Below are 55155 nucleotides of genomic sequence, written 5' to 3'. Positions count from 1 at the left end.
ATTCGTTTCCCCCGGCTACCGCCATTCTACACCTTTACTCATGAAAAAAGGTCAATCAGATGTTACTCTGATTGACCTCATAATACGGAAACACCCAGATGTTGAGCCCCCTGCCCGCGTCGCGTTTTGGAGCGGACAAAAACCAGCTTCTTCGCGGGGCGTCAAGAGAGCGAGCAGGAACCATTCCCCATGAGAAAAAGGACTTTGTCATTGAGGCGGCAGCGCATGCCGTCTCTTTTACTTTCTTCTACGGTTTTTTTGCCGAGCGCGTTTGTGCCAAGGTTTCTTTGACACTCCCTACCCCATATATTATACTGTATAGGTGAAATCTGGGCAGGTGCGACTATATTGGAGGCAGAATGATGACAGAGAAAACGATGTCGCGCGAAAAGGTCGCGATCGTCACGCTTGGCTGCGAAAAAAACCTTGTTGATTCCGATATGATGGCTCATTTAATAGATGAAAAAGGATATGAGTTGGTGGATGATCCGGCCGAAGCCACGGTCGTGATCGTCAACACGTGCGGATTCATCGACGCGGCGAAGGAAGAATCGGTCAACAAGATTTTGGACATGGCCGACCTGAAAGAAAGCGGAAAACTGAAATCCCTGGTAGTGGCAGGATGTCTGACCCAACGCTATAAAGAAGATATTCTGCAAGAGATCCCGGAAGTGGACGGCATTGTCGGAACCGGCGATTTCATGTCGATCACCCGCATTATCGAAGAGTCGCTGGCGGGGAAAAAGCCGGTCTATGTGGGCAATCCGGTGTTTGCGTACGAGCAGGTCGTCAAACGGAAAGTGAAAGCCGGCACCTATACGGCCTATCTCAAAATCGCCGAAGGGTGCGACAACGCCTGTACGTTCTGCAGCATTCCGCTGATGCGGGGTGCTTTTCGCAGCCGGACCATGGAATCCATTCTCGAAGAGGCCAAACACCTCGTATCGCAAGGCATTGTTGAAATCTGCCTGATCGCCCAGGATTCCACCAATTACGGCACGGACATTTACGACGGCAAACATATGCTGGCAACGCTGTTAACCCGATTGTCGGAAATCGACGGGCTACAGTGGATTCGCCTCCACTATGCGTATCCCGGCTTCTTTACCGATGAGTTGATCGAGGTGTTTGCCACCAATCCGAAAGTGTGCAAGTATGTCGACATGCCGCTGCAGCACTCGGAGGATGCCATCCTCAAGCGGATGCGCCGTCCGGGCCGTCAGCGCGATATCCGCGAGCTTGTCGGGAAAATCCGCGCCCAAATTCCGGATGTTGCCCTGCGCACCTCGCTGATCGTCGGGTTTCCGGGAGAGACGGAAGCCGATTTCGCCAACCTGTGCGACTTCGTGAAGGAGATCAAGTTTGACCGGCTGGGCGTTTTCACCTACTCCAATGAAGATGATACGCCCGCCCAGCGTCTTCCCGATCAGATCGATGAAGAGACGAAGGAAAAGCGTGCCAACATCCTCATGGAGATCCAGCGGGAAATTGCCGCAGAGCGCAACAGCCGCTTTGTCGGCCGGGTAATCCCCGTTCTGATTGAACGCTACGAGGGACGCAATGACATCTACGTCGGCCGGACGCCGTATGATGCACCCGAGATCGATGGCGAAGTGTTCGTCTCCGGCTACAAGGGTGAACTGGGAAAAATCGTGAACGTAAAGATCACACACTCCTATGAATATGACTTGGCCGGGGAGGTAGTCTAGGTGAATCTCGCCAACCGCATCACGCTGATCAGGATATTTCTGGTTCCTGTCGTCATGTTTTTCTTACTTGTGCGCTACAAGTTCGGCTACTTTCACATCGGTAGCATTCAAATGACGTATAACGAGCTGATTGCGGCTTTGGTATTCATCTTGGCGGCGAGTACGGACGGTCTGGACGGGTATATTGCCCGAAAGCGCAAAATCGTCACGAATCTGGGGAAATTTCTTGATCCGCTGGCCGACAAGCTGTTGATCTCCGCTGCATTGATCTCCCTGGTGGAGATGCACCGGCTGGAAGCCTGGATCGCCATCGTGATCATCAGCCGTGAATTTGCCGTAACCGGACTGCGGCTGGTGGCGGCTGCGGAAGGGCAGGTCATTGCGGCAAGCGCGCTCGGCAAGCTGAAGACCTGGGTGCAGATCGTGGCGATCACCGCGGTGATCATCCGCAATTTCCCCTTTGAGAACTTCGGCATTCCGTTTTCCCAAATCGCGACATGGGCGATGGTGATCATCACGATTTACTCCGGATACGATTATTTTGCCAAAAATCGCAATGTCATCCAGTATTCGTAAGGAATGTTTCGCAGATTGGATGGAGATACATGAGAGCGGAGATAATCGCCGTTGGCACGGAGCTGCTGCTGGGGCAGATTGCCAACACGAATGCACAATACCTGTCGCAAAAACTGGCAGAGATTGGGATTAACGTCTACTATCATACCGTTGTGGGCGACAATCCCGAACGGTTGACGCAGGTGATCCGGGCCGCTGCTGCCCGATCCGAACTGATCTTGTTTACCGGGGGGCTGGGGCCAACCCAGGATGATCTGACCAAAGAGACCGTGGCCGCGTTTCTCGGCCTCCGCCTGGTAACCGATGCCTTGGCGATGGAAAGGATCGCCGCTTTTTTTACCCAGCGCGGCATTGCAATGACGGAGAACAATCGCAAGCAGGCGCTGGTGCTTGCCGACAGCGTGGTGTTTCCCAATGATCATGGCATGGCTCCCGGCATGGCTTATCGGGATGCGGGCCATACCTATGTGCTGCTGCCCGGGCCGCCGAACGAGCTGTACCCGATGGTGGAGCGTTTTGTGATGCCGTACCTGATGGGGCTGCGGCCCGACAAGCAGGTGTTTCATTCCAAAGTGCTCCGCTTCTACGGGATCGGCGAATCGGCGCTGGAGGAACGGCTGCTGGACCTGATTGAGCAGCAGTCCAACCCCACCATCGCTCCCTATGCCAAAGAGTTCGAGGTCACGCTGCGCATTACCGCCAGGGCGGAAGATACAAGCGCGGCTGAAGCCCTGATCGCCCCGGTGGAAGCGGAAATCCGCCGCCGCGTAGGGGAGTTTGTCTACGCAACGGGGGAGACATCGCTGCATGAAGTGTTCGTGCAAGCGCTGAAGGAACGGGGGGAGACGGTGTCCTGCGCGGAAAGCTGCACGGGCGGAACGCTGTCATCGCTGATCACTTCCGTGTCCGGCAGTTCCCAGGTGTTTCGCGGCAGCATCGTCTGCTACAGCAACGAGGCCAAGGAGCAGCTGCTTGAGGTGCCGGCCGCCGTGCTGGCGGATCATGGAGCCATCAGTGAGGAGACGGTCAAGCATCTGGCGGAAAATGTGCGCCGCAAATTCGGTACCACCTACGGCATTGCGGTCACCGGTGTGGCGGGACCCAGTCCGGCGGAGGAGAAACCTGTCGGGTTGGTGTATATCGGTCTTGCCTCGGAAGATCACACAGACATCAAACAGATTCAACTGGCCGGCCGGCGCCAGGCGATTATCGGGCGCGCGGCAAAATTTGCGCTGTTTTTTGCGCTGCAACGTATAAAAGAAAGGTGACTATGATGACAACATTCTCTGATTTCGCTTTACATAAAAGCATTCTGCAAGCCGTTCATGACATGGGATTTGAAGAACCATCGCCGATTCAGGCTGCCTGCATTCCGAAGGTGCTGGAGGGCGGTGATCTGATTGGCCAAGCCCAGACAGGGACGGGAAAAACGGCAGCGTTCGGCATTCCGCTGATCGAACGGATGACGACCGCCAACCGCATTCAAGCGATCGTTCTCACCCCGACGCGCGAGCTGGCGATTCAGGTGGCGGGAGAACTGCGCCGGATCGCCAAATACAAAAAGATCCGCACGCTGCCCATCTACGGCGGCCAATCCATTACCCACCAAATCCGGGCATTGAAGCAGGGGGTGCAGGTGGTGATCGGAACGCCGGGCCGTGTGCTCGACCACCTGCGCCGCAAGACCCTCCGGCTCGACAGTGTTTCGATGCTGGTGCTCGACGAAGCGGACGAAATGCTGGATATGGGCTTCATTGAGGATATTGAAACGATTATCAACCATCTTCCCGAAGAGCGGCAAACGCTGCTGTTCTCGGCCACCATGCCTGCGGAGATCAAGCGTCTGGCCATTCGGTACATGAAAAATCCGGAAACGATCGCGGTCAGCCGGGAAGAAGTAACCGCCCCGCTGATCGAACAGGTGTACTACAAGGTGTTTGAGCGCAACAAGATCGAAAGCTTGTGCCGCATTCTCGACAGTGAAGATGTGGATCTCGGCATCATTTTCTGCCGCACCAAAAAAGGGGTGGATGAACTGACGGAAACCCTGCAGGCGCGCGGTTATCTCGCCGACGGACTGCACGGGGACCTCTCCCAGGCGCAGCGCGACAAGGTGATGAAGGCGTTCCGCGAGGGCACCATCGAGTTCCTGATTGCCACCGACGTAGCGGCGCGCGGCATTGACGTGGGCAATGTTTCCCACGTGATCAACTATGATATCCCGCAGGATCCGGAAAGCTATGTGCACCGCATCGGCCGGACCGGACGGGCGGGACGCAAAGGCATCGCCATGACGCTGGTCACTCCGCGCGAGATGCGTCAGATGATGATGATCCAGAAGCAAACGAAGGCGCAGGTTGCGTCCCGCAATGTGCCCAGCCTGGAGGAAGTGGCGGAACGGAAGCAGGAGCAGCTGCGCGAACAGCTGATTGAACTGATCGAAAGCGATGCGATCGCGGATATGTATGTCAAAGTGGTGGAAACGCTCGGAACCGAGTATGCCCCCGAGAAAATCGCCGCCGCCGCCCTTCACCTCGCGTTCCACAGCGAGTCGGGCGCGAAAGAGGAAGAGGAAGTGTACGACTTTGGCGAAACCGGTGCTGCCAAGGGCATGGTGCGCTTCTTCCTCAACGTGGGCCGCAACGCCAACGTGAAACCGCAGGATCTCGTGAAGGAGATTTCCGAATCGGTCGGCATTCCGGGCAAAGCGGTGGGCCGCATCGACATTTTCGAGAATTTCACCTTTGTGGAAGTGCCGGAAGAAGTGGCGCCGTTTGTCTACGAAGCGCTTCGCCAGACGCGGATCAACGGCAAACGGATCAACCTGGAACCGGCCAAACCCCGCGGCAAACGATAAAGCACACGGCCCGTCCGGCGTAGCCGATGCTACGGCCGGGCGGGTCTCTTGATAAGCAACAAAGTTTCGAAGCAAGGTTGAGGGGCCCCCGCCGACACCAGCAAGGGACCCCACTCGGCGTAGCGAAAGCTATCGCCGAGTGGGTGGAGCGTCAGCTTAAGTCGGCGGGGTTTTCATACGAATATTTGTTCGCAAAAAATACTTGGCAAATGCTTCTGTCTCGATGTATGATGAGTACATGAAAGGAAACGTATCCGAAAGGGAGTGTCACTGTGTCTGATCGTCGCGCTGCTTTGGAAAGTGCATTGCGCCAAATAGAGAAACAATTTGGAAAAGGTTCCATCATGAAACTGGGGGATATTGCCAACGTGCAGGTTTCCACCGTTTCCAGCGGTGCGTTGGCTCTGGATATCGCACTGGGCGTGGGCGGTTTTCCGCGCGGCCGGATTATCGAGATCTTCGGTCCGGAGTCGTCCGGTAAAACGACCGTGGCGCTGCACGCAATCGCCGAGGTCCAAAAGCAGGGCGGACAGGCGGCGTTTATCGATGCCGAACATGCACTCGATCCGGTTTATGCGTCCAAGCTTGGCGTCAATATCGAAGAATTGCTGCTCTCCCAGCCCGATACAGGGGAGCAGGCGCTGGAGATTGCCGAAGCGCTGGTGCGTTCCGGCGCGGTTGACATCATCGTGGTAGACTCGGTTGCCGCGCTGGTGCCGAAGGCGGAGATCGAAGGTGAAATGGGCGATTCGCACGTGGGGCTGCAGGCCCGCCTGATGTCGCAGGCGCTCCGCAAGCTGTCCGGCGCCATCAACAAGTCCAAGACGATCGCGATCTTTATCAACCAATTGCGTGAAAAAGTGGGCGTGATGTTCGGCAATCCGGAGACCACTCCCGGTGGACGTGCGCTGAAGTTCTATGCCAGCATCCGCCTCGATGTGCGCAAGGCGGAATCCATCAAGGTGGGCAACGATGTTGTCGGCAGCAAGACAAAGATCAAGGTCGTGAAGAACAAGGTGGCTCCGCCGTTCAAGACTGCGGAGGTGGACATCATGTATGGCGAAGGGATCTCCAGGGAAGGCAGCATCCTTGATATCGGAGCGGAAATAGACATCATCTCCAAGAGCGGTGCATGGTACTCGTTTAACGATGAGCGCCTTGGCCAAGGCCGGGAAAATGCCAAGCTCTTCCTGAAAGAAAATCCGGAGATTGCCAGACAGATCGAAGAGAAAGTGCGCGAATATTTCAGTTTGAACCCGCATTCGATTCCATCCGGAGAGGCGGTTATTGATCCGGAGCAGGACGAAGAACCGGCTTTTGATTTTGAATGAGATAGAGGCATGGGCGATGGGGCCGGGCGAGCTCCTCGCGGGTCGTCAAGAGAGCGAGCAGGAACCATTCCCCATGATGGGACGTATTTTGTCTCTACACTGCCAGCCTGTCCAACAGACAGGCTGTGATTTTTGGATCGGCCCGTTCGCCAGGGAGAGCGCTGACGCCGGGCGGTGGCAGACAGGGAGGGAAGCGGATGAGAAGCGGCCGGATAACCGCGGTGCAGCAGGATGGCAAAAACAAGCGGCGCTATCATGTCTATGTCGATGATCAGTTTGCCTTTTCCGTCCATGAGGATATTCTCGTCAAATACCGTCTCCTGAAAGGAACGGAGCTGGATCGGGAAGCGTTCGCGGAAATCCTGGAGGAGGAAGAACGGAACAAAGCGTATCTGCTGGCCCTGCGCTATGTGGGAATCCGGCCGCGCACCGCCGCTCAGCTCGAACGCTATCTCGCCGAAAAGGGACATGATGCCGAGACGGCAAGGGAGATCAGGCGGCGCTGCGAGTCGCAGGGATACATCGATGACGAAGCGTTCGCGCGGCAGTGGGTGCGCGAGCGGATGAGGCTGAAGGCACGCAGTCTGTATGCCGTAAAAAGGGAGCTGCAGATGAAAGGGGTGGCGGCCGACATCATCGATGCGGCTCTGCGGGAAGTATCGCGGGACGACGAACTGGAGGCGGCGCGCAAATTGGCGGCAAAGCGGCTGCGGGGAGCCGGCGGCCCGATCGACGCGGCGGCGGAACGAAAATTGCTGATGCTGCTGGCAAGAAACGGCTTTTCCTCGTCGGTGATCAGCCAGCTGCGCAGCGAGTGGCGCGCCGGCGGAAGCGTGGACGACCCGTAAGCGCCACCATGCTTCTTGACAACTCTTGTTCGCAAATAATAAAATAGGTTTGTATTTACGTGGTGTTTCATACAGTTTTCCCTATTTCTATCGCTAATTCGCAAATGGAAAAACTGAACAACCGTACGACTTTCCGTACGGATTCAGCGGACCGAGTTGAATCGGTCTTGTTTTTTAGGCTCCCATTTCCGAACGGATAGGATGCCGCGATGCTGTCTGCTGATGCCTCTGTCCTTTGGGACAAGCGGCATCGGCAGTATATGATCAGGATAACGAATGCTTGGAAAGTGGGGAGATGTCGCAACAGAAGGAGGTGAATCAGGTAAACGTCATGAGTGCAATTTTTGCAAATCCGATTGTGATCCTCTTATTGCTCGTCATGCTGGCTGTGGGATTTGGCATCGGCTATCTGCTGCGCAAATCGATTGCGGAAGCGAAGATCTCCAGCGCGGAAACCGCGGCCAAACAGATCGTGGAGGAAGCGCACCGCGAGGCGGAGGCTGTCAAGAAGGAAAAAATCCTTGAGGCCAAGGATGAAGCCTTCAAGCTTCGTTCCGAAGCGGAAAACGAGCTGCGTGAACGGCGCAATGAAATTCAGCGCCAGGAGCGCCGCATTCTGCAGAAGGAAGAGACGCTGGACCGTAAGCTGGAACAGCTGGAACGCAGGGAAAGCGAGCTCAACGAACGCGACAGGGCCGTTGCCGAACTGCAAAGCAAGGTGGAGCAATTATATAAAGAGCAGGTTGCCGAATTGGAGCGTATCTCCGGTTTGACACAGGAGGAGGCGAAGGGCATCATCCTCTCCAATGTGGAAAACGAGGTGCGTCATGAGATGGCGATCATGATCAAGGAGATCGAAACGCAGGCGAAAGAAGAAGCCGACAAAAAAGCGCGGGAGATCATTACGACCGCGATCCAGCGCTGTGCGGCGGATCACGTGGCGGAAACCACCGTTTCCGTTGTCAGCCTGCCGAACGATGAGATGAAAGGCCGCATCATCGGCCGTGAAGGACGCAACATTCGCGCGTTGGAGACGCTGACGGGTATTGATCTGATCATCGATGATACACCGGAGGCGGTGATCCTCTCCGGCTTCGATCCGATTCGCCGGGAGATTGCCAAAACGGCACTGGATAAGCTGGTGGCGGATGGCCGCATTCACCCGGCACGCATTGAAGAGATGGTGGAAAAAGCGCGCCGTGAAGTGGATGAACGCATCCGTGAATACGGAGAACAAGCTACCTTCGAAACAGATGTTCACGGCCTGCATCCTGACCTGATCAAGATTCTGGGACGTTTGCGCTATCGCACCAGTTACGGCCAGAACGTACTCAAGCACTCGATGGAAGTGGCTCATCTCGCCGGTCTGATGGCCGCCGAAATGAAAGAGGACGTGAAATTGGCCAAACGCGCAGGCCTTCTGCATGATATCGGGAAAGCGATTGACCACGAAGTGGAAGGCTCGCATGTGGAAATCGGCGTAGAATTAGCGAAGAAATACAATGAGCACCCAGTAGTGATTAACAGTATTGCCTCCCACCACGGGGATACGGAGCCAACTTCCGTGATCGCCATGCTGGTTGGTGCGGCAGATGCATTGTCGGCCGCTCGTCCCGGCGCCCGCCGTGAAACGCTGGAAACCTACATCAAGCGTCTGGAGAAGCTTGAGGAGATTTCCGAGTCGTTTGAAGGCGTGGAGAAATCTTATGCGATTCAAGCCGGACGCGAGATCCGCGTGATGGTTCAACCGGAGAAAGTCGACGATGCCGAAGCAGTCCGTCTCGCACGGGAAATCACCAAGCGAATCGAAAACGAACTCGACTACCCAGGGCATATTAAAGTTACCGTCATCCGTGAAACAAGGGCAGTCGAATATGCAAAATAAAGCGGTGCGTTTGCCCGCTTTATTTTTATTGGGTCAAAATCCGTGTATACTGAAGGTCAGAGGTGAGACTGATGAAGCTGCTGTTTATCGGAGATATTGTCGGGGCACCCGGCAGAGAAATCGTGAAGGAGTATTTGCCGCGCCTGAAACGGAAGTACCAACCCACGTTTATCGTCGCCAACGGGGAGAATTCCGCCAACGGAAAAGGCATCACCCAAAAGATCGCGAAGGAGCTGATGGAAGCTGGGATTCAGGCCATCACGCTGGGGAACCACACGTGGGACAACAAGGAAATATTCGATTTTATCGAGGAGGAAGAACGCGTGATTCGTCCGGCCAACTTCCCGCCGGGAACGCCGGGGAACGGCATCACGTATGTAAAACAGCCGGAAGGGGAGCTGGCGATCATCAACCTCCAGGGCCGCGCGTTCCTGCCACCGCTTGATTGCCCGTTTGCGGCCGCCGATCAGCTGGTGGAACAAGCCCGGAAGAGAACCAAATACATCTTCGTTGATTTTCATGCCGAAGCCACCTCGGAGAAGCAGGCGTTGGCATGGTATCTGGACGGCCGCATCAGCGCCCTGGTCGGAACTCACACCCATGTGCAGACGGGGGACGAACGCATTTTGCCGCAGGGAACCGGGTACCTGACGGATGTCGGCATGTGCGGGCCATCGGACGGCATCCTGGGGATGGAGCGGGAGACGGTGATCAAGCGATTCCTGACGCAGCTGCCGGTTCGTTTCGAGGTGGCAGGGGGACCGACCCAGCTCAATGCCGTATTGATCACCTTGGACAGGACAACCGGCAAAACGGCGCACATCCAGCGAATCAGAATTGACGCGGAGCATCCTTATATGGAATAATATGCTTAGATCGGAATTTTGCGAATTTTTCCTGTGCGGTTGCAGGAATTTTTAGGGGCTATTCGAATATCATTCTAATAATGATTGTATTCCTATCAGACGGGAGGTTCAAAAGGATGGAGGTATTAAAAGTTTCAGCAAAGTCTAACCCCAACTCCGTTGCCGGTGCCCTCGCAGGCGTACTCCGTGAACGTGGAGCAGCCGAGATCCAAGCCATTGGTGCTGGGGCACTTAACCAAGCTGTGAAGGCCGTAGCTATTGCACGAGGATTCGTAGCGCCCAGTGGAGTTGACTTGATCTGCATCCCTGCCTTTACCGACATCGTAATAGATGGAGAAGAACGCACAGCGATTAAATTAATAGTAGAGCCGAGATAAGCCGCATCTTTGCAACCGATTTTCCAGCCTGTTTGTTCGTTGAATGAACAGGTTTTTTTCGTGCCCAAAAGGGGGGCGGGGATCATCGTTGGCAGCACCGGATCTTTCCCCGGAAGGACAAGCGTCTGCAGGTATGTTTACCCGATCTGGAAAAAGGGGAAGAAATAGGTGGGGGGCGGAATGAATGCCCGCCTGCACGCGGCAGGATGTGGCAAAATGTGTATGAAAGCAGAGGAAAGGGGCTATTCTGTTTGTAGAAGGAGGCCATCTTTGTTGGGCTACTCGCCATTCTGCTCCCATGTTGACGGTACAACCACGCCGTTTGGCAGCCTGACGCGAGCCGGAAAACACGCGCTTAACCGACGCCCTGCTGCAGCGCTGTCGAGGGGCGGAGGTGAAGAAATTCGGCCAGAAAACAGGTTGCGCGTATTCCGAAACGTGCTACAATAAAGGTAACAAACCATTAATGTACCAAGTTCATCTATTTATTCAGACCAAAAGTAATTTTAGTAAAAGCACTTGCAATTTTGATAGGACAGGACTACAATTGGTACAGCCTATGCACATTTTCGTCACATCTCGTGCAAACCGCTCGCGTGAAAGGTCGTCATTCTGGCTTACATTCGCAAGGATCGCAAGAGGATGCAGCGGGGTGGGACGTTTCTCACAGTCACTGAAGGGGTGGAATTTGGATGATTAGTCAACTTTCTTGGAAAGTTGGAGGACAGCAAGGGGAGGGTATCGAGAGTACGGGCGAGATCTTCTCGATCGCGATGGCCAGAATGGGCTATCATTTGTACAGCTACCGTCATTTTTCCTCCCGCATCAAAGGTGGGCACACCAACAACAAGATCCGCGTGAGCACAAAGCCGATGCGCGCCGTATCGGACGTATTGGACATCCTCGTTGCGTTTGACCAGGAAACCATTGATGTAAACGCGCATGAGCTTCGTGAAGGCGGTATCATTATTGCCGACGAGAAATTTAACCCGAAGCTTCCGGAAGGTTTGAAGCCGGTACGTCTTCTCTCTGTACCGTTGACGCAAATCGCGGAAGAACTGGGTACTTCCTTGATGAAAAACATGGTATCGATCGGTGCCTCTGCTGCCATCCTTGGCATTCCAGTCGACAGCTTCCGCAATATCGTGGAGGATATGTTCCTGCGCAAAGGGGAAAAAGTTGTCGAAAAGAACATGGAAGCCATCAAGCAAGGCTTCGATTTTGTCAATAACCTGACGGGTGGGCAACTCCCGGAATTTCAATTGGAGAAAGCGGATGGCAGCAAGCGTCTGTTCATGATCGGGAACGACGCGATCGGCCTTGGCGCTTTGGCGGCGGGATGCCGTTTCATGCCGGCCTATCCGATTACGCCTGCATCCGAAATCATGGAATATCTGATTAAAAAGCTGCCGAAATTCGGCGGAACCGTGATTCAGACGGAAGACGAAATCGCGGCGATCACCATGGCGATCGGCGGAAACTACGGCGGCGTGCGCACGATGACCGCTTCTGCCGGCCCTGGTCTCTCCCTGATGATGGAGGCGATCGGCCTTGCCGGTATGACCGAAACGCCTGTGGTGATTGTGGATACCCAGCGCGGCGGTCCGTCCACAGGTCTGCCGACAAAACAAGAGCAATCCGACCTGAACGCCCTGATCAATGGTACGCACGGGGAAATCCCGAAAGTGGTCATGGCGCCCAGCACCGTGGAAGAGTGCTTCTATGACATGATCGAAGCGTTCAATATCGCGGAAGAATATCAAGTGCCGGTCATTGTGGCAACCGATTTGACCCTCTCCCTGGGGAAACAGACCGTGGAGCCGTTTGACTACAACCGTATCCAGATCCGCCGCGGCAAGCTGCTGACCGGGCAGGAACTGCCGGAGCGCGAGCAAAATGACCTGTTCAAGCGCTACGAGGTGACGGAAGATGGCGTTTCGAGCCGGCCGATTCCGGGTCAAAAATATGGTCTCCACCATGTCACCGGGGTTGAGCACGATCAAACCGGCCGTCCTTCGGAAAGCCCGGCAAACCGCAAGCAGCAGATGGATAAACGCTTGAAAAAGCTGAACGGGCTGGTGAAGAAGTTCCCGAATCCGGTCCTGCTCGATGCGCCGCATGACCAGGCCGATGTTCTGATCGTGGGCGTGAACTCGACCGGCGGCACGATCCAGGAAGCAAAAGCCCGACTGGAACAAGAAGGCGTGAAAGTGAATCATGCGCAAATCCGCCTGATTCATCCGTTCCCGACTGAGGTTCTCAAACCTTATGTGGAAAAAGCACAGAAAGTGATCGTGGTGGAAAACAACGCGACCGGCCAAATTGCCAACCTGATCAAGCTGAATGTCGGCTATGCCGAGAAGATCGAGACTGTGCTCAAATATGACGGAAATCCGTTCTTGCCAAACGAAGTTTATACACAGGTTAAGGGGCTGATTAAGCATGGCGACTATGAAAGAATTCCGCAATAATGTCAAACCGAACTGGTGCCCGGGTTGCGGTGACTTCTCCGTTCAGGCGGCCATCCAGCGGGCGGCTGCAAACGTAGGTCTGGAGCCTGAGCAACTGGCCATTGTATCCGGTATCGGCTGTTCGGGGCGCATCTCCGGCTACGTGAACTGCTACGGCTTCCACGGTGTACACGGCCGTGCGCTGCCGATCGCGCAAGGTTTGAAAATGGCCAACCGCGAGCTGACTGTCATTGCGGCAGGCGGTGACGGTGACGGCTTCGCGATCGGGATGGGACATACCGTGCATGCCATCCGCCGCAACATGGATATCACCTATATCGTCATGGACAACCAAATCTACGGGTTGACCAAAGGACAGACGTCTCCGCGCTCCGCTGCCGGATTCGTCACGAAGTCCACACCGGCTGGTTCGATCGAGTCGGCGATCTCCCCGGTTGAGCTGGCGCTCTCCGTTGGAGCTACCTTCGTGGCCCAATCGTTCTCCAGCGACCTGAAAGGTTTGACCGAACTGATCGAAAAAGGCATCCAGCACAAAGGCTTCGCCCTCATCAACGTCTTCAGCCCTTGTGTCACCTACAACAAGGTAAATACCTACGACTGGTTCAAGGAAAACATCGTGCCGGTCGACAGCATTGAAGGATACGATCCGCATGACCGCGTCAAGGCGATGTCCTACTCGATGCAGTACAATGGCTTGCTGAACGGTCTCATCTATCAAAATACCGAGTCGCAATCCTACGAACAAAAAGTGCCAGGCTTCAAAGAAGAAGCGCTTGCCTACCAGGATTTGCACATCACGGAAGAAGAGTTCAACAAACTGGTTGCGGAATTCGCGTAATCACGCCAAAAACCTCTCCCGAGCGGAGAGGTTTTTGACTGATGACAAACTTCTGTTTGGGGCATGGAGTAATGGGGCCAGGCGAGCTCCTTTGACGACCGACTCAGCGGAGAAACAAAGACGCGGGGAAACAGGGGGCGTGAGTCTCACTTCGCTGAGCCGCCCAGATGTTGAGCCCCCTGCCCGCGTCGCGTTTCGGAGCGGACAAAAGCTCACTTCCTCGCGGGTCGTCAAGAGAGCGAGCAGGAACCATTACCCATGATCGACCGACTTTGTCTGCACTGAAACCTCTCCCATGCGGAGAGGTTTTTCATTATTGCTTCGGCTTCCACTGTCGCCAGAACAGCATGAGCAAAAAGAGCACGACGAACTGCCCGAATAACGGGTACAATAGAGCTAAAAGGGAACGGAAGCCAATGAAGCTGATCAGGTAGCAGATGGTCAGGATGAACAGGGAGAGGAAGGAGGCGGAGATGGGCACGAGCTGCCTGACTTGCTGCACAAGCCCGAACACGTTGGCGACCAGCGTCGAGAACACTTCCGCGAAGACGAGCACGGCAAAGACCGTCGTGATGCCTTTCCCCAGACCGGCCAAGAGCGCAATCATCGGCATCTGGGCACGGTGAATGTCCGGGAGATGCACGATCATCGAGGCATAGGCAAGGAGGAGCAGGAAACCGATTCCCACCCCTCCCAGAATGCCGCCTACGATGAGGGGTTTTTCCGTTTGGCTTTCCTTGCCGATCGGAACCAGAACGGCCTGCGCCAGCGTGACATTCAGCGCGACATAATAGAGGGGGGAGCTGATCCATGCCCACGGCTTGGCCGCCTCGACAAGGGAGGATCCTTCCGCCAGCCAAGGCTGCGCATGGAGAAACACCAGGCAGGTAAATCCGAAGAGCGTGGGCACAAACAGGCTGTTGACGGAGTGGATGCCCCGCAGCCCTTTTTGGGAGACCCAAAAGATACATACCATGCTCAACCAGATGCCCAGTTGGGCGGGCAGGTGAAAACTTTCCGCAAACAGGGCGCCGGTCGCCGCCAGCATGACGGATGTGGTGCCCAGCAAAACGGTGAGCAGAATCAGATTGAACAGGGAACCGATCGTACGGCCAAACAGATAGACGCTGATGTCCTGATACGATTCGGCCTGGATGCGGTGGGCGATCAGCATCACCCTTACCCCGGCCCAGACAAACAAAGCCGTCGCGAGCAGGATCCCGATAAACCCCTGCATGCCGTACTGCACAAAGAATTCCAGGATCTCTCTTCCGGAGGCGAAACCGGCCCCTACGACCGTTCCGATGTAGGTAAACGTGATTTGCAGGGCAGGTTTTATCGTGTTTTGCATCGTCAACCTCCTGTCCCAATCTATTCCCATCCTATGAAAAGGAATGATGATTATGCGTGTAACGGTATTGGGATGCCAGTCTCCTTATCCGGGGCCGGGTGGAGCCACGCCGGGGTATCTGATCCAGACGGAACAAGCCAATCTGCTGCTGGATTGCGGGAGCGGGGTGATCAGCCAATTGGGCAGATATCTGCCGCTGTATCAGCTTGATGCGGTCGTGCTTTCCCATTATCATCATGATCATGTAGCTGATGTGGGGGTATTGCAGTACGGTTTGATGGTGCACCAGCAGTCCGGGGAACGCTCCCCGGTGGAGCCGCTGCCGCTTTATGCCCCGCCGGAGCCGGCGGAGAAGGCACGGGAGATGACCTATCGGCAGGCGACCAAACATCTGCCGATCGACGACACTGCGCGTGCCACCATTGTCGATATGCAGCTCTCCTTTTGGCGGACCGACCACGCCATGCCGTGCTATGCGGTTAAAATTGAAGCGGGAGGGAAAACGCTGGTTTATGGAGCGGACAGCGGGCCGGGGACAGACTGGAAGCCGTTCGCAGCCGGCGCCGACCTCTTTATCTGCGAAGGCACCTTCCTGCGGCGCAACAAACCGCAGCAGCCCATGGGCCATCTGTCGGTCGAAGAAGCCGCCAGCCTCGCGCAAGCGCTGTCATGCAAAGCGCTGATGATCACCCATCTTTTTCCGGAGTACCGGGAGGAAGAAGTGCGGGAGGAAGCTGCCGGTTTTACCAACGGGCCCTGCCTGGTGGCGAAAGTCGGACTGCAGGTGCAACTATCCTGAGGGAGTGGAGGATGCAAGGTGTTACCCAATGTTCTGGAAGTGGCTAGAAGACTCATTATCGAACGCGTTTCAGCCGGGGAAACCGTCATCGATGCAACCATGGGGAATGGCAACGATACGCTTTTTCTGGCCAGACTGGTTGGGGAGAGCGGGCACGTGATTGCCTACGACATCCAGCCGGAAGCGATGGCAAAGACGAAAGCGCGGCTGGAACGCGAAGGCGTGCTCGATCGCGTCGAGATGCGGCTGGCCAGCCATGTGGAGATGGGGCAGCTGGATCTGGAAGCGGGCGCGATCATGTTTAACTTGGGCTACCTGCCGGGCGGCAACAAGGAGATTACGACACAGGCAGCGACCACGATCCAGGCGATCGAAGCGGGCCTGGAACGCTTGCGGCCAGGGGGGATCATGACCATCGTGGTCTACTGGGGACATCCCGCCGGCCAGATTGAGAAGGAAGCCGTGGAGAAGTACTGCACGGAACTGGATCAAACCAGCTTTCTCGTCCTGAAATACCAGTACGTGAACCAGCAAAACCAAGCCCCCTTTCTGCTGGCGATCGAACGGCGGAAGTGATGAAGTCCACCTGAAAAAGACAAATGTACGAATAAATGTGGTTATGTCTTTGTCGTATGGACACGTAAAAGTTCCCTGTGATATGCTAAAGATAAAGTAATCGCTGCCAATGATTTGGGAAAGGATAGAGCAAGGATGGGAACTACGATGAAGGCAATCATGAAACACCACGCCGGCCCCGGAGCCGAACTGCGCGAGGTTCCGATTCCGCGCATCGAACCGCATGAAGTGCTGATCCAGGTAAAAGCAACCTCCATCTGCGGTACAGACGTGCATATCTACACCTGGGACGCATGGGCGGAAAGCAGAATCAAGGCGCCCATGGTGTTCGGCCATGAATTTTCCGGCGTAGTGGTGGAGGTCGGAAGCCAGGTGACAGGCGTCAAGGTGGGAGATCATGTTTCGGCGGAGACCCACGTGGTCTGCCATCAATGCCTGCAGTGCAAGACCGGCCAATATCATATCTGTCAGCATACCAAAATCCTGGGTGTGGACTTCCAGGGGTGCTTTGCGGAATATGTGAAGATGCCCGCCGAAAATATCTGGAAAAACCCGACGGATATGCCGTTCGAAAAAGCATCGATCCAGGAGCCGATGGGCAATGCCGTGCACACGGTACTGGCCGGTCCGGTTGCCGGAAAAACCGTGGCGGTTGTCGGCTGCGGACCGATCGGGATCATGGCGGTAGCGGTGGCGAAGGCATCGGGGGCAACCGAAGTGATTGCGCTGGACGTCAATGAGTACCGCCTCGACCTGGCGCGCAAGGTAGGCGCTACGGTGACCATCAATTCCATGAACGAAGATCCGGTCAAGCGCGTCATGCAGGTGACGGAAGGGACTGGCGTGGAAGTGGTTTGCGAAATGTCCGGCCATCCGGTGGCCATTCGCCAAGCCTTCGAGATGCTGACCAACGGGGGACGCATGTCGATCCTGAGTCTGCCGACCAAACCGGTCGAGCTCGACATCACCAATCAGATTGTGTTTAAAGGCGTCACCGTTCAAGGGATCACCGGGCGCAAAATGTATGAAACCTGGCGCCAAACGTCCGGGCTGCTTCATTCCGGACAGGTGGATGTCACGCCGATCATTACGCATACCCTGCCGCTGGAAAACTTCCGCGAGGGCTTCGAGCTGATGGTAAGCGGCAAATGCGGCAAAGTGGTATTACTCCCGTAAGGAGGTTGACATATGAAAGGATTTGAACATCTGCAGGCGGAACTGGACCTGTTGAAAGAGAAGGGCACGTTTCGCCATCTGGTGGAGATTGAAAGCGATCAAGGGCCGCGCGTGACCATCAACGGCCGGGAGGTGATCCAGCTCTCCTCCAACAACTATCTCGGTTTGACCACCCACCCCAAGCTGAAGGCCGCAGCCTTGAAGGCGGTCGAAGAGTTTGGCGCGGGAACCGGATCGGTGCGCACGATCGTGGGGACGTTTACCATGCATCAGGAGCTGGAAAGACGCCTCGCTGACTTCAAGCACACGGAAGCCGCCCTGGTTTTCCAATCCGGCTTCACCGCCAATGTCGGCGTGCTGAGCGCTCTTCTGGACGAGAAGGACGTGGTGATCTCCGATGCGCTCAACCATGCGTCCATCATCGACGGGATCCGCTTGACCAAGGCGGCGCGCCGGATTTACAAGCACAGCGACATGAGCGATCTTGAACAGGCCCTGAAAGAGACGCAGCAGTATCGCACGCGCCTGATCGTGACCGATGGCGTCTTCTCCATGGATGGAGACGTGGCTCCGCTGCCGGAGATCGTCGAGCTGGCGGAAAAGTACGATGCCCTGGTGATGGTGGATGACGCGCACGCCAGCGGGGTCTTCGGCAGAAACGGCCGGGGCACCGTCGATCATTTCGGCCTGCATGGTCGCGTACATATTCAGGTGGGAACGCTTTCCAAGGCGATCGGCGTTCTCGGAGGGTATGTGGCAAGCACCCAAACCGTGCGCGATTATCTGATCCATCGCGGCCGCCCGTTTTTGTTCAGCACTTCCCATCCGCCGGCGGTAACGGCTGCCTGCATCGCCGCCCTGGATGTGCTGCTGGAAGAGCCGGAGCTGATCGAGAAACTGTGGGAGAACACCCGCTTCTTCAAAAATGGCCTGCGCGCACTCGGTTTTAACACCGGGAACAGCGAATCGCCAGTTACGCCCGTCATCGTCGGTGATGGGGCGCTTGCCATGAAGTTCTCCGACCGTCTGCTGGAAGAAGGGGTCATGGGAACCGGCATCGCGTACCCCACCGTGCCGGAAGGGGCTGCGCGGGTTCGAACCATTGTCACGGCTGCACACAGCAAGGAAGATCTGCAAACCGCTTTGAACGTCTTTGAAAAAGTGGGGAAAGAACTGAACATCATCTCATGACGCCTGTCGCAAAATCCACCCTCGTGGTGGATTTTTTGTTTGCAAGCCGTCGATCCCAGCAAGGGCCCCCACTCGTCACAGAGAGGGCCCCACTCGGCACAGCGCTAGCTATCGCCGAGTGGGGAGAGGGTTAGCTATCGCCAAGCGGGTGGAGCGTCAGCTTGGGTCGGCGGGGCATTGTGAAAATAGGCAAACCCTTCCTGCTCTCCACACATACCCTGTTGATAGATCGCGAACTATTTTGCATGAGTAAGAGGGGATACGACTTGGACCGAATCGGGATCATGCTGGATTGGGCGCTTATGCAGAAGGGTATTGCCGGAAAACAAACCTATGAACGGTTGGATTATTATGCAGAGATTGGAAAAGAGCTGGGGCTGGAGCCCGTATTTTTTCATCCGCTGCACGTCGATCTGAAAGCCAAACGGGTAATAGGTCATTTCTGGAACGGAACCCGTCTGGTGCCGCGAGCCATCCGCATTCCCGCAGTCATCCACAACCGCGTGCTCAGCGGGCAGCCGTCCACCAGGGCGATTATCCGCCAGTTAAGCAGGCATTACAAGGTTTACAATGAACTGGTGGTGCGTGATAAGGGAAGCGTCCATCAATTGCTGTGGAAAAACGAACAACTGCGACCTTATCTGCCGAAGACCAGATTGTTTACCCGACCTACGCTCGTTCAGTTTTTGGGCAAGTTTGATGTCGTTTATGTGAAACCGGCTGTGGGTTCGGTAGGGGAAGGGGTGGTCAGGATCGAACGGAAGGGCGACCGCTTTTTGACCGTCTCGTCCAAGCTGCGCAAGCGAACGGACAAAGTCAGGCTGATGACGGCCATGAGGGGATGGGTGGGACGCCGCCGCTTCCTGGTTCAGCAGGGAATCCCCCTTGCCAAATACCAGGATCGGACCTTTGATGTCCGGGTCTCGGTGCAGCGGGATGGCACGCGGGAATGGTGCGTTTCCGGGATGGTCGCCAAGGTGTCCAACCGGTACAACAAGCTGAGCAACCTCGCTCGAGGCGGTCATGCCGTACCGCTTGACCAGGTGCTGGCTTCCCTGTTTCCACAGGAGAAAATCGCCCAGGTCAAATCCAGGCTCGCGGTGGCGGCACGGATGATCGCCAAGGAGTACGCCAAGCATTTTCCCTCCCTGGCCGATTTGGGACTGGATATGGGGATCGATCGCGAAGGAAATCCCTATCTGATCGAAGTGAACGTGCGGGATCAACGGTACTCTTTTTTTGAGGCGGGAGAGCTGGAGATGTTTAAACGCACTTACCGGCACCCGCTTGAGTACGGCAAGAGCTTGTTCAAACAAAGCAAGAACACCTGAATGATCAGGTGTTCTTTGCCCCTTCCTGCTGGCGGAAATACTGGTATACCAGCGCCAAAATGTTTTTGCGGGTGAGTATCCCGAGGAACAGTCCCTCCTCGTTTTCAATGCAGACGAAGGGATGGTTGATGGACAATTCCAGCGCTTTCAGGAAGTGTTCCGATTCTTTCATGCGGGGAATTTTCCTGTTCATCACTTCGTCTACCGTATGATCGCCCAGTTTTTCATATTCAATCCGTTCCAGACCGAGGATATGATCAAGGATCATGGTGGTGCTGATTTGCCCCTGAATCCGGTAACTGCTGTCCAGCACCGGAATGGCCGAATAACCGGATTTGATCAGGACGAGCAGGGCATGTTCCAGCGAATTGCCCAACTGCACATGGGCCACTTTGGGGGAGGAGATCATCAGCTCTTTTATCCGGGTATTCAGGAATTCGTTTGTTGTATGCATGTTGACTGCACCTGCCTTACAAATGGTAAGCCCACCCGGCATGATTGACATCATCCAGGTAACATGGATCTCCCATTTACCATCATACTGGATCGGCTGCCCGAGATAAATGGCAAAAACGCCATTTAAGAAAAAATGCCCAGCCATCGCCGGGCAAAAAGCTGCTTACACCGGATTTTCCCTGTGGTATACCGGCTGCCTGTGCGGGGCTCGGGCCCGGAGGCGGCGGCGTCTCCAGAAGGCCGGAGAGGTGTGCTGATAGAGCCAGATGCTTATCGGGACGCTGAGGAGAAACATCAGCAGCGACAGTCCGAAAACCGAGAAGGGCAGTCGGAAAATCACGTAGCTCTCCAACAGAAACAGCACGAGCGGGTGAACCAGGTAAATGGCCATATTTTGTTTGGCCAGAGCTGCCAGCCGATCTTTCAAAACGGGCAGATTGCCCAGGTAGCGGGAGATCGGATACAGGCCGGCAATGAAACAGGTCGTATAGAGCATGTAGAGGGGATGAAAAATGTTCAACCCTTCTTGATAGGTGACCTGGCCGAACAGGTAGCGCCCGACGATCGCCGCGCTGGTGAGTGCCAACGCCAGCAGGGAGAGATAGCGCAGGCGATGCACCAGGCTGCGCCATGCCTCCAGATGAAGTCCGGCGTAAGCTCCCAGCACGAAGTAAAACAGATAGTTGAACACATAGGTCTGGCCGTTGACATAGAAATGGTTCAACAGCTGCAAACCGGGGGATGCGTGCCAATCGATCCCGGGAATAACCGGGTCGACAAAGAGATAGTGAAACAGCGCGTAAATCGCCGCCTGCAGGACCATCACGCCAGCGACCAGCGGCAGCCGCGTGTGGCGTTCCAGGAAGCTTTTGCCCAGCATAAATAGCAAGTTCAGCTGCAGATAGACCGGAATGTAGTAGAGATGGTAAAAGGAGCTGCCGGTCAGCAGGCTGTACAGAAATTCCGGCACCAGCACCGTGGGATCAAAGGTTTGAAACGTGACGTAGGTATAGATGGCGGTCCAGATCAGATAAGGCAGCACGATGGCTGTCCACCGCTTGTACCAGAACGTCTTCCAATCCACGGGTCGGTGTTTGTACCAATAAAAGAGCAGCAGGCCGGTCCCGAATACGAACAGGGAACGGCCAAACCGCAGCAGGATAATGATAACGGCTTCCACATCCTGATTCGATGGATAGAGATCCTGTGCTTCCATAAAAAAGCCGACGATATGCAGCAGCAGGACCGTAAACGCCCCCAGCACAAAGAGGGCGTTCAGATCTAGAAACGATCCTCTTCGATCTTTCAGCATGGTTCCTTCTGACCTCCCTCTAGCCCTCCGCTATTTGTCTTTCTATCCGGCGGAGGGGTCAGCTCTCTTTTCTAAGGCAATGCCCAAGACGCCTGCGCGAGCTCTTCCGCCCGATAGGAGAAGAGCCCGAGCCTGTTCAACAGATGTTGGCGGGCGGATTCAAGCCGTTCAAGCTGCGGGTAACAGGTCGTTTTCTCCAACGACCACTGACGGGCGATCGCCTCGAACAACCGTTCTTTCACCTCGTCTACATGCAGCGGTACGCCGGTCGCCTCCGCCAGACTGCCGATGGTGGAGCCGTCCATCACCGGGATCGGCTTGTTTTTCTCCATTTCCTCCAGCCCTGCCAGCAGATAGAAGCGTTCCATCAGTTCCCCGCGGGGACGCTGATCCACATTGATGCACAGCTGCAGGATGGAGCCGTACCTGGTTCGCCGCTGGGCCATCCCGCCGATTTTTTTGCCGCCGCAGGCGAAATCATACTCACCGGCACAGTAAGAGCCGCTCACTTCCCCAAACGCGATCTCGCCATAGGCACCCAGGCCTACCGCCAGCATGGCTGCGACCTGGCTGAAGAAGGCGTCGATCGACAGCGTGGTATCGGGCAGGTGGAATGCCATGTTCAACACACCGGCGTCGAGGGGAACACATGCCCCTCCGGACGACCGCAGCACCGCACCGTACCCTTCCCGGCCCATTTGGCGAAGAGCGGGTTCCAGATGGGGCAGCTTGGCGTCACGCCGTCCCAGAAAGAGCGCCTTATCGTACACCCAGACATGGATCAGGGGAATCGCCCCCGGATCGCTCATGCCGCTGGACAGCGCTTCATCCAGGATCAACGGTTCGATTGGCTGGGCCTGATGCGTGCCAGAATCCATCCAGAGAAATTGTGGGTAAACTTGTCCGGTCGGCAATGCTTTCTTCCCCTTTCGGCATCCTGCCGAAGAATCGGTTACCATTATACACCCGGATCGCTTCCTTTGCTAACCTCCATGTTTTTCCGAGCACAGAAAAGCCGTTCTCCAAAGAGAGGAACGGCTGTATGGGGGATTATTGGAGCACCTTGAAGGAGAAATTGTCAAGATAGGTGATTTTGTCGGGCACATCTTTGGTGGCTTCCCGCTGCAGGTACAGTCCCAGCTTCGTGCCGGTAAGGGAGACGTTCTGTTGGCCGAAGACAAACGCACCGTTCAGATAAACATCGTAACGGTTGCCGTCCACCACCACCTTGAGGCGGTTGGAGGAGCGCAGTTTGTACGAACTGGTGGCGATGACGGAGAGATCCTTGCTCTTGTCATCGGATACATAGCCGACGGTCACCTTGTCATCGGAGACAAACACCACATGGCCTTTGCCGTCCGTTCCGTTGAAGAACAGTCCGCCCAGGCCGGCTGTCCCTTTCGGCAGCACATCCACTTCCAGCTGATATTTCGTCGGTTTCAGCTCCTCTCTCCATTTCAGCGGAAGGAAGTAATGGTCGATGTCGGTGTTGGTGGTCAGGGCGGTGACGGCCTTGTTCACCACACCCCAGCTGGCGTTGGCTTTATCTTTTTGCCAATTGGCGAGATCGGCATTGGAGAACGAATCGGTTACACTGACGGGCAGCTCCGGTGTTTGAGGAGGCGTCGGAACAGGGAACACCACTTTGGATTCATCGTCATCGCGTTTTTCCAACAGCGCCCGGTAAATGAGCGAAGCGGCTTCGGCACGGGTGATGGCATCCTGCGGACGGAAATAGCCGTCGTACCCTTTGATCAAGTCGGTCTGGATGGCAATGGCGACATAAGGGCGCAGGGCCGGGGAGATGCGGTCGTCGTCACGAAATTTGGAGATGACCGACAAATCCGCTTTTTTCGTCCGGTCGTACCCCAGCAGGCGAACGAGCGCAACGGCGATATCTTCGCGAACGGCATCCTCGTCCGGCTTGTAGTAGTAGCGGCTGCCGGACTTGTAGCCGGTCAGGTAAGGTTTGGCATACTCCACATAATCAAATGCCCAGTGGCTGCGGGGGACATCCTGAAAGGTTTGACTCTTTTTCTCCCCGATGTCGATATCGGCCGCCGCGATCATGATCTTGGCGAACTCGGCCCGCGTCACGTGGTTATTGGGGCGGAATCTGCCGTCGCTGTATCCTTTGATGATCCCTTTTTCGGCCATCTCCGTAATTTCCTTATAGGCCCAGTGGGAGCTCGGAACATCCGCGAAACGGACCGCTGCCTGTGCGAGAGGCATGGCTGTGAGGATGAGGATGGCTGTGAGGAAGAACGCAAACAATCTTCTCATTCGGGTTGAACCTCCTTCGTTGGCGTGTAACGCTATCGCCAGTAATGACGATGGGAAAGAGTGGAAAGTTGCACAGCGGCCGAGCCTGTTTGCAAAATAAGTCAACGGTCTCAGACGGACGGGCAGCCGCCACGGGCCAAAAGTACGAAAGAGAGGATGACGGGGAAGCGCGAATTGGATATGCATCGGCTGTGGAGGCGGGATGCGGATGCGTCATCAGTTTGTCGCTGCACTGCCTTATCTCTGCCATGGTTTTCTGCTGGTTTTGTGCTATAATGTACAATTGGTTCTTCCTATTCAGAGTAAAATATTTGAGGTGATACAAATGACAACGAGAAACGAGGCGACAACGGACTTAAAATCCGTGAAGTCCCCGAAACGAACGGAAGATTACGCAAAATACTTCCAGCCGCCGAGCTTGAAAGATGCGAAGAAGCGCGGCAAGGAAGAGATTCGTGTGCACTATGACTTTGCGATTCCCGAAGAGATGGAAGGCATCGGAAAAGGAAAGCGTTACCTGATTCATACGTACGGCTGCCAAATGAACGAGCATGACAGCGAGACGATGGCCGGCATCCTGGAACGGCTGGGGTATACCCGGGCGGCTGCGGAAGAAGAAGCGGACGTGATCCTGTACAACACCTGTGCCATCCGCGAGAATGCGGAGGACAAGGTATTCGGCGAATTGGGCAATGTGAAACGGATCAAACAAAACAACCCCAACCTGATCCTCGGCGTCTGCGGCTGCATGTCGCAGGAGGAAAGCGTCGTGGGGAAAATCTTGAAAAGCTACCCGCACGTGGATCTGATCTTCGGTACCCACAACATTCACCGGCTGCCGGTGCTCCTGCGCGACGCGATGTTCAGCAAGGAGATGGTGATCGAGGTCTGGTCCAAAGAGGGCGATATCATCGAAAACATGCCGAAGGTGCGCGAAGGCCGCATCAAGGCATGGGTGAACATCATGTACGGCTGTGACAAGTTCTGCACGTACTGCATCGTGCCTTATACCCGCGGGAAGGAGCGCAGCCGCCGTCCGGAAGACGTGATTGCGGAAGTGCGCGAACTGGCCCGCCAAGGCTTCCAGGAGGTTACCCTGCTGGGGCAAAACGTCAATGCCTATGGCAAAGACTTTACCGATATCAAGTATGGCTTCGGCCATCTGCTGGATGAGATTCGGCAGATCGGCATCCCGCGCGTCCGCTTTACCACCAGCCACCCGCGCGATTTTGACGACCACCTGATCGAGGTGCTGGCCAAAGGCGGCAATCTGGTGGAGCATATCCACCTGCCTGTCCAATCCGGCAGCTCCGAAATTTTGAAGAAAATGGCACGCAAATATACGCGCGAGCATTATCTGGAACTGGTACGCAAAATCAAGGCCGCCATTCCGAACGTGGTGCTCACCACCGACATCATTGTCGGCTTCCCGGGCGAAACGGAAGAGCAGTTCGAAGAAACGCTCTCGCTCGTAAAAGAAGTGGGCTACGATTCGGCCTATACCTTCATTTATTCGCCGCGTGAAGGCACACCGGCGGCGGACATGGAAGACAACGTGCCGGCGGACGTGAAGAAACAGCGTCTCTACCGCCTGAACGAACTGGTGAACCAGCTGAGCCTGGAGAAAAACAAGGCCCTGCAGGATCAAGTGGTGGAAGTTTTGGTGGAAGGGGTCAGCAAAACCAATGCGGCGGTGCTGTCCGGCCGTACCCGCGGAAACAAGCTTGTCCATTTCGTCGGGGATCCGTCCCTGATCGGCACGTTTGTGGATGTCAGGATTACCGAAGCCAGAACATGGACCCTTCACGGCGAAATCGCAACCAAAATCGAGGTGTAGAATGATGGAAGAAACAGCGCGCTTTACGGATAAAGAGATTCTTGAGAAAGCTCGCGAACTGGCGACGATGATTGCCAGAACCAAGGAAGTGGATTTTTACAAACGGGCGGAACAGCAGATCAAGCACAACGAACGTGTGCAGGAATTGATCAGCCAGCTGAAACAGAAGCAGAAGCAGATCGTGATGTTTGAATCGATGAACAAGCCGGAGCTGGCCAAAAAAGTAGAAGAGGAGTTCAATCAGCTGCAGGATGAATTGGATCAGATTCCGATCGTGGCCGAATTCAAACAGTCGCAGGTTGATGTGAACGATCTTTTACAAATGGTGACCCATGTGATCACCAACACCGTTACGGAAAGGATCATCCTGGATACCGGCGGCAATCCCCTGACGGGAGAGACCGGCGGCGGACCGCAGAAACACGGCGGTTGCTGCTCGATGTAAGCAAGCAGATGAGCCCGACTTTTTGACAGGGAGACGCAAGGTTTTCTTGCACCCTAGTCGAATGCCCTGCATACAAATGTACAGAAACGTTGTATGGAGGAGGTAACGAAATGTCGGGTACAGAAAAAGACCTGCAGTGCCGGGAACTTTACGCGAAAGCTGTATGTGGAAAAGGACATAAATACTCCCAAACAACACATACCATTATACCAGCGCACACTCCTTCGACGATCCTCGGATGCTGGATTATAAACACACAGTTCCAGGCTGAGAAAGTTGGGGAAGCGGTTGAAGTATCTGGTACGTATGACGTCAACCTGTGGTACTCATTTGCTAATAACACCCAGACTGAAGTGAAAAAAGAGCAGGTACAATTCTCCGTACTTGTTCCGCTCTCTTTCTATGACCGCAACAGCAGGGGCGACCTGGAGATCACCGCCCATGCCGTGGAGCAGCCCAAATGCGTCAAGGCTGAACTGACCGGCGGCGGTGCGGTGATTGTCAAAGTGGAAAGCGAGTACGCGGTCGAGATAGCCGGTGAGACCAAGATATGCGTGGTGGTTTGCAACAGCTGCGATGACAAGGATTTCGGCTTTGACGGCGACTATGAAGAGAGCGGCGATGAGCTGGACGAATTTGACTCGGCAAGTCTGCTGGATGATCTGGATTAATGCGCGGAAGAGGAGACGGTTCTCCTCTTTTTTCTTTTTCCCTCCCGGACTGGTCGTTCATCACCCATAGACGGCGGTGGGCATAGGCTGTAGCATCGACGATGGGGGGAAAGAAGATGACGGACGTACGCGATGCATTGAAGATGGCGGCAGCGGGGCTCAATGGTGGGGAAGCGGTCGGACTCTGCCGGAACCGCCAGAAGATGATGGCCGTGCTGCGCCTGCACGGGATTCCGGCCCCATCTGCGGAAGAGAACGCGGAGTCCCTTCCCCAGCGCCGCTATCTTATCTCTCTCTTTCAAACCCAGGTGCTGGCCGTCATGAAAACGGAGACGGAAGCGGTCTGGCTGCATCGCCCGCTTTATCGGCAGGAGGAAAGGGAATATCTGCCGTTGAACGGGCAGGAGGCGGAACAGGAAGTAAAGCTGGCAAAGCGCTTGGCCATTCGCGCCCTGTATGCGCTCGGCCTTGACTGCGGCACGGTGGTGGTGGGGGCATATTCGCCCACGCGTCTGAAAGTGCTGCACGTTCAGCCGGCATCAGAGGAAACCCGCCTGTTCAAGCAGGCGGCCGATGCCCATGCCATGCGCCTGCGTCACGAGCCCGGGCAGCCGGATGCCATCCTGCTGGGCGCCGATCCGGAGTTCGCGCTGCGCGACCCGCTCGGGAGGATGGCGATCGCCTCCCGCTTTGTGGGCAGACATGGTCTCGTCGGCTGCGATGCCGCCCGTTATCGGGAAGAAATCTACAGCCGGCAACATCCGATTGCCGAGCTGCGCCCCCAGCCTGCGGCGGAACCGGAACAGCTTTTCCTGCATTTGTACCGGGCGATGCGGGAAGCGGCACACCGCATTACCGACCAGTCGCTGCAATGGCTGGCAGGCGGGATGCCGTTTGCCGGATATCCGATCGGCGGCCATCTTCACTTCAGCGGCATCGGCCTCACCTTCGATCTGCTGCGCAAGCTCGACACGTATCTGGCGCTTCCGCTGCTGTTGGTTGAAGACGACGGCTGCCGGAGAAGAAGGCCCCGGTACGGTTATCTGGGAGACTTCCGGGAAAAAGAGCACGGGGGCTTCGAATACCGCACCCTGCCCAGCTGGCTGGTCACCCCGCGCGTCACCAAGGGCGTGTTTGCCTTGGCCAAACTGGTCGTTTCGTCGCACGACCGGCTGCGCTTGCGGTTTGCCAGCGAACTGCCGGTGCAGAAGGCGTATTACCGCGGGGATAAAGAGGCGATTCGTCCGTTGGTTCAACGTATTCATGCCGAGATTGCCGCGTTACAGGGCTATCGCCTCTATCGCCGCGAGCTGGAGGCGTTCTTTGCCTATTTGCAGTCGACGGAGGAATGGCCGGCGGATGCGGATTTTCGCTCCGCCTGGAAACTGCCTGGTACTCCGGGCATTTCTACTTCTCTCGCAAACCATGGTATAATAGCAGGGAAGTAACAGAGTGGGAGAGTTCATCATGGCGCAATATACTCCGATGATTCAACAGTATCTGGCGGTAAAGCGCGATTACCCGGATACTTTCTTATTTTTTCGCCTGGGCGATTTTTATGAATTGTTTTTTGACGATGCCATCAAGGCGTCCCGGGAGCTGGAGATTACGCTGACCGGCCGGGATGGCGGCGGAGATGAGCGGATCCCGATGTGCGGGGTGCCGCATCATTCCGCTGATACATATATCGCCCAACTGCTGCAGAAGGGATACAAGGTAGCCATTTGCGAGCAGGTGGAAGATCCGAAAGAGGCAAAAGGGGTGGTCCGCCGGGAAGTGACGCGCGTGATCACCCCGGGCACGATGATGGAAGGCAAGTGGCTGGCCGATAAGGAGAACAATTACATGGTCGCCATCGCCGAGCTGGACGGCCGGGCCGGGGTGGCCGCCTGCGACATGAGCACGGGGGAAATGTACGTGACCGCCGTCGGGGCAGCGGGGAACGCGGCGCTTGATGAAGCGCTGCATTACCGGCCGAAGGAGCTGGTGCTGTACGGGGGGCTGGTCTCCCGGTATGCCAGCGATCTGCCCTCCACCCATCTGCGTGCCGACGAGGTGGCGGAAGACGCGGCGCAGCGGCAATACGGGGAGCAGGTGGCCGAACTGGAACCGGTGATGGTGATGGCGGTCAATGCGCTCCTCCATTATATCGGGACGACCCAGAAACGGAACCTCTCCCACTTGCGGCTGATCAAACGTTATGAAGCCAGACAGTTTCTGCAGATGGACCACTTCTCCCGCCGCAATCTGGAGCTGACGGAGACGCTTCGCGACAAAACGAAGAAAGGCTCGCTCCTGTGGCTGCTGGATCGCACCGAGACGGCCATGGGAGGGCGGCTTTTGCGCCGGTGGCTCGAACGGCCGCTGCTCAACCTGGAGGAGATCAATGAACGGTTGGACGCGGTGGAGGAGATCAAGGGGGATTACCTGCTGCGCGCAGACCTGCGCGACTGCCTGGACCGCGTGTATGATCTGGAGCGTCTGGCGGGACGGATCGCATACGGGAATGCCAATGCGCGCGATCTGGTGCAGCTGCGCCTTTCCCTGGAGGCGGTCCCCGACTTGAAAAAGCTGCTGCTGGAAAAAGGCTCCGCGGTACTGGCCCGTCTGGCGGAAGGCATGGACGAATGTGCCGACATCGCGGCCTATATCGCCAGCGCCATCGTCGATGATCCCCCGGTCTCCGTTCGCGAAGGGGGCTTGATCCGCCCCGGCTATGACGCCTACCTGGACAAGCTGCATACGGCCAGCCGGGAGGGGAAGAACTGGATCGCCCAGTTGGAGCAGGCGGAGCGCGAGGCAACGGGGATCCGTTCCCTGAAAGTAGGCTTCAACAAAGTGTTCGGCTATTACATCGAGGTCTCGCGGGCCAATCTCTCCCTAGTCCCCGAAGGCCGCTACGAGCGCAAACAGACATTGGCCAACGCAGAGCGGTTTATCACGCCGGAATTGAAGGAAAAAGAGGCGCTGATCCTGGAAGCGGAAGAGAAGATGGTCGAGCTGGAATATCAGCTTTTTTCCAACGTGCGGGCTGAGGTGGCCAAGCACATCCCGCGTCTGCAGGCTCTGGCCGAGCGGGTGGCGATGGTGGATGTGCTGCAGTCGTTTGCCACGGTGAGCGAAGAACGAGGCTATGTGCGCCCCAAGCTCGCCAAAACCGGGGAGTGCGTGATTCGCGGCGGCCGCCATCCGGTTGTGGAAGCCGTGCTGGAGAAAGAGAAGTATGTGCCCAACGACGTGGAGATGGACCACCAGTCCCGGCAGATCCTGCTGATCACCGGACCCAACATGGCGGGAAAAAGCACCTATATGCGCCAGATCGCCCTGATCGTCGTCATGGCGCAGATCGGCTGCTTCGTGCCCGCCAGCGAAGCCAGGCTGGCGCTTGTGGACCAGATCTTCACCCGCATCGGGGCGGCGGACGATCTCGCGGGGGGGCACAGCACCTTCATGGTGGAGATGCTGGAGACCAAGCATGCGCTGGTGAAGGCCACCGCCCAGAGTTTGATCCTGCTGGATGAGATCGGCCGGGGAACGTCCACCTACGACGGGATGGCACTGGCCCAGGCGGTGATCGAATACATTCATGAGAATATCGGGGCCAAGACGCTGTTTTCCACGCATTATCACGAACTGACGCGGCTGGAGGAAATTCTTCCCCGTGTCGTGAATGTGAACGCCCGCTGCGAGGAGCGGGACGGCAAGCTGCTGTTCCTGCACAAAATCGAGCAGGGGCGGGCCGATAAAAGCTACGGCATCCATGTTGCCGAACTGGCGGACATGCCGCAGCAGGTGATCCAGCGGGCGCGGGAGATTCTGGCCGGATTCGAAGCGGGACAGCCTGGGCCGCCAGTGGAGCAGATGTCGCTGGATATGCTGTGGGGAGCTTATCCGGCTCAGCCGGTACAGGATCATGCGGCCCAACCGGCCATCAGCGAAGCGAAAGCGGACGTGCTGCACGAACTGGTCGAGCTTGACCTGATGCAGATGACACCGCTCGATGCCATGCTGAAGCTGCATGAATGGAAGAAACGATTGAAGAAATAAGAGTAGCGGCTATTGCTGAAAGGAGGGAGGCTCATGGGCAAAATCCAAGTGCTGGACGAACAGCTGTCCAATATGATCGCGGCCGGGGAAGTCGTGGAACGGCCGGCCTCCGTCGTCAAGGAACTGCTGGAGAATGCGATCGACGCTGGCGCAAGGAAGATCGAGATCGAAGTGGAAGAAGGCGGCCTGCAGCTGATTCGCGTTGTCGATGATGGCGAAGGCATGGATCGGGACGACTGCCTCAAGGCTTTCGAACGGCATGCCACCAGCAAAATCCGGACGCCGCGCGATTTGTTCGCGATTCGATCCCTGGGTTTTCGGGGCGAAGCGCTGCCCAGTATCGCCTCCGTCTCTCGGGTTGAGGTCATCAGCACGCTGGACAGCGGTCAGATCGGCACGCGGCTGATCGTGGAAGGCGGGCAGGTGAAGAGCGTGGCGGATGCCGCCAGGGTAAAGGGGACGGAGGTCTGCGTCCGTGACCTGTTTTACAATACGCCTGCCCGATTGAAATACATGAAATCCATCGCGACGGAAATCGGCCATATCTCCGATTATGTGAACCGGCTGGCGCTGACCTATCCGCAGATTGCGTTTACGCTTACCCATAACGGCAAGGAGCTCCTGCACACGTCAGGGGACGGGAAGCTGCTGCATGTGATCGCCGCCATCTACGGCGTGCAGACGGCCAGAATGATGCTCCCGATTGAAGGGGAGTCCCTCGATTTTACCTGGCGGGGGTTTCTGGCCAGGACGGAGGTGACCCGCGCCAACCGATCCTACTTGTCAACCCTGGTCAATGGCCGCTACATCCGCCACTTCGGGCTGCATAATGCGATCATGCGCGGGTACCATACCCTCCTGCCGGTGGGGCGCTATCCCATCGTCGTCCTGCAGATCGACATGGATCCGACGCTGGTGGATGTCAATGTCCATCCGGCCAAGCTGGAAGTCCGGTTCAGCAAGGAAGAGGAGCTTTGCGCCGCCATCGAGCAATCGGTCCGGGACACGCTGCGGCAGGGGCTTTCCATCGTCCAACCGCTGCAGGCGGAAAGGGGGCGCGACCGGACAAAGCCGTCGGCCGTCCAGGCGGCGATTGACTTCAGCATGCCGAAGCCTGCCGCTTTCGAGTGGGACAAAGCGGGCAAGCGGGAAGGGATGACACCTGCACCGCCCGTTCTTCCCGCCAAGCTGGAGGAGCCGCAGGTAATCTCCAAAGGCATGCAGGAGATGCCCGCGGTTCGCGATCAGGCAGAAGCGTACGGAGCGAAAGAGCTGAAGGAAGCCTCACCCTTCCCGCCTTCCTTCCAAACGGATGCGGAACCGGAAGTCCTTCCGCCGCTGCAACCCGATGCCGCAGGACGGGAGGAGCCGGCCGTACCGATCTTTTATCCGGTTGGGCAGGTGCACGGAACGTATATTGTGGCCCAGAACGATACGGGCATGTACCTGATTGACCAGCACGCCGCCCAGGAACGCATTTATTACGAGTATTTTATGGAAAAACTGCGTGGTGAGAATGCTGCCAGCCAAATCCTCCTTTTCCCGCATACGGTCGAATGTACGGTGGCGGAAGCGGAGCGGCTGCAGAATCGCCTGGAGCTGCTGCGGTCGTTCGGACTGGAGATCGAATGGTTTGGCAATCGGACGTTCATTGTCAGGGCTCATCCCCACTGGTTTCCGGAAGGCTGCGAGCTGGAAGTGATCGAGGAATTGATCCAGTTCGTGCTGGAATCCGGCGAGACCGGCGAAGTGGATCTGGCCAAGATGCGGGAGAAAGCGGCGATCATGATGTCCTGCAAGGCCGCCATCAAAGCGAATCAATATCTGACGCAGGCGGAGATGGAAAGCCTGCTGAACCGCCTGCGGGAGACGACCAGCCCGTTTACCTGCCCGCACGGCCGCCCGATTATCATTCATTTTTCTACCTATGATCTGGAGAAAATGTTTAAGCGAGTGATGTAAACGTGATAGTCACCACGGGAGCGGGACCCAGCGACGAAACGCGGGCGCACGCTGTCGAGCTGGCCGCCCGGCTTTCGCTGCCTTTCGTAGAGCGGCGGAATCGCTCATTGCCACAGCTGCGCCGCCAATACGGGACGGATGGCATTCTGGTGGTAACCGCCAAGGGAGCCCGCCTGGAGCGCGCGCAGGGGCAGCCGTTCTTTTTTCATCCGAACAACGCGGCCTTCCGTATAAAGCGATTGGAGCGCGGCGATACTGATATTATGCTTTCCGTTTGCCAAATTGCACCAGGGGATCACGTGCTGGATGCGACCCTTGGGCTTGGAGCGGACGCGATCGTGTTCGCCCACGGGGTGGGGGAGAAAGGGCGTGTGCTGGGGGTGGAGTCGGAGCCCCTGATCGCCCTGCTGGTGGAGGATGGGCTGCGGACATGGCCCACCCCTTCCGCATCCCTGCGCCAAGCGATGTGGCGGGTGGAAGTGGCGGTCGGCCATCATCTCGACGTGCTGCGCACACTGCCGGATCGCTCGTTCGATGTGGTGTACTTCGACCCGATGTTCACGTCCGCGGTTGCGGATTCGGCCGGGATTCGAGGGATACGGCCCTATGCCAATCCGGAACCGCTCAGCATGGAAGCGGTCCGGGAAGCGCTGCGGGTAGCCCGCAGGCGCGTGGTGCTCAAGGAAGGCAAAGGGGGAACTTTGTACAAACAGCTGGGCTTTACCCCGTTCCGCACGAGACAGCATCAGGTGGTATACAGTTATCAAGATGCGCCGGGAGGGGAGTGACATGAAGCAGCAAGAAAAGCTGGTTGTGATTGTGGGCCCGACTGCTGTCGGCAAGACCGAACTGAGTTTGACACTGGCGAAACGGTTTGATGGCGAAATCATTTCCGGAGACTCGATGCAGGTGTACCGGCAGATGGATATCGGCACGGCGAAAGCGTCGCCGGCGGAGCGAAACATCGTTCCCCATCACCTGATCGACATCGTCGATCCGGATCAGGAGTATTCAGTGGCGCACTTTCAGGCGATGGCAACCCGTCTGATCACCGAGATCAATGAGCGGGGCCGCTTGCCGTTTATCGTCGGCGGTACCGGTTTGTACATTGAATCCGTTACCCATCGCTTCCGTTTTGCGGAAGCTCCGCACGATCCGGAACTGCGCGAACGTCTGCAGAAAATGGCGGAAACGGAAGGGGCCGAGGCGCTTCACCGCCGGTTGGCCGATATCGATCCCGTCACGGCCCAGCGCCTTCATCCCAACGATGTGAAACGAGTGATACGGGCTCTCGAAATCTATGAGCTGACGGGGCGCAAAATGGCCGAATTTCAGCATCGTGCCGCCTGCTCTCCTTATCACCTGTACATCATTGGCTTGACGATGGAGCGCGAAAAGCTGTACGAACGAATCAACCGCCGCGTTGATCAGATGATCGAAGCCGGGTTGGTGGAAGAAGTGCGCTCCCTTCTTGACCAGGGGTACGATCCGTCGCTGGTGTCCATGCAGGGGCTTGGCTACAAGGAATTGGTGCCGTACCTGTACGGGGAGATCACCCTGGAGAAAGCGATCAACGACATCAAGCAGCGCACGCGCCATTTTGCCAAGCGCCAGCTGTCCTGGTTTCGCCGGATGGCGGAGATTGAATGGTTTGACATGACCGACCAGGAGAAGCACGATCAGATATTAAAAACAATCACAGCGCGTTTGGAAGGAAAGTTTCACCAAACGCCGAATATATAACTTACAAGTCCGTTTAGGGGGTATTTGCACATGAAGCAGACGATCAACATTCAGGATACGTTCTTGAACCACTTGCGCAAGGAAAATATCGCGGTCACCATCTACCTGGTGAATGGCTTTCAATTAAGAGGCTACATTAAGGCGTTCGACAACTTCACGATCGTCATCGACAGCGAGGGCAAACAACAGCTTGTGTACAAGCACGCGATATCGACCTTTACGCCGCAGCGGCCCGTATCGCTCATGGCATCCGACAACAACCAGCAATAAGCTTAAAAAAGACGAAGCCGGGGTAATTAACTATCCGGGCTTTTTCATTTTGTGTGGAAAAATAAAGAAAAAAATGGGTTGCGAATTTCCAACAAAAGGAGTAAAATGAAGTCGTCACGGAAATAGTTTTACAGTAAAAATATTTGACTATCAATCTATCTTGCACAAATTTTCGAAAAAAGGGTATGATCAAATCATCTCCTTTTTTCAGGCCTAATCGTTTTACTGTAAAAATATTTTCGTGTAAAAGGACATGGAGGGATTATGAAGAGCGACGTTCGTGAACAGCAATTGGAACAACTGGATCGGACTTTTTATGACGTGTGGCGCCATTTTATCCACCAATTGCTCGCCGATGTGGACGACCCCATCAGCCCCAAGCAGTTCATCATGCTGAGAGCCTTGTACGGAAAAGAACGCTGTACCGTTTCCGATTTGGCAGCTGATCTTGGTCTTTCTGCCAGCGCGACGACCATCTCGCTCAACCGCCTGGTGAAATGCGGATTGGTCGAACGGGTGCGGTGTGAAGATGACCGGCGGGTCGTGTGGGTAGCCCTGTCTCCGGATGCTGTACCCAAGATTCAGGCATATCTGGAGCGGCGCAGGATCCTTTTGGCCAAGATGACCGAATGCTTCTCAGACGAGGAATTGTCGCAATTCCATGCCCTCCTGTCGAAGATACGATCCACCATTGGAGAATAGCGATTGAAAGAAGAGGTGAGGGTCAGCCCAAACAAGAGTGGAGAGTTATCCCTTAGAGAATGACAAAGAGAAAGAAAACAGAGAAACCATGCTTGGATAGGAGTGTACGGATATGAAAAAACAAAACATGCTGATGCTTACCACCGCTCTGTTTGCATCCTGTGTATTTGCCTCCTCTGCGGCAGCAGCCCCGAGCGACAAGGCGGACGATCAAGAAGTCTACAACGTACTTGCCGTATGGCAGCAACAAAATCCGGCAGCGGCGAAACTGCCGTCCGCTGACGCGGGACTCAGCGGGAACTACACTTGGACGCTCTCTGCTCCGGAAGGCACCCCGGTGACCGATCCGAACAGCGCGTCGAAGCTTACCGGCAGCTACAGCTGGACGTTCTCTGCCCCGGAAGGCACGCCGGTAACTGATCCGAACAGCGCGCCGAAGCTTACCGGCAGCTACAGCTGGACCCTCTCTGCTCCGGAAGGCACCCCAGTGACCGATCCGAACGGTGCGCCGAAGCTTACCGGCAGCTACAGCTGGACCTTCGCCGCTCCGGAAGGCACGCCGGTAGCAGCGCCGCAAGAAGCCGGACTGGTGAACGGCAATTACAGCTGGATTCTCTCCAAGCCTGCTGTCAATGCGGACAATGAAAAATAACAGATCGCAGGAAAAAAGCCAGCTCTCCGAATCGGATGGAGAGCTGGCTTTTTCTTGCCCGCTCAAGTCGGCAGGGTTATTCAGATGCGGATGTCCACGTGCTGGCCCAGTCCCGTCCACGCGTCACGCGGAGGACTGGTGCTGCTCGCGCTTTTTGCCGCAGCGATCTTGTCGGAAATGGAATAGGGATGTTGTGCGTCAAAGCGCGGATGCCGATTCCCCCGCAGCCAGCAGGGGGAAACAGGCTCCAGTCTGCCAACATACCCGTGTGTTTTTTCCATCAAGCAGTTTCCCCCCTTCTCTCGCCCTCCGCAAGTCTGTCATTACCATATGCCGACTCCCAACCGAACATGCCTTCCGTCTTCTCCTATTCCGCCTTGAAAAAAAGGGCAGGTTTGGCGCTTGGCTGAGTATACTTACTTCAGGCACGATCATAAGGCAGGTGATCGCAAGTGAAACCGTCCCAAACTTCCGTCAATCCTGCGGAAACCACCGAGGAGAAACAGCAGGCCCCCCATCGGATTCAAGTTGTGCTGAATCACCCCGCGAAGGTAAAGGAACCCAAGACGCTCGCCCAGACCGTTCGGGCGACGGCGAGCGCCCAACTGGCACGGGTGTTTGATGAACTGGAACGCATGATCGGCTTGCAGGATGCCAAGAAAATGATGTATGAAATCTATGCCCTGCTGCGGGTGAATCTGGAGCGGGAAAAGCATGGGCTCAAAACGGAAAAGCAGGTTCTGCATATGGTGTTCAAGGGGAATCCGGGTACCGGCAAAACCACCGTGGCCCGGATCGTCGGCCGCATCTTCAAAGAGATGGGCATTTTGAGCAAAGGACACTTGATTGAAGTGGAGCGGGCCGATCTGGTCGGGGAGTTTATCGGCCATACCGCCCAGAAAACCAGGGAGTTGATCAAGAAAGCGATGGGCGGGGTCCTTTTTATCGATGAAGCCTATTCGCTTGCGCGGGGAGGGGAAAAGGATTTCGGTAAAGAAGCGATCGACTGTTTGACAAAAGCCATGGAGGATAACAAAAACGAATTTGTCTGCATCTTGGCCGGATATACGCATGAGATGGAGGATTTTCTCTCCATCAATCCCGGACTGCCCTCCCGTTTTCCGATCCACATCCACTTCGACGACTATTCGATCGAAGAACTGCTGCTCATCGCCGACATCCTGGCACAGGACAAGGAATATGTGCTGTCCGCGTCAGCCAAGGCCCGCCTGCGCAGCCACCTGGTGAAATTGTGCAATGATCCGTTTCAGGAGAACTTCAGCAATGCGCGCTATATCCGCAACAAGATCGAGCACGCGATCCGCAGGCAGGCTGTCCGGATGCTGGCGCTGCCGGAACCAAGCCGGGAGGAGCTGGTGACGCTGATGCCCGAGGATTTCGTTCTGTGAAGGAGTTTGTTAAGATAGAGGGGAAAGGAAGTGACCGCATGCATAAAGAGCATGGGAAAGAGCGGGAGACCGCCATCCTGGTGGCCTGTTTTTTGGAGCACCGGGATGACGAACGGGCGCGTCTCTCGCTGGCAGAGCTGCATGAGCTGGCTCGCACCGCCGGAGTGGAGGTGCTCGATACCATCACCCAGCATCGCGACCGGATTGATGCCGCATGGTATCTGGGGAGCGGCAAAATCCTGGAAATTGCCCAGCGCGCGCAGGAGCTGGAGGTTGATCTCATCATATTTAACGACGAGTTGTCCCCCAGCCAGGTACGCAATCTGGATACGGTTTTTGACTGCAAGGTGATTGACCGGACCCAGCTGATTCTGGACATCTTTGCCGGACGGGCGCAGTCGCGGGAGGGGAAAATCCAGGTCGAACTGGCGCAGTACAGCTATCTGCTGCCCCGGCTGGCCGGACAGGGCAAGCAGCTCTCCCGGCTGGGCGGCGGCATCGGTACGCGCGGTCCGGGCGAGACGAAGCTGGAGAGCGACCGGCGCCATATCCGCCGCCGGATCAGCGAATTGAAAGCGCAGCTGCAGGAGATCGTGCGGACGCGGCAGCTGCACCGGGAACGACGGAAAAAGAACAGCGTCTACCAGGTGGCGCTGGTGGGTTATACCAATGCGGGCAAGTCCACCTTGCTCAACCGGCTGACCAAAGCCAATACCTTGGAGGAAGACAAACTGTTTGCCACCCTGGATCCGACGACCCGCCAGCTTTCCCTGCCAAGCGGCATGGACGTGCTGCTGACGGACACGGTTGGCTTTATCCAGGATCTGCCGACGGCGCTGGTCGCGGCTTTCCGCTCTACGCTGGAGGGGGTCAGGGAAGCGGATCTGATCCTGCACGTGGTGGACAGCCACCATCCCGATCTGGAGATCCACATGGAGGTAGTGGAGCGGGAACTGCGCAACCTGCAGGCAGAGGAGATCCCGCGCGTCACCGTCTTCAACAAGGCGGATTTGATTCATCCGGGCACCTACCTGCCGAAAACCGAGGAGTCCATCCTGATCTCCGCCCTCCGCGACGAGGATCTGCAGCTGCTTGTGAAACGGATCGAGGAGCATGCCTATGCCGCTTTCCGTGCCATGATGCTGAAAGTCCCCGTGGACCGCGGCGATATCCTCTCCCTATTGTACCGGGAAGGGGTAGAGATGGAGCAGGAATATGCAGAACAGGAAGCCGCCTATCTGGTGAAAGTGCGGCTGAATCGCGATCATCCGGTATACGGGCGCATCCTGCCGTTTTTGGCGGAAGCCCCGCAAACATCAGAAGAGAGTTGGTAAGAAGCATATGTTTGAACTGTTTGCACATGGAGCGCGGCTGAAGCCGCTTGTCGAGGAAGTGGAGGCACAGATCGGCGGCCGGCTCAAGGAAATCGACAACCTGGTGGATTTCAACCAGTTAAAGGTACTGCGCTCCTTCCAAAAGCATGAAGTCAATGAATTTCATTTCGCCCCGTCGACGGGATACGGGTACGACGACAAAGGGCGGGAGACACTGGAAGCAATCTATGCCGACGTATTCGGCGGGGAAGCCGCTCTGGTGCGGCCGCAAATCATCTCGGGCACCCATGCGATCGCCATCTGTTTGTTCGGCATCTTGCGGCCCGGCGACGAGCTGTTGTATATCACCGGCAAGCCTTACGATACGCTGGAAGAAGTGGTCGGTGTTCGCGGCGAGGGGCAGGGGTCGCTCAAGGATTACGGCATCGGCTATCGGGTTGTCCCGCTGACCGCATCGGGGGAGATTGATTTTCCGGCCGTGGCGCGGGCGATCACGCCGGCGACCAAAGTGATCGGGATCCAGCGTTCGCGCGGCTATGCGGACCGCCCTTCGTTTGGCATCGACAAGATCAGGGAGATGGTCGCCTTTGTGAAGGAGATCAATCCCGAACTGATTGTCTTCGTCGACAACTGCTACGGCGAATTTACCGAACAGCTGGAGCCGCTGCAGGTAGGGGCCGATATCATGGCGGGAAGCCTCATCAAGAATCCGGGCGGCGGTCTGGTCAAAACCGGCGGCTATGTCGTCGGCAAGGAAAAGCTGGTACGCCTGGCTTCGTACCGCATGGCGGCCCCCGGCATCGGCGCGGAGGGAGGAGCGTCCCTCTATTCGCTCCTGGAAATGTATCAGGGCTTCTTCCTGGCGCCTCACGTCGTGGGCCAGGCGCTGAAAGGGGCGGTCTTTTCCTCCGCCCTGCTCGAAAGACTGGGCTTTCGGACCAACCCACTGTGGCATGAGCCGCGAACCGACCTGATCCAATCGATTGAATTCGGCTCGGCGGAACGGCTGATTGCCTTTTGTCAGGGCATCCAGAAGGCGGCGCCGGTCGATTCCCATGTGACGCCGTATCCCAGCGAGATGCCCGGGTACGCCGATCCGGTGATCATGGCGGCCGGCACCTTTATCCAAGGGGCCAGCATCGAGTTTTCCGCCGATGGTCCCGTTCGCCCGCCCTACCTCGGATTTGTGCAGGGCGGATTAACTTACTCCCATGTCAAGGTGGGCATCCTGACGGCGCTGGATCATCTGCTGGCCAAAGGATTGCTGGATATTCGCTGACAAGCGTCCAAAGGGTGATAAGTCATGCAGGCTTATCACCCTTTTTATGTAATATTATCTTACATCTCTTGACAGGATTGCGTGAAGGCGCATACAATAGTACCAGAATATTATTCCTTGCAAGGGAGGGACAATAATGAGTGACGATATCCGCCGCAACATGGCCCTCTTCCCGATCGGAATCGTGATGAAACTGACAGAGCTTACGGCAAGGCAGATCCGTTATTATGAACAGCATGATTTGATACATCCCGCGCGCACGGAAGGCAAGCAGCGTCTGTATTCGTTTAACGACGTCGACCGTCTGCTGGAGATCAAGGCCCTGATCGAAAAAGGACTGAATATCGCCGGCATCAAGCAGGTGTTGAATCTTCAGGAGCCGGTGGTGGAAAAGACGGAGATTACCCCCAAATCGGAGCAGAAGCGCAAGGAACTGTCCGAAAAAGAGCTTCACGAAATGCTGAAGCAGCAGATTTTCAATCCGTCCGCATCCCGCCTGGGAGACACCGCGTTAATTCGTGGAGAGCTATCCCGCTTTTTCCACTGATTAAATACCAAACCCCATAGGAGGAGAGACCATGAGCAAGTACACGAAGGAAGACATTTTGCGTTTGGCCAAAGAAGAAAATGTCAAGTACATCCGTTTGCAGTTCACTGACCTGATGGGGGTCATCAAAAACGTGGAGATTCCGCTGTCGCAGCTGCCCAAGGCGCTGGACAACAAAATGATGTTCGACGGCTCTTCCATTGAGGGGTTTGTGCGCATCGAAGAGTCGGACATGTATCTCTATCCGGATCTTGATACATGGGTGGTCTTTCCTTGGGGAACAGAAGAGGGAAAAGTGGCCCGCCTGATCTGTGATGTTTACATGCCGGATGGTACGCCGTTTGAAGGCGATCCGCGCCAAATCCTGAAGCGCGTGCTGCAGGAAGCCAAAGAGATGGGCTTCACCGCTTTCAACGTCGGGCCGGAGCCGGAATTCTTCCTGTTCAAAATGGATGAAAAGGGCGAGCCTACGCTTGACCTGAATGACCAAGGCGGTTATTTCGACTTCGCGCCGCTTGACCTGGGCGAAAACTGCCGCCGCGACATCGTCCTGACGCTGGAAAAGATGGGCTTTGAGATCGAGGCTTCCCACCATGAAGTGGCGCCGGGTCAGCACGAAATTGACTTCAAGTATGCCAACGCGCTGGAAGCGGCCGACCAGATTCTGACGTTCAAGCTGGTCGTCAAGACGATCGCCCGTCAGCACGGCCTGCACGCAACCTTTATGCCCAAACCGCTCTTCGGCGTGAACGGTTCCGGCATGCACTGTCACCAATCCCTGTTCACCGGCGACAAAAACGCGTTCTATGACGAATCTGACGAACTGGGCCTGAGCCAGACCGCGAAGCATTATCTGGCAGGCATCCTGCATCATGCGCGCAGCTTTGCCGCAATTACCAACCCGTTGGTCAACTCTTACAAACGGCTGGTGCCGGGCTACGAGGCACCCTGCTATGTGGCCTGGTCCGCGAAAAACCGTTCGCCGCTGGTGCGCATCCCGGCATCCCGCGGTCTGAGCACCCGGATCGAAGTGCGCAACCCTGACCCGGCCGCCAATCCGTACCTGGCGCTGGCGGTCATGCTGAAAGCGGGCCTGAACGGAATCAAGAACAAGATGGAGCTGCCGCCGGCGGTCGACCGCAACATCTACGTCATGAATGAGATAGAGCGGGAGGCAAACGGCATCGAAAGCCTGCCGGCTACGCTGAAAGAAGCGATCGAATGTCTGAAAGCCGATCCGGTTATCTGTGAAGCGCTGGGTGAGCATGCGCTCATGCATTTCATCGAAGCCAAGGAGATCGAGTGGGATATGTTCCGCACCCGCGTTCACGATTGGGAGCGCGAGCAGTACATGAACACCTATTAATCAGCATCCGCCTTGGAAAACGTGGCTGTCGCCAAGCTTCAGGCGAAGGCGGCTGCAAAGAAAAGCAGATGTCTGCGGCGAGTTTCGCCCGGCATCTGCTTTTTTCCGCTTTTTTGTCAGGCAGCGTAACCGAAATGCGTCCCCGGAGCGCTTAAAACCAACGCCGGCCAGGGGGTTAGCACTCGGACGGTTCATACAAAAACCATGAGATGTAGGAGCAGCGTTGGCAAATGAGGATGGTAGCCTCCTTATTTGCCCAATCAAAACCGAAGAAGGTTGCCCCTCTCGTGTTTAGCTGCCGATAGTCTTTGTCAAATGTATCATGTTGACAGCACGGGCACGTCAATGTTTTTCCTCCAGCTTGATACTTCACACGCGATCCCTCCTCGTGATTCCTCCCTTTCTATACGACCCGCAGGGGAAAAAGTTTCCAAGTGTGGAGGAACTCCAGCGCGATGAAATCGAACTCGCGCGGACCGGTCACATACGCTTCTGTATCCACCAGACCGGTTATCTTCTGTCCATCCCATAAGAACTGGGTGGCATCCAGATCGGGAAGGACAAATGTACCAGACTCAGGCGCGGGCAATGATTTGATCGCGCTGAGAACGCGCGGGAGATGTTCGTGAACATCCTGGTTCTCCTTGTAAAATCTCTCTGCCATCTCCCGGATGGTGGATGCGAGTTGTTCCGGAAAAGCGGCCTGTGAAACGCTGCGGAGGGATTGCCGATATATTCCGTCCGGTAACGGTGAATCTCCGCCAAACCTTTGCCCAGGCTGTGTAGCAGGGAAGCGGGTTGCTGGCGAAACGAGCCAACCGTCCGGCCCGGCAGTTTTTCCACGATGACGTACTCCCTGTCCAGAATCACGCGGTCGAGTACTTGTGGAACGGGTAGAGAGGTCAAGTTTCGCAGGGCGCGGTTTACCGTTTCCACCTCGTCCTGGAGAAAGCTCGTGAACCGACAGGACCGGTTTCTTGCAGATGGATGAAAAATCCATACATATCGCTCCTTTCATCAAGGGATGCCGACACAACAACGTGCCAATGGACAGAGGGGGGAATGGGCAGCATAAGAACGGTTGGTGAAACCTTCTGCCCTGTCATCCGTATTTCCTCGTGTAATTTGAAATGGGAGGATACCGATTTGGAAATTGTGCTGTGGATCATCATCGGTCTGTTGTTTGCCCTAAGTCTTGCAGGGATTTTCATTCCTGTGCTGCCGGATACCATCCTGCTCTGGGCGGGATTTCTCCTGTATCATTTCGTGCTGGCTGAGCCGGGAGCGGGACTGCCGGCATCCTTTTGGTGGGGGATGGCAGTCTTGAGTGTGCTGTTGTACGGGGCTGACCTGATGACCAATCTCTATTTCGTCAAAAAATACGGAGGATCAAAACTGTCGTCGCTCGGGGCGATCGCAGGGATCATTCTCGGCTTGTTTCTGTTTCCGCCGTTCGGCATGCTGATCCTGCCGTTCCTGTTTGTCATCGGCATCGAGATGCTGGTGCAAAAGCAATCGCCGGAAAAAGCGTTCAAGGTGGGGATCGGCTCCCTGGTGGCTTTCCTCAGCAGCGCTGTCGTCAAGCTGATTCTGCAGGTGATCATGATCATCTGGTTCTTTTTGGCTTGACCCCAATTACTCCCCTCCTAAACCCTCCAAAATATACGAACAGAAAAACAACGCCGCGGTACTTGCATCGCGGCGTTGTTTTTGTCAAGCCTCTGTCATTCCTAGTGGAACAGGCGATAAACTCCAATCACTTTCCCCAGGATGGTGACCTTGTCGAGAATGATCGGCTCCATCGTCGAGTTTTCCGGCTGCAGGCGGAAATGGTTTTTTTCCTTGAAAAAGCGTTTTACCGTCGCTTCGTCTTCATCGGTCATGGCAACGACGATCTCGCCGTTGTTCGCCACGCTTTGCTGGCGGACGATCACATAGTCGCCGTCCAGGATGCCGGCTTCGATCATGCTGTCCCCGGAGACGCGCAGCATGTACACGTTGTCTGAAGAGACCACGTTTTCCGGCAGTGGGAAGTATTCTTCTACGTGTTCGACAGCGGTGATCGGCTGCCCGGCGGTCACTTTCCCGATGACAGGCACCCGGACAATGGACGTTTCCATATCATCCTGATGGCGATCTTCGTCAGTTAACAATTCAATCGCACGGGGTTTGGTCGGATCGCGGCGAATCAGCCCCTTCTTTTCGAGACGGGCGAGATGGCCGTGGACCGTTGAACTGGAAGCCAGACCAACCGCTTCGCCGATTTCTCGTACGGACGGCGGGTAGCCCTTGTCCCTTACTTCTTTGCGTATGAAATCAATAATCGATTGTTGGCGGCTGGAAAGTTTCGACATGACGACACCTCTATCTTCGCTCCTGTTTTCTATATTATACCATGGGAGCTTGCGTTCGACAAACATAAGTTCGTTTTTTTCTTGACATGAACAAGTGTTCGCATTTATGATAGAAATCAAGAAGGGGAACACTTGTTTGGAGGGGTCGTACCTATGAGAAGAATCGCACGGGAACCGTACCGATACAGGGGCGTTTGCACGCAAGCACCATCCGGAAAGGGAAGGATCACGCGGGGACAAGCCTTGTTGATCCTATTGGCGTTCTGCTTCTGTACATATCTGTTGAGCGGGTTTGTTTTTGCGGCGGATGCAGGAAAAGAAGGGGTGTCGTACCAGCTGGTCACGGTCCAAAAAGGGGACAGCCTGTGGACGTTGGCCGAGCGCTACCACGACCAGTCCTGCACCGATATCAGAGATTTTGTGGACAAGTTGATCGAGATCAACCAGTTGCACGATGTCACCATCTATCCCGGACAAAATCTGAAAATCCCCGTTTCCTCATAAATGGCTTCCTGTTCTCCCGCCGCTCTGTGGTATAATAGACGGACATCGGAGTGGAGGGGGTACATCCTTTGGTTACAGACGCAGAAATTAAGCGCATCAATGAGCTGGCCAAAAAAGCAAAGGAAAGTGGGCTTACTGCCGAAGAGAAGGAAGAGCAGCAAATGCTGCGGCAAAAATACATTGAAGCGGTCCGAGCCTCGCTCAAGGCGAACCTTGACGCCATCCGCTATGTGGAAGACCTTGATGAACAGCGTCCAAAGCATTAATATCTACCTTATCACCGAGTCGTAGAGAAAGGCATCCATTCACGTTTTGACTGGATGTCTTTTTCTGCTACAACGAAGGAGGAGTGCTGGATGATATGGCTGGCGGTTGCAGTTGGAGGGGCGGCGGGGTCGCTTCTGCGCTATGCGCTTGGCCTGGCCGCCAATGCGGCGGGATGGCCGTGGGGAACGTGGCTGGCCAACGTTCTCGGTTCCTTTTGTATCGGCCTGTTTTTTGTCTGGGGAAAAGAGAAGTGGCCGCCGCAGCTCTATCTGCTGCTCACAACGGGGCTGTTGGGGGGATTCACCACGTTTTCCACCTTTTCATTGGAGACGGTTACCTTCTTCCTGCAGGGGCAGGTTGCACGCGGGGCGGTCTATGCGCTGACCAGCGTGGGTGTCGGCCTGGCTGCCGCCTTTGTCGGCATGTGGGTGGGCCGTCTTCAGGCTTGGTAAGCCATCTGTTCGACAGCCGGAAACTAAGGGGGCATGCTCATGACCGTTCGGCACAAGGATTATGGAGAGGAGCAGAAGAGACTGGAAGAGACCCTCTCCGTGATCGACAGGGAGATCGCCTTACTGCGGGAAGAGATCAAGGAACCGACCGACGACTATGTGAAGCAGGTGGTCAATTACAAAAAGGCGAAGGAGCTCCGCTACCTGGAACATCAGGGGCGGGAGAAGCCATATTTTGGCCGCGTCGACTTCCTGAAGCATGAAACGGGAGAGACGGACAGCGTATACATAGGGAAGCGCGGCATCGTCCGCAGCGATACCTTCGACTCGATTGTGGTGGACTGGCGCGCCCCCATCGCCAGCCTGTACTACAGCGGTGAGAGCCGGGATGCGTATTACCGTACCAAACACGGCATCGTGCGCGGGGAAGTGAAGCTGAAGCGCAATTTCGCCATCGACCAGGGAAAGATCACGGGAATCTACGACGGCGCCCTGAAGGAGACGATCAACCGGGAGTTGGGTTCGCCTGACGAATTTTTGGAAGAAGGCTATATCGACGAGTTCCTGGCGGCCAGTCTCAACCAGACGAACGACAGCCGGCTGAAGGACATTGTGGCTACGATTCAAGCGGAGCAGAACGAGATCATTCGGGCGGACAAGGACAAAATCGTCATCGTCCAGGGGGTGGCCGGGAGCGGGAAGACGACGATCGCGCTGCATCGTCTGTCCTACTTGATCTACAACTATCAGGACACCCTCGCTTCGAAGCGGTTCATGGTGTTTGCCCCCAACCGGCTGTTCCTCCATTACATCTCCGAGGTGCTGCCGGAGCTGGGGGTGGATGATGTCCAGCAAGCGACCTTCCTGGATTGGGCGGCCAAGCTGGTCAAGCCGATCCTGCCCAAGGGATGGCGCATCCTCGATCCCTCCAAGGCGCTCATGCTGTTTTTTGAGGAAGCGCCCGGGGAGGAACGGGAGAAAGCCTGGAAGCGGATGCGGTTCAAAGGCTCCCTCGCGTGCAAGGAGACGCTGGACGCCTATCTGCAATATCTGATCCGCGAACGGATTCCGTTCCGGGATTTGCGGTTTATCTACAACAAGACGAAACAGGTGTTCACCCTTCCCGCCCAAGAGATACGCGACCTGTTCGCCGGGGCGCTTTCCCATCTGCCGTATCGGGCCAGGGTGGAAGCGCTGCGGAAACAGCTGAAACAGGAAATGAACAAACGGGTATTTGCCCATCTGCGCGAACAGCGCATCGATCTCGACAAGCAGGGGTTGGCCCGGTTTGAGCGGATGATCGAGCAGATTCTTGACCGCTACCTGGAAGCATGGCCGTCTGTGGATGTATTTGCCGCCTACCGGGAGATCCTTACGACCCCTGAGCTGCTGCGCAGGCTGGCGCCTCCTGCGGTGGATGATGAGACGCTGCGGGTGGTCGGAGAGACATCGGCAGCCCTCTTCGCCGGAGAGCGGGTGGAAGCGGAAGATATTGCGCCGCTGCTTTATCTGAAACATCTGCTGGAAGGGTTGGGCGGAACGGAGCCCTTTGATCACGCGGTGGTCGACGAGGCGCAGGATTTGAGCCCGCTGGAAATCGCCATTGTGGCGCTGATGTCCAAACGTCAATCCGTCACCATCGTGGGGGATATCGCCCAGGGGATTCACGCCTACCGCGGACTCTCCTCCTGGGATGAGCTGCTGCAGGGCGTTTTCGCCGGGGAGGCGGCCGCTTTTTACACGCTGGAACAAAGCTATCGTTCCACCATTGAAATCATGAAGTTGGCCAACACGGTACTGCATCAGATCGAACTGCCGCAGGAGGTCAAAGCGAAACCGGTCCTGCGGCATGGCGCGGAGCCGGAGATCGTGCATTATGCAGCCCGCGACGCCTTGTGGGCGGACATTGTACGGCGGGTGGAAGCATTCAGGAAAGAGGGTTTGCAGACGGTTGCCATCGTCAGCAAGACGATGGAGGAAGGGAAAAAGGCATATAAGGCGCTGAAGCCCTCCATACCGGATATCGCGCTGGTGAACAGCAAAGATACGGAGTTTCCCGGAGGCGTCACCATCATGCCGGCCTATGTGACCAAAGGGCTGCAGTTCGACGCCGTCATTCTGCTGGATGCGGATGACGAGCACTACGGTCTGACGGAATGGGACGCCAAGCTGCTCTATGTCGCCATGACCCGTCCGGTACACCGGCTGCTGATCACCTGTGTCAACAGTCGATTGACACCGCTTCTGCAGCAGGAAAAAACGCGGGTCTCCCCATAGGGGTTGGCCCGCGTTCCGGCATGGGCGAAAGATCAATGATCGCCTGTATTGCCTTTTGACGGATTGGTGATCACATAGCCTTCTTCCGGCAGGTACAGATAATCGATCACCACGCCGTCGAGCAGATCCTCATCCTTTTTCAGAATGACATCGATCTCCTTGTCGGTGGTAACGACCACGTCATCTTCGGTCGGTTTGTCCAACGCCAGGCCGTAGTGCGCGTGGTTCCCGTGCTTGTGGGTGATGTAGACGCGCAGCTTGAGCTCCTTGTCTTCTTCCTGGGCCAGTACTTCCTGCAGCTGTTTTGCCGCATTGCGGGTAATCTTGCATTTCATCGGTTTTTTTCTCCTATTCTTTTAAAGTGGTTTCTCCCATCTTAACAGAGAGAGGTTTCTCGTGGCAATTGGCGGAATTGTTGTTCTTATGAAACAATCATGAAAAACGAGGGGACGTGGAAAAGTGCAGCGGCCAATCATCGATTTGCGCAGCGATACGGTTACCAAGCCGACGGAAGCCATGCTGAAGGCGATGGTGGAAGCGGAAGTGGGCGATGACGTATACGGGGAGGATCCCACCGTCAACCGGCTGGAGAGCATGGCCGCCGAGATCCTGGGAAAGGAAGCGGCGCTGTTCGTCACAAGCGGCACACAGGGAAACCAGGTGGCGGTATTAACCCACTGCCGCAGCGGGGACGAAGTGATTCTGGAGGCGGATTCCCATATTTTTTATTATGAGAGCGGGGCGGTAGCGGCATTGGCAGGCGTGCAGACCAGAACCCTCCCCGGCAGCCGGGGCGCCCTGGATCCGGAGCAGGTGAAGCGGGCCATTCGCGGCAAAAACATCCATTATCCGCGCACCGCACTGGTCTGCATGGAAAATACCCATAACCGGGCGGGGGGCGCCGTCATCACGCCGGAGCAGATGCGCGGCGTGTATCAGGCGGCCAAGGAGAGAGGCGTTGCCGTTCATCTGGATGGGGCGCGCCTGTTTCATGCCGCCGTGGCGCTGGGACGGAAAGCGGAAGAGTTTGCCCGTTATACCGATTCGGTCCAGATCTGTCTGTCCAAAGGCTTGTGCGCACCCATGGGCTCCATTCTGGCAGGCTCCCGCGCGTTTATTGAAGAGGCGAGATGGTGGCGAAAGAAGCTGGGCGGCGGCATGCGGCAGGCTGGTTACATGGCGGCTCCCGGCATTGTGGCCCTCACCGAGATGGTGGATCGTTTGGCGGAAGATCACCGAAGGGCAAAGGAACTGGCGGCCGGCCTCTCGAAGCTGCCGCTGACCGTCTACCCGGTCGAGACCAATATCGTATTGGTCGACACCAGGGCGACAGGGTATACGGCGGTTGAATTTTTGGACAAACTGGCGGCTTACGGCGTACGGGCGACGGATTTTGATGAATATCTGGTGCGCTTCACGACGCATTACCATATTGGGGACAGCGATATAGCGGAAACGCTCAATATCGTGGAGAGAGTGATCGGATAGCCTGCGTCCGAACATGTGGATCGCATCATGAAGAGGGTTCGGAGCCTCGCCCGGCGCAGCGATGGCTTGCGCCGGGCGGGGGTTTCTTACATCGGATCCGTCCACTCCGACCAATCCATGAAATCCTGGTACATCTCCTCATCACGGGGAGGATAATAGATCTCATACAAGTCATACAGGAGCTGATCCGATTCTTCGGGAATGCGCAAGGGATCCATCGTTGTTCCTCCATTGGCGGAAAATGCGGTTTTGCCGGAAGGGGGGCAGCGTGCTCCCACCAGATAGCTTGCCCAAGCGCAGGGGAAAATAAGAACCGACCTGCCACAAAAATGACCGTTGCTTTTCCATGAATAACATTGTATACTCATGTTTGTCTCTAAACATGACAAGTTCGCTACGTGGATGGGTGTCCGAGTGGCCGAAGGAGCACGATTGGAAATCGTGTAGGCGGTGTTGAGCCGTCTCGTGGGTTCAAATCCCACCCCATCCGCCATCCATACGCGCCGGTGTAGCTCAATTGGTAGAGCACCTGACTTGTAATCAGGGGGTTGTGGGTTCGATTCCTATCGCCGGCACCATCACATCTTCCCCAAGAACGTCTGGCATTGTCCAGGCGTTTTTTTGTTTACGTTCAAAAAAATGAAGCACCCGTGACTGGGTGCTTCTCGTTATTTTAACTCTGCCGCAGCGGAGGGCAGGGTTTCGTTCGTCCTGGCGCTCCTTCTGGTCATGAACGGGTAGAAGAGCAGTCCGACCGCAAACAGCCCCAGTCCGAACAGCAAGGTTTTCATATCGGAGGTGCCGCTCTTGATCACCCAGACCGCATAGACGACGGCCAGCAGGGCCACCAGACCGTCTCCCGCTCTCACGCCGGGCCGTTCGCCACGGTAGGTTTCTCCCGTCACCACCAGCTTCAGCTGATACACGGCCGACACCAGATAGGGCATCAGGGATGCCAGCGTGGCGATGGTGATCACGAATTGGAACGCCTCCGCAATGGTGTTCGACACGGTCGAAAAAATAAAGAGCTGCGAGATCAGGTTGGTCGCGGTGAGTGCAGCGATCGGGCTGCCGTGCCGATTCACCTTCCCGAGAAAAGCAGGGAACATGCCCGACTGTGCACCTTGGAACGGCGCTTCCGTTCCAAGCAGGATCCAGCCGATCGCCGTTCCCAGCAGGGAGGTAATCGCCAGCAGCGCCATCAAGGTTGCCCCGGTATTGCCGATCACAAAGGTCAGGGCGTCCACCAGCGGTTTATCGGAAGCTTTCAGCACTTCCTGAGGGAGAACCCCCATCGTCAGCATCGTGATCGCCAAATAGATGATGACGGCGATGACAAGGCCCGCGATGGTCGCTTTTTTGACGTCGCGCTGCGACCGGGCGCGGCCGGACAGAACCACGGCCGATTCGATGCCGACAAACGCCCACAGGGTGGACAGGGCGGCCGTGGTCACCTGGCTCCACAGGTTGTGCGTGATGCCATCGCTGTCGGTGACGGGTGTGTACCAGGCTCCCAGGTTTTTGGCATCGAACACGGAGAGCGCAGCCCCGATAAAGAGCGCAAAGCCCAGGACTTTGGTAAACGTCGCGATGAAATTAAGTTTGCCCGCACCCGACAGGCCGCGGATCAGGATGGCGTGAATGCCCCACAGCAGCGCCGAACAAACCAGAAAGGTGATGAATTTGCCTGTTTCCATCGGGATGCCAAAGAAGTGAAACAGGATCGACTTCTCTTTCATGACCGGGAAAAAGGCGGAAAGATATCCGGCAAAGGTGGTGATGACGGCAACGTTCCCGGAGGCGTTGGCGATCCAGTATCCCCAGACCATGCTGAACCCCGCCATGTTGCCGGTTTGAGGGGAACGGAACAGCGCGCGGGCATAGCTTTGCGGACCGGCCGTCAATTCGGGTCGGCGAACGGAGAGATTGCCAAAGACCAGGGCGATCATCAGGACGCCAAACCCGGTCAACATCCAGGCCAGCGTGACTCCCAGCGGGCTGGCTGTTTGGGCCAGCGTGCTCGGCAGCATAAAGATACCGGAGCCGACCATGTTGCCGACGACGAAGGCCGTCAGCAGCCAAAAACCCCATTTGTTGTTGTGACTCATGATGTTTTCCTCCTGTAAAAAAATAAAAAAACGCAATGAACGGCTGTTCACGGCGTTTCCGCATGGGAACCCCGCATCGACTTCCCTTCAAGATAGCGCTCCACAGGATGACCTGTGACAGTTCTGCACCTGTTCGATGCAGCCCCAGCCGGCCTGCGTAGTGGCGCAGGCCAGCTTCGGCGGTTTTCCCTTTCACACGTCGATCGTCAGCCCCACTCGGCCTCCCGACGGCTACTGATGAAACCCGCGACCTCTACCTCACCGAGATGCGATGAGGATTTGACAGATAAAGTTGTCGGCAAGAACGTTGCCCAGTATATCACCAGGGTGAACATGAGTCAACTGGAAATGAAATTTGGATAAACAAGAAGGACGGCATCCCGGGATTAAATTCCATACCGCGAAGCAATACTAGAACAGACAAAGGTATGGAAAAGAGGGATGCCGATGATTTCCGCCAAACAGCGCGCGCTGGTGCAGAAACAGATGAAGCGCGATGACAGCAAGATAGTGAATATCGTGTTGAAAAATGAGCAGCAGGTTGCCGGTGAAATTGAACGGGCGACCAGCAAGGGCATTTATCTGGTAGACGGCCGCCTTTATGCCTACGAGGATATCCGCGAAATCAACGGCCTTTCCTGAAGAAATGCCGCAGCCCGTCCGGCAGCACTTTTTGCCAGAATCCCCACAGATGATCTCCCGGCTGTTCCGTGTAGGCAAGCTGGGCGTTTTTTTGCTCCAGGGCGGCTTTCGTCCGTCTGTTGTAATCGACAAAGTCGAAGCGGCCGAGATGGGTTTCCACGCTGGTTTCATCCAGGCCGACGACCATCCAAAGGCGGAGCCAGGAGAGGTCGGGGGCTTGCTTGATCTGATCAAGCGTGGGTTGGAAAAAGGCGCCGGAAAGGGACAAGACGTTCGCAAAGAGCTGCGGCGAGTCAAGGGCCAGATGCAGCGAAACGGTCCCCCCGAGCGAATCGCCTGCCAACACGCGGTGCTGGGCATGCGGGCGTACCGGGTACCGCTGTTCGATGAAAGGAAGCAGTTCCTCGCAGAAAAAGCGTTTGTACAGCGTGTGGCGAGACCCGACAGGAGAATATTCGCTGGTTCGTTTGCTTCTTTCCACGGAGACGCCCACGATGAGAATCGGTTCCATGCCTTCCTCCAGGATCAGCTGGTTGGCAATCGTGGCGATGCGCCCCATGGTGAAGAAATCATTGCCGTCCTGGCAGTAGACGACCGGATACGACAGCAGTTCGTTATAGCCGGGGGGCAGATACACTTTTACCGGACGAGGAGCGTCCAAAAACGCGCTGGGAATCTCTTCCTTGATAATGGTTCGTTTTACGTACTCATTCACGGTTATTCACTCCCGCTGGCAGTTTTGCGAAAGAAATTGCTTGAAAAAAACTAATACAGATTTTATGATTAATAATAACAGATCGGAAACAGAGCCTGTTATATCAAGATTATAACAATACAAACAGACTTGCAACTGAATTATAACAGGTGGATGAAACCGAGGGAAACACATGTGCAGACATGTGGCCGCAGCCGGCTGATAATACCATATCAAAACAAGAGGTGAACATAATGACGGTTTCTACTGCTGTAGAACACACAGGGAACAACACGCCCCTGCAAATTTTGGCTCCGGACGGCACGGTGGTGCGTCCTGACCTGATGCCCAAGCTTTCTGATGACGAACTGCGCGAATTGATGCGCAGGATGGTTTTCACCCGCGTGTGGGACCAGCGCGCCATTTCGCTGAACCGCCAGGGACGTCTGGGATTCTATGCACCGGTGGCTGGTCAGGAAGCGGCCATGATCGGGTCGGAAGCGGCGATTGCCAAGGAAGACTTCATTCTGCCAAGCTACCGTGACATTCCGCAAATGGTGTGGCACGGCTACCCGATGTATCAGGCTTTCCTGTACTCCCGCGGCCATCTTCATGGCGGTCAAATCCCAGAGAATGTAAACGTTTTAATGCCGCAAATCATCATCGCATCCCAGTGCGCCCAAGCGGCTGGCGTCGCCATGGGCTTCAAGCTGCGCGGCGAGAAGCGGGTGGCCATCACCTATTTCGGTGACGGTGCGACTTCGCAGGGCGACTTCTATGAAGGGATGAACTTCGCAGGCGTGTACAAACTGCCGGTGATCTTCTTCTCCCAAAACAACGGCTACGCCATTTCCGTGCCGTTCGAAAAGCAGACCGCTGCCGAAAACATTGCCGTGAAAGCGGTGGCGGCCGGTATCGCCAGCGCGCGGGTGGACGGCATGGATGTCCTGGCTGTCTACAAGACCGTTCAGGAGGCCAAGGAACGCGGCATCCGCGGCGAAGGGGCAACCCTGATCGAGGCGCTGACCTACCGTTACGGCCCGCATACCATGGCGGGGGATGACCCGACCCGTTACCGTACCGGCGAAGAGCAGAACGAATGGGAACAGCGCGATCCGCTCATCCGCTTCCGCAAGTTCCTCGAGGGCAAAGGGCTCTGGAGCGAGAAGGACGAAGAGGCGGCCATCGAAGAAGCGAAGCAGGCGGTTGCCGACGCGATCAAGAAGGCGGATGAGTATCCGAAGATGAAGGTAACGGACCTCATCGATGTGATGTTCGAGACCCTGCCTGATTATCTGGAAGAGCAGAAGGCAGAATATCTGGCAAAGGAGTCGAAGTAACCCATGCCTCAAATGACAATGGCTCAAGCGATAAATGATGCGCTGCGCGTGGAATTGGCGCGCGATGAGAAAGTCCTGGTATTCGGGGAAGACGTAGGTGTAAACGGCGGGGTGTTCCGCGTAACGGACGGCCTGCAAAAAGAGTTCGGAGAGCACCGCGTGTTTGATACCCCGCTGGCCGAATCGGGGATCGGCGGTCTGGCGGTCGGCCTCAGCGTCAACGGCTTCCGCCCCGTGGCGGAGATCCAGTTCTTCGGTTTTGTGTTTGAAGTATTCGACATGATCGCGTCGCAGGCGGCGCGTATGCGCTACCGTTCCGGCGGCAGATACCACAGCCCGATCACGTTCCGCTCCCCGTTCGGCGGAGGCGTAAAAACGCCGGAGCTGCATGCGGATTCCCTGGAGGGCCTGTTCCTGCAAACCCCCGGCGTGAAAGTGGTCATTCCTTCCAATCCTTACGATGCGAAGGGACTGCTGATTTCCGCCATCCGGGACAATGACCCCGTCATCTTCCTGGAACACATGAAGCTGT

General features: G+C 56.2%; 53 protein-coding genes, 2 tRNA genes and 1 riboswitch (1 of these 56 only partly in view). Of the genes, 43 read left to right on the top strand and 12 right to left on the bottom strand.

Annotation, left to right across the window (positions count from 1 at the left end; genetic code table 11):
• Positions 1–362 precede the first annotated feature (362 nt).
• From rimO to G3578_RS14580, 11 genes are all read left to right on the top strand, one after another.
• Positions 363–1709 carry a 30S ribosomal protein S12 methylthiotransferase RimO gene (rimO, locus tag G3578_RS14630; RefSeq protein ID WP_165213696.1) on the top strand — a complete coding sequence of 449 codons (1347 nt, stop codon included), beginning with the start codon at positions 363–365 and terminating at the stop codon, positions 1707–1709.
• Positions 1710–2285: a CDP-diacylglycerol--glycerol-3-phosphate 3-phosphatidyltransferase gene (pgsA, locus tag G3578_RS14625; protein ID WP_165213695.1), complete on the top strand. Its 576-nt coding sequence runs from the start codon at positions 1710–1712 to the stop codon at positions 2283–2285.
• A gap of 29 nt (positions 2286–2314) precedes the next feature.
• Complete coding sequence (locus G3578_RS14620; RefSeq protein ID WP_165213694.1) at positions 2315–3553, top strand: competence/damage-inducible protein A; 1239 nt, start codon at positions 2315–2317, stop codon at positions 3551–3553.
• Positions 3554–3558: 5 nt separating this feature from the next.
• Positions 3559–5142 carry a DEAD/DEAH box helicase gene (locus G3578_RS14615; RefSeq protein WP_165213693.1) on the top strand — a complete coding sequence of 528 codons (1584 nt, stop codon included), beginning with the start codon at positions 3559–3561 and terminating at the stop codon, positions 5140–5142.
• 272 nt (positions 5143–5414) lie between these two features.
• Positions 5415–6473, top strand: coding sequence for a recombinase RecA (recA, locus tag G3578_RS14610; RefSeq protein WP_165213692.1), 1059 nt, complete (start codon positions 5415–5417; stop codon positions 6471–6473).
• A 197-nt stretch (positions 6474–6670) separates the two neighbouring features.
• The gene (locus tag G3578_RS14605; protein ID WP_165213691.1) at positions 6671–7321 is read left to right on the top strand and encodes a RecX family transcriptional regulator; all 651 of its coding nucleotides are present in this window, start codon (positions 6671–6673) and stop codon (positions 7319–7321) included.
• Positions 7322–7652: 331 nt separating this feature from the next.
• Positions 7653–9206 carry a ribonuclease Y gene (rny, locus tag G3578_RS14600; RefSeq protein ID WP_165213706.1) on the top strand — a complete coding sequence of 518 codons (1554 nt, stop codon included), beginning with the start codon at positions 7653–7655 and terminating at the stop codon, positions 9204–9206.
• A gap of 71 nt (positions 9207–9277) precedes the next feature.
• Positions 9278–10072, top strand: coding sequence for a TIGR00282 family metallophosphoesterase (locus tag G3578_RS14595; RefSeq protein ID WP_165213690.1), 795 nt, complete (start codon positions 9278–9280; stop codon positions 10070–10072).
• A 116-nt stretch (positions 10073–10188) separates the two neighbouring features.
• The gene (gene spoVS / locus G3578_RS14590; protein ID WP_003385776.1) at positions 10189–10449 is read left to right on the top strand and encodes a stage V sporulation protein SpoVS; all 261 of its coding nucleotides are present in this window, start codon (positions 10189–10191) and stop codon (positions 10447–10449) included.
• Between the two features lie 692 nt (positions 10450–11141).
• Entirely contained in the window at positions 11142–12920 is a 1779-nt protein-coding gene (locus G3578_RS14585; RefSeq protein ID WP_165213689.1) for a 2-oxoacid:acceptor oxidoreductase subunit alpha, read from the top strand.
• Positions 12892–13758, top strand: a complete 867-nt coding sequence (locus tag G3578_RS14580) for a 2-oxoacid:ferredoxin oxidoreductase subunit beta (RefSeq protein WP_165213688.1) — start codon at positions 12892–12894, stop codon at positions 13756–13758. The genes G3578_RS14585 and G3578_RS14580 overlap by 29 nt, the downstream gene beginning before the upstream one ends.
• A gap of 313 nt (positions 13759–14071) precedes the next feature.
• On the opposite strand, the gene G3578_RS14575 is transcribed toward G3578_RS14580, so the two are convergent.
• Entirely contained in the window at positions 14072–15109 is a 1038-nt protein-coding gene (locus G3578_RS14575) for a YkvI family membrane protein (protein WP_165213687.1), read from the bottom strand.
• Positions 15110–15161: 52 nt separating this feature from the next.
• Here G3578_RS14575 and G3578_RS14570 point away from each other — a divergent pair, with 52 nt between their 5' ends.
• The 5 genes from G3578_RS14570 (at position 15162) to G3578_RS14550 (ending at position 20182) form a co-directional block, all read left to right on the top strand.
• Complete coding sequence (locus G3578_RS14570) at positions 15162–15908, top strand: MBL fold metallo-hydrolase (protein WP_165213686.1); 747 nt, start codon at positions 15162–15164, stop codon at positions 15906–15908.
• An 18-nt stretch (positions 15909–15926) separates the two neighbouring features.
• Positions 15927–16484 (top strand): tRNA 5-(aminomethyl)-2-thiouridylate-methyltransferase MnmM, encoded by a 558-nt coding sequence (gene mnmM, locus G3578_RS14565; protein WP_165213685.1) that lies wholly within the window; start codon positions 15927–15929, stop codon positions 16482–16484.
• Positions 16485–16619: 135 nt separating this feature from the next.
• Entirely contained in the window at positions 16620–17660 is a 1041-nt protein-coding gene (tdh, locus tag G3578_RS14560) for an L-threonine 3-dehydrogenase (RefSeq protein WP_165213684.1), read from the top strand.
• Between the two features lie 12 nt (positions 17661–17672).
• Positions 17673–18851, top strand: coding sequence for a glycine C-acetyltransferase (locus tag G3578_RS14555; RefSeq protein ID WP_165213683.1), 1179 nt, complete (start codon positions 17673–17675; stop codon positions 18849–18851).
• Positions 18852–19117: 266 nt separating this feature from the next.
• Positions 19118–20182, top strand: a complete 1065-nt coding sequence (locus G3578_RS14550) for a YheC/YheD family endospore coat-associated protein (RefSeq protein WP_165213682.1) — start codon at positions 19118–19120, stop codon at positions 20180–20182.
• A gap of 4 nt (positions 20183–20186) precedes the next feature.
• On the opposite strand, the gene cbpB is transcribed toward G3578_RS14550, so the two are convergent.
• From cbpB to G3578_RS14530, 4 genes are all read right to left on the bottom strand, one after another.
• The gene (gene cbpB, locus G3578_RS14545; RefSeq protein WP_165213681.1) at positions 20187–20636 is read right to left on the bottom strand and encodes a cyclic-di-AMP-binding protein CbpB; all 450 of its coding nucleotides are present in this window, start codon (positions 20634–20636) and stop codon (positions 20187–20189) included.
• Positions 20637–20801: 165 nt separating this feature from the next.
• The gene (locus G3578_RS14540) at positions 20802–21950 is read right to left on the bottom strand and encodes an acyltransferase (RefSeq protein ID WP_165213680.1); all 1149 of its coding nucleotides are present in this window, start codon (positions 21948–21950) and stop codon (positions 20802–20804) included.
• A gap of 71 nt (positions 21951–22021) precedes the next feature.
• A complete protein-coding gene (locus G3578_RS14535; RefSeq protein ID WP_241254636.1) occupies positions 22022–22828 on the bottom strand; it encodes a lipoyl protein ligase domain-containing protein in 807 nt (268 codons plus the stop codon).
• Positions 22829–23000: 172 nt separating this feature from the next.
• Positions 23001–24233, bottom strand: a complete 1233-nt coding sequence (locus G3578_RS14530; RefSeq protein ID WP_165213678.1) for an S-layer homology domain-containing protein — start codon at positions 24231–24233, stop codon at positions 23001–23003.
• Between the two features lie 325 nt (positions 24234–24558).
• On the opposite strand from G3578_RS14530, the gene miaB reads away from it, so the two are divergent.
• The 11 genes from miaB to G3578_RS14475 all read left to right on the top strand — a co-directional run bounded on the left by miaB (position 24559) and on the right by G3578_RS14475 (position 36562).
• Positions 24559–26070 (top strand): tRNA (N6-isopentenyl adenosine(37)-C2)-methylthiotransferase MiaB, encoded by a 1512-nt coding sequence (miaB, locus tag G3578_RS14525; protein ID WP_165213677.1) that lies wholly within the window; start codon positions 24559–24561, stop codon positions 26068–26070.
• A gap of 4 nt (positions 26071–26074) precedes the next feature.
• Positions 26075–26515 (top strand): YlbF/YmcA family competence regulator, encoded by a 441-nt coding sequence (locus tag G3578_RS14520; protein WP_165213676.1) that lies wholly within the window; start codon positions 26075–26077, stop codon positions 26513–26515.
• A gap of 110 nt (positions 26516–26625) precedes the next feature.
• Complete coding sequence (gene cotE, locus G3578_RS14515) at positions 26626–27186, top strand: outer spore coat protein CotE (protein ID WP_165213675.1); 561 nt, start codon at positions 26626–26628, stop codon at positions 27184–27186.
• 116 nt (positions 27187–27302) lie between these two features.
• Complete coding sequence (locus G3578_RS14510; RefSeq protein WP_165213674.1) at positions 27303–28634, top strand: putative amidoligase domain-containing protein; 1332 nt, start codon at positions 27303–27305, stop codon at positions 28632–28634.
• A gap of 19 nt (positions 28635–28653) precedes the next feature.
• Positions 28654–31233 (top strand): DNA mismatch repair protein MutS, encoded by a 2580-nt coding sequence (mutS, locus tag G3578_RS14505; protein ID WP_165213673.1) that lies wholly within the window; start codon positions 28654–28656, stop codon positions 31231–31233.
• 33 nt (positions 31234–31266) lie between these two features.
• On the top strand, positions 31267–33195 hold the full coding sequence (gene mutL, locus G3578_RS14500) for a DNA mismatch repair endonuclease MutL (RefSeq protein WP_165213672.1): 1929 nt from the start codon (positions 31267–31269) through the stop codon (positions 33193–33195).
• A gap of 2 nt (positions 33196–33197) precedes the next feature.
• Positions 33198–33983 carry a class I SAM-dependent methyltransferase gene (locus G3578_RS14495; RefSeq protein WP_165213671.1) on the top strand — a complete coding sequence of 262 codons (786 nt, stop codon included), beginning with the start codon at positions 33198–33200 and terminating at the stop codon, positions 33981–33983.
• Between the two features lies 1 nt (position 33984).
• Entirely contained in the window at positions 33985–34938 is a 954-nt protein-coding gene (miaA, locus tag G3578_RS14490; protein WP_165213670.1) for a tRNA (adenosine(37)-N6)-dimethylallyltransferase MiaA, read from the top strand.
• A gap of 30 nt (positions 34939–34968) precedes the next feature.
• Positions 34969–35208, top strand: coding sequence for an RNA chaperone Hfq (hfq, locus tag G3578_RS14485; protein ID WP_165213669.1), 240 nt, complete (start codon positions 34969–34971; stop codon positions 35206–35208).
• Positions 35209–35472: 264 nt separating this feature from the next.
• On the top strand, positions 35473–35910 hold the full coding sequence (locus tag G3578_RS14480; protein WP_165213668.1) for a MarR family winged helix-turn-helix transcriptional regulator: 438 nt from the start codon (positions 35473–35475) through the stop codon (positions 35908–35910).
• Between the two features lie 112 nt (positions 35911–36022).
• On the top strand, positions 36023–36562 hold the full coding sequence (locus G3578_RS14475; protein WP_165213667.1) for a hypothetical protein: 540 nt from the start codon (positions 36023–36025) through the stop codon (positions 36560–36562).
• Positions 36563–36642: 80 nt separating this feature from the next.
• On the opposite strand, the gene G3578_RS14470 is transcribed toward G3578_RS14475, so the two are convergent.
• Positions 36643–36846 carry a hypothetical protein gene (locus tag G3578_RS14470; RefSeq protein WP_165213666.1) on the bottom strand — a complete coding sequence of 68 codons (204 nt, stop codon included), beginning with the start codon at positions 36844–36846 and terminating at the stop codon, positions 36643–36645.
• Between the two features lie 168 nt (positions 36847–37014).
• Between G3578_RS14470 and G3578_RS14465 the strand changes: the two genes are divergently transcribed.
• From G3578_RS14465 to glnA, 5 genes are all read left to right on the top strand, one after another.
• Positions 37015–37971: an AAA family ATPase gene (locus tag G3578_RS14465; protein WP_165213665.1), complete on the top strand. Its 957-nt coding sequence runs from the start codon at positions 37015–37017 to the stop codon at positions 37969–37971.
• 38 nt (positions 37972–38009) lie between these two features.
• Positions 38010–39305, top strand: a complete 1296-nt coding sequence (gene hflX, locus G3578_RS14460) for a GTPase HflX (RefSeq protein ID WP_165213664.1) — start codon at positions 38010–38012, stop codon at positions 39303–39305.
• A gap of 7 nt (positions 39306–39312) precedes the next feature.
• Positions 39313–40584 carry a methionine gamma-lyase family protein gene (locus G3578_RS14455; protein WP_165213663.1) on the top strand — a complete coding sequence of 424 codons (1272 nt, stop codon included), beginning with the start codon at positions 39313–39315 and terminating at the stop codon, positions 40582–40584.
• Positions 40585–40720: 136 nt separating this feature from the next.
• Positions 40721–41131: a MerR family transcriptional regulator gene (locus G3578_RS14450; RefSeq protein ID WP_165213662.1), complete on the top strand. Its 411-nt coding sequence runs from the start codon at positions 40721–40723 to the stop codon at positions 41129–41131.
• Positions 41132–41162: 31 nt separating this feature from the next.
• Entirely contained in the window at positions 41163–42497 is a 1335-nt protein-coding gene (glnA, locus tag G3578_RS14445; RefSeq protein WP_165213661.1) for a type I glutamate--ammonia ligase, read from the top strand.
• A 510-nt stretch (positions 42498–43007) separates the two neighbouring features.
• On the opposite strand, the gene G3578_RS14440 is transcribed toward glnA, so the two are convergent.
• Positions 43008–43433, bottom strand: a complete 426-nt coding sequence (locus G3578_RS14440; RefSeq protein ID WP_481752745.1) for a phosphotransferase family protein — start codon at positions 43431–43433, stop codon at positions 43008–43010.
• Between the two features lie 210 nt (positions 43434–43643).
• On the opposite strand from G3578_RS14440, the gene G3578_RS14435 reads away from it, so the two are divergent.
• Complete coding sequence (locus G3578_RS14435) at positions 43644–44126, top strand: DUF456 domain-containing protein (protein ID WP_165213659.1); 483 nt, start codon at positions 43644–43646, stop codon at positions 44124–44126.
• 101 nt (positions 44127–44227) lie between these two features.
• Here the strand turns inward: G3578_RS14435 and lexA are convergent, their stop codons facing one another.
• On the bottom strand, positions 44228–44851 hold the full coding sequence (gene lexA, locus G3578_RS14430; protein ID WP_165213658.1) for a transcriptional repressor LexA: 624 nt from the start codon (positions 44849–44851) through the stop codon (positions 44228–44230).
• Between the two features lie 153 nt (positions 44852–45004).
• On the opposite strand from lexA, the gene yneA reads away from it, so the two are divergent.
• From yneA to G3578_RS14410, 4 genes are all read left to right on the top strand, one after another.
• Positions 45005–45355 carry a cell division suppressor protein YneA gene (gene yneA / locus G3578_RS14425; RefSeq protein WP_165213657.1) on the top strand — a complete coding sequence of 117 codons (351 nt, stop codon included), beginning with the start codon at positions 45005–45007 and terminating at the stop codon, positions 45353–45355.
• Positions 45356–45423: 68 nt separating this feature from the next.
• Positions 45424–45621 (top strand): DUF896 domain-containing protein, encoded by a 198-nt coding sequence (locus G3578_RS14420; RefSeq protein ID WP_165213656.1) that lies wholly within the window; start codon positions 45424–45426, stop codon positions 45619–45621.
• Between the two features lie 90 nt (positions 45622–45711).
• Positions 45712–46074: a fluoride efflux transporter CrcB gene (crcB, locus tag G3578_RS14415; RefSeq protein WP_165213655.1), complete on the top strand. Its 363-nt coding sequence runs from the start codon at positions 45712–45714 to the stop codon at positions 46072–46074.
• 39 nt (positions 46075–46113) lie between these two features.
• Positions 46114–48351 carry a HelD family protein gene (locus tag G3578_RS14410; RefSeq protein WP_165213654.1) on the top strand — a complete coding sequence of 746 codons (2238 nt, stop codon included), beginning with the start codon at positions 46114–46116 and terminating at the stop codon, positions 48349–48351.
• Positions 48352–48383: 32 nt separating this feature from the next.
• On the opposite strand, the gene G3578_RS14405 is transcribed toward G3578_RS14410, so the two are convergent.
• Positions 48384–48686, bottom strand: coding sequence for a HesB/IscA family protein (locus tag G3578_RS14405; RefSeq protein WP_165213653.1), 303 nt, complete (start codon positions 48684–48686; stop codon positions 48384–48386).
• A 124-nt stretch (positions 48687–48810) separates the two neighbouring features.
• Here G3578_RS14405 and G3578_RS14400 point away from each other — a divergent pair, with 124 nt between their 5' ends.
• Complete coding sequence (locus G3578_RS14400) at positions 48811–49839, top strand: threonine aldolase family protein (protein ID WP_346774015.1); 1029 nt, start codon at positions 48811–48813, stop codon at positions 49837–49839.
• A gap of 86 nt (positions 49840–49925) precedes the next feature.
• Here G3578_RS14400 and G3578_RS21185 read toward each other — a convergent pair whose 3' ends face one another.
• The gene (locus G3578_RS21185) at positions 49926–50057 is read right to left on the bottom strand and encodes a hypothetical protein (protein ID WP_277603151.1); all 132 of its coding nucleotides are present in this window, start codon (positions 50055–50057) and stop codon (positions 49926–49928) included.
• Positions 50058–50239: 182 nt separating this feature from the next.
• Between G3578_RS21185 and G3578_RS14395 the strand changes: the two genes are divergently transcribed.
• Positions 50240–50332, top strand: a tRNA-Ser gene (locus G3578_RS14395).
• Between the two features lie 9 nt (positions 50333–50341).
• Positions 50342–50417 (top strand) — tRNA-Thr (locus G3578_RS14390).
• Between the two features lie 90 nt (positions 50418–50507).
• Here the strand turns inward: G3578_RS14390 and G3578_RS14385 are convergent.
• Positions 50508–51947, bottom strand: a complete 1440-nt coding sequence (locus tag G3578_RS14385; protein WP_165213652.1) for an amino acid permease — start codon at positions 51945–51947, stop codon at positions 50508–50510.
• An 85-nt stretch (positions 51948–52032) separates the two neighbouring features.
• Positions 52033–52211: riboswitch (Lysine riboswitch) on the bottom strand.
• 183 nt (positions 52212–52394) lie between these two features.
• On the opposite strand from G3578_RS14385, the gene G3578_RS14380 reads away from it, so the two are divergent.
• A complete protein-coding gene (locus G3578_RS14380) occupies positions 52395–52589 on the top strand; it encodes a hypothetical protein (RefSeq protein ID WP_206529691.1) in 195 nt (64 codons plus the stop codon).
• Here the strand turns inward: G3578_RS14380 and G3578_RS14375 are convergent.
• Entirely contained in the window at positions 52573–53304 is a 732-nt protein-coding gene (locus G3578_RS14375) for an alpha/beta hydrolase-fold protein (protein ID WP_165213650.1), read from the bottom strand. The two genes, G3578_RS14380 and G3578_RS14375, sit on opposite strands and share 17 nt — an antisense overlap.
• A gap of 233 nt (positions 53305–53537) precedes the next feature.
• Between G3578_RS14375 and pdhA the strand changes: the two genes are divergently transcribed.
• Together pdhA and G3578_RS14365 are read left to right on the top strand one after the other, a co-directional pair.
• A complete protein-coding gene (gene pdhA / locus G3578_RS14370; RefSeq protein ID WP_165213649.1) occupies positions 53538–54623 on the top strand; it encodes a pyruvate dehydrogenase (acetyl-transferring) E1 component subunit alpha in 1086 nt (361 codons plus the stop codon).
• Between the two features lie 3 nt (positions 54624–54626).
• A protein-coding gene (locus G3578_RS14365; RefSeq protein WP_165213648.1) for an alpha-ketoacid dehydrogenase subunit beta crosses the window boundary here: on the top strand, positions 54627–55155 show its 5' portion. The gene runs 452 nt beyond the window's last position; the window shows 529 of its 981 coding nt (coding positions 1–529); its start codon is at positions 54627–54629; the stop codon falls past the right edge of the window.

It is taken from the genome of Brevibacillus sp. SYP-B805 (assembly GCF_011059135.1).
Taxonomy (GTDB): Bacteria; Bacillota; Bacilli; order Brevibacillales; family Brevibacillaceae; genus Brevibacillus_F.
The sequence above is the reverse complement of the archived record's forward strand: the minus strand, read 5'-3'. Positions and strand labels throughout refer to the sequence as shown.

Coding starts and splice junctions, on each gene's coding strand:
- G3578_RS14585 (WP_165213689.1), top strand. CDS start 11,142: ATGATTAGTCAACTTTCTTGGAAAGTTGGAGGACAGCAAGGGGAGGGT.
- mutL (WP_165213672.1), top strand. CDS start 31,267: ATGGGCAAAATCCAAGTGCTGGACGAACAGCTGTCCAATATGATCGCG.
- spoVS (WP_003385776.1), top strand. CDS start 10,189: ATGGAGGTATTAAAAGTTTCAGCAAAGTCTAACCCCAACTCCGTTGCC.
- mutS (WP_165213673.1), top strand. CDS start 28,654: ATGGCGCAATATACTCCGATGATTCAACAGTATCTGGCGGTAAAGCGC.
- G3578_RS14385 (WP_165213652.1), bottom strand. CDS start 51,947: ATGAGTCACAACAACAAATGGGGTTTTTGGCTGCTGACGGCCTTCGTC.
- glnA (WP_165213661.1), top strand. CDS start 41,163: ATGAGCAAGTACACGAAGGAAGACATTTTGCGTTTGGCCAAAGAAGAA.
- G3578_RS14595 (WP_165213690.1), top strand. CDS start 9,278: ATGAAGCTGCTGTTTATCGGAGATATTGTCGGGGCACCCGGCAGAGAA.
- G3578_RS14615 (WP_165213693.1), top strand. CDS start 3,559: ATGACAACATTCTCTGATTTCGCTTTACATAAAAGCATTCTGCAAGCC.
- miaA (WP_165213670.1), top strand. CDS start 33,985: ATGAAGCAGCAAGAAAAGCTGGTTGTGATTGTGGGCCCGACTGCTGTC.
- rny (WP_165213706.1), top strand. CDS start 7,653: ATGAGTGCAATTTTTGCAAATCCGATTGTGATCCTCTTATTGCTCGTC.
- G3578_RS14410 (WP_165213654.1), top strand. CDS start 46,114: ATGACCGTTCGGCACAAGGATTATGGAGAGGAGCAGAAGAGACTGGAA.
- G3578_RS14520 (WP_165213676.1), top strand. CDS start 26,075: ATGGAAGAAACAGCGCGCTTTACGGATAAAGAGATTCTTGAGAAAGCT.
- G3578_RS14510 (WP_165213674.1), top strand. CDS start 27,303: ATGACGGACGTACGCGATGCATTGAAGATGGCGGCAGCGGGGCTCAAT.
- cotE (WP_165213675.1), top strand. CDS start 26,626: ATGTCGGGTACAGAAAAAGACCTGCAGTGCCGGGAACTTTACGCGAAA.
- G3578_RS14475 (WP_165213667.1), top strand. CDS start 36,023: ATGAAAAAACAAAACATGCTGATGCTTACCACCGCTCTGTTTGCATCC.
- G3578_RS14380 (WP_206529691.1), top strand. CDS start 52,395: ATGATTTCCGCCAAACAGCGCGCGCTGGTGCAGAAACAGATGAAGCGC.
- G3578_RS14605 (WP_165213691.1), top strand. CDS start 6,671: ATGAGAAGCGGCCGGATAACCGCGGTGCAGCAGGATGGCAAAAACAAG.
- G3578_RS14480 (WP_165213668.1), top strand. CDS start 35,473: ATGAAGAGCGACGTTCGTGAACAGCAATTGGAACAACTGGATCGGACT.
- crcB (WP_165213655.1), top strand. CDS start 45,712: ATGATATGGCTGGCGGTTGCAGTTGGAGGGGCGGCGGGGTCGCTTCTG.
- hflX (WP_165213664.1), top strand. CDS start 38,010: ATGCATAAAGAGCATGGGAAAGAGCGGGAGACCGCCATCCTGGTGGCC.
- pdhA (WP_165213649.1), top strand. CDS start 53,538: ATGACGGTTTCTACTGCTGTAGAACACACAGGGAACAACACGCCCCTG.
- G3578_RS14580 (WP_165213688.1), top strand. CDS start 12,892: ATGGCGACTATGAAAGAATTCCGCAATAATGTCAAACCGAACTGGTGC.
- G3578_RS14535 (WP_241254636.1), bottom strand. CDS start 22,828: ATGGATTCTGGCACGCATCAGGCCCAGCCAATCGAACCGTTGATCCTG.
- G3578_RS14575 (WP_165213687.1), bottom strand. CDS start 15,109: ATGCAAAACACGATAAAACCTGCCCTGCAAATCACGTTTACCTACATC.
- G3578_RS14530 (WP_165213678.1), bottom strand. CDS start 24,233: ATGAGAAGATTGTTTGCGTTCTTCCTCACAGCCATCCTCATCCTCACA.
- G3578_RS14620 (WP_165213694.1), top strand. CDS start 2,315: ATGAGAGCGGAGATAATCGCCGTTGGCACGGAGCTGCTGCTGGGGCAG.
- G3578_RS14450 (WP_165213662.1), top strand. CDS start 40,721: ATGAGTGACGATATCCGCCGCAACATGGCCCTCTTCCCGATCGGAATC.
- G3578_RS14555 (WP_165213683.1), top strand. CDS start 17,673: ATGAAAGGATTTGAACATCTGCAGGCGGAACTGGACCTGTTGAAAGAG.
- rimO (WP_165213696.1), top strand. CDS start 363: ATGACAGAGAAAACGATGTCGCGCGAAAAGGTCGCGATCGTCACGCTT.
- G3578_RS14405 (WP_165213653.1), bottom strand. CDS start 48,686: ATGAAATGCAAGATTACCCGCAATGCGGCAAAACAGCTGCAGGAAGTA.
- G3578_RS21185 (WP_277603151.1), bottom strand. CDS start 50,057: ATGGATCCCTTGCGCATTCCCGAAGAATCGGATCAGCTCCTGTATGAC.
- G3578_RS14570 (WP_165213686.1), top strand. CDS start 15,162: ATGCGTGTAACGGTATTGGGATGCCAGTCTCCTTATCCGGGGCCGGGT.
- tdh (WP_165213684.1), top strand. CDS start 16,620: ATGGGAACTACGATGAAGGCAATCATGAAACACCACGCCGGCCCCGGA.
- G3578_RS14455 (WP_165213663.1), top strand. CDS start 39,313: ATGTTTGAACTGTTTGCACATGGAGCGCGGCTGAAGCCGCTTGTCGAG.
- hfq (WP_165213669.1), top strand. CDS start 34,969: ATGAAGCAGACGATCAACATTCAGGATACGTTCTTGAACCACTTGCGC.
- G3578_RS14540 (WP_165213680.1), bottom strand. CDS start 21,950: ATGCTGAAAGATCGAAGAGGATCGTTTCTAGATCTGAACGCCCTCTTT.
- miaB (WP_165213677.1), top strand. CDS start 24,559: ATGACAACGAGAAACGAGGCGACAACGGACTTAAAATCCGTGAAGTCC.
- yneA (WP_165213657.1), top strand. CDS start 45,005: ATGAGAAGAATCGCACGGGAACCGTACCGATACAGGGGCGTTTGCACG.
- lexA (WP_165213658.1), bottom strand. CDS start 44,851: ATGTCGAAACTTTCCAGCCGCCAACAATCGATTATTGATTTCATACGC.
- cbpB (WP_165213681.1), bottom strand. CDS start 20,636: ATGCATACAACAAACGAATTCCTGAATACCCGGATAAAAGAGCTGATG.